Raw genomic sequence first — 57,671 nt, 5'->3', positions numbered from 1 at the left:
GGAATAAGAAACTTGGTCAATGGTTTTTCCTAGTGCGCATAAGCAAATCTCTCTCTTACTCTCATACCAACTAGAAGAAACCATGTTCGATGATGAGTTCACACAGCTATCGATAATGGCGTATTCTACAGCGAGCGGATATCTCGTCTCTTCTAAAGCCGCATTCACCTTGTAACCACCTATGGTTCCAACAACAAGAGCAGCGCTCGCTGAAATTAACTTTCGCTTACTGAACTTAAACCCTTTAAAGCTCTTCTCACACTCTGAACAAGATATGTTTTCTGCAAACTCAATCTCATTGTCCTTCTGGCAATGAGGGCATTCAATTTTCATTATTTAGCCAACTATGTTTATGATTCTAGTTTTATAAGTTTAGGTTATCGATTAATGAAAAGTATCTCTATTGTTTCATAGAACTAACTTCATTTTTTTTGACCTAGTTCTGTTATAATTCGCCACAAATTTCAGTTGTTTAAAAGTAAGAAAATTATGTCGATCAGTTCAGTAATTAAATCCATTCAAGACATCATGCGTAAAGATGCAGGTGTTGATGGTGATGCGCAGCGTCTAGGCCAAATGTCATGGCTGTTGTTCCTTAAAGTGTTTGATGCTCAAGAAGAAGAACTAGAGCTTGAAATGGATGATTACCGAGAGCCCATTCCAGAAGAATACCTCTGGCGTAACTGGGCGGCGGATGCTGAAGGCATGACTGGTGATGAACTGCTTGAGTTCGTCAATGATGACCTGTTCCCTACACTGAAAAACTACACCGCACCGATTGATAAGAACCCGCGTGGATTTGTGGTCAAAGAAGCGTTCAGCGACGCCTTCAACTATATGAAGAACGGTACGCTGCTACGCCAAGTCATCAATAAACTGAATGAAATCGACTTTACTGACTCTAACGAACGTCACTTATTCGGTGATATCTACGAGCAAATCCTGAAAGACTTGCAAAGCGCGGGTAACGCTGGTGAGTTCTATACCCCTCGTGCCGTGACTCGCTTTATTGTTGACCGTCTAGATCCTAAGCTTGGTGAATCTATTATGGACCCAGCAACGGGTACGGGCGGCTTCCTTGCTTGTTCATTCGATCATGTTAAAAACAACTACGTGAAAACGGCTGCTGACCACCAAACCCTACAAAAGCAAATCCACGGCGTTGAGAAGAAACAACTTCCGCATCTACTTTGTATCACTAATATGATGCTGCATGGCATTGAAGTACCCGTTCAAATTAAGCACGGCAATACGCTAAACAAACCACTAGCAAACTGGGATAGCAATATTAACGTGATTGCGACCAACCCTCCGTTTGGTGGTACAGAAGAAGATGGTATCGAGAAAAACTTCCCTGCAGAGATGCAAACCCGTGAAACGGCTGACCTGTTTTTGCAGTTGATTATTGAAGTGCTTGATGAAAACAACGGTAGAGCGGGTGTGGTATTGCCGGATGGCACCTTGTTTGGTGAGGGCGTAAAAACCAAAATCAAAAAGATGCTGACGGAAGAGTGTAACCTACATACCATCGTGCGCTTACCTAACGGGGTATTTAACCCATACACAGGCATCAAAACCAACATTCTGTTCTTCACCAAAGGTAAGCCAACTAAAGACGTATGGTTCTACGAACACCCATACCCAGAGGGCGTGAAGAACTACAGCAAAACTAAGCCAATGAAGTTTGAAGAGTTCAAACAAGAGCAAGAGTGGTGGGGCAGTGAAGACGACGGTTTTGCTTTTCGTGTTGAGAATAACCACGCATGGAAAGTTTCGATTGAAGAGATCATCGAGCGTAACTTCAATCTCGATATTAAAAACCCATATCAAGAAGAAGTTGTCAGCCATGATCCACAAGAGTTATTGGCAAGTTATGAACAGCAGCAACAAGATATCACAGATCTGCGTAACAAGCTGAAAGGCATTCTTGGTGATGCTCTGAAATCATCTGTAGGTGAGGGTGAATGATGAGCTTTGACCAAACACCTATCAATCAGTTGATTACAGACAATATCGATACTTGGACTTCAACGGTAAAAACTAAAGCAACCACAGGGCGTGGCAGTAGTAAAAAGCTAGAGTTGTATGGCGTTAAGAAACTGCGTGAGCTGATCTTAGAGTTAGCGGTGCGAGGTAAGTTAGTACCTCAAGATCCAAGTGATGAACCAGCTTCTGTTCTGCTTGAGCGAATTGCTGCGGAAAAAGCTCAGTTGGTGAAAGATAAGAGGATTAAGAAACCTAAAAAGCTATCTGAAATTAAAGAGGAAGATGAACTTTTTACACTGCCTAAAGGCTGGGCTTGGGCACGTTTAGGTACGGTAGGTAATGTGTTTAATGGAAACAGTATTAGTACAAGATTAAAATCAGAAAAATACTCAGATGGTGTTGGATTACCATACCTTTCAACTAAAGACATTGGTTATGGGTTTGATAAACTATCTTATACTGTTGACACACATGTACCTGAAAACGAACCAAAATTTAAACTTGCACCCAAAAGCACAGTGTTGATTTGTGCTGAAGGTGGTAGTGCAGGTAAAAAGTGCGGATTAGTTGATAGAGATATATTTTTCGGGAACAAGCTGTTTGCAAATGTTCCATATAGCGGGATTAAGTCTAGCTTTCTTCTGTCACTTTACCTAACGCCATTATTTTTTGAACAGTTCTCAGAGAAAATGACTGGTATTATTGGTGGTATATCGGTTTCAAATTTTGTTGAATTACTTGTTCCTGTGCCTCCTCAAGAAGAACAACACCGCATTGTCGCCAAAGTCGATGAACTAATGACACTCTGCGACCAACTAGAGCAACAAACCGAAGCCAGCATTGCGGCACATCAGGTATTGGTAACAACGCTGTTAGACACGCTAACCAACTCTGCAAATGCTGAAGAGCTAATGCAAAACTGGCAAATGGCTGCGGAGCATTTCGATACCCTGTTCACCACAGAAGAGAGCATCGACCAGCTAAAACAAACCATCCTGCAACTGGCGGTAATGGGTAAGCTTGTCCCACAAGATCCAAATGATGAACCTGCTGCAAAGCTGCTTGAGCGTATTGCGGAAGAAAAAGCGCAGTTAATCAAAGAGAAGAAAATCAAAAAGCAGAAAGCACTGCCGCCGATTTCTGATGATGAAATGCCGTTTGAACTGCCGAGTGGGTGGGAGTTTGCACATATGCAAGATCTTTGCTCTTTGATAACTGACGGCACCCATCAAACACCTAAATATACAGATGATGGACGACCTTTTATCTCTGCTCAGTGCGTAAAACCGTTTAAATTTATGCCGCAGCATTGCCGTTATGTATCAGAAGAACACTATCAGGCATATATTAAGAATCGCAAGCCAGAGTTCGAAGATATTCTGTTGTCACGAGTTGGCGCTGGTATTGGAGAAGCTGCGGTTATTGATAGTGATATTGAGTTCGCAATATATGTCAGCACGGGGCTGTTAAAACCTCATAAAAGTCAAATTCACGCAAGGTACTTGGAGCTTTGGTTGAACTCTCCAATTGGTCGAGGCTTCTCTGAGAGAAATACTTTAGGCAAAGGCGTTTCTCAAGGAAATCTCAACCTTACTTTGATTCGGAGTTTTATTGTCAGTTTACCTCCAATAAAAGAACAGCTACGTATTGTTGCCAAATTTCGAGAGTTAAATGAGATGTGCGATCAGTTAATAGAACGCCTCCGCGACAGCCAACAAACCCAGCTTCAGCTTACTGACGCGATTGTTGAGCAGGCGTTGTAGTCGACACGGTTATCGGTTCTGATACACATTAATGGCAGCTAGAACGCTGCCATTTTTCCCTAAGTTGTTTGAATAAAAATCATGGCTTTAGAACAAGTTATCTATGACCTTAAAGAGGTTAAAGGGCTCTCTGATGAAGAGCTTTATCAACGCCTTTACGATAGTTGGGGCTTGGAAAATCATAAAATTGATGTCTGGGGTGAACTGAGTATTAACGAGGCAGGGAACTGGGCTGGCATTCGTAACGCAAAAACACTTCATGACAACCAAAGCATAGAATACCCTTTGGCTGATTCTTATGAATTGCAATCAGGTGTGTTTTTAAACCCATCAGTAGCAAAAATAGTGCTAGGCAATGACACTAAAGGCATGGTTGCTTGTGAGCTAATGTTAGCGTCCATCCCGCAAAGAGCTAAGAAAAACAACCCATTTCTATTAGCCGTCAATGACAAGACGGTTGAGCGTTTGACCTACTTGCCCGATGCATTGCCTAACTTAGACCGGCAAGCCCTAATTCAAAATGAAGATGAAACACTCCTACGCAAAGTTATTTATGACGCAGAAGTTAAGCGTGTTAAACACAAAATCGCCTCAGAAACAGAAGCGTTAGAGGCAACGTTGCTAGAAAAACAACAGGATATGACTGAGAAGTTGGCGGAGTTGTCAGACGCATTCAAAAGTACACAGGATAAAATCACAGCATCAACGACAGAGCTTGAAAGCTCAATCAAGAGAAATGAAGAACTAAATAATGATAATGATCGGCTAAATCTGAAGATTCAAGAAAGCAAAGCTGAGTTAGACGTCATTATCGAAAAGAGCCGAAGAGCAGAGGAATGTATGGCAAGAAAAGTCGAGAAACTAACAGATTTCATCAAAGAGAAAGCCATCTTCCTCAAGAGTTTTGAGTTTTTGGATGATGAAGATTTCGACTTTTTTGTTGGAAGCCCCTTGTCTAATAAGGATCGTGGCGAGCACATCTCTTTTTCGCAATCCCTAAACTCTAACTACAGCGATGCCGTTTCATACATTCAAGCGCACCTAAAAGAACGAGATATTCTCTATCCGCGCCATATTATTGAGAACTTCTTGACGCTCATTCGTACCAACGATCTCATTATTTTGGCGGGAGACTCTGGCTCAGGCAAAACGAACCTGGTTCAGTCGTTTGCCAAGGCTATTGGTGGGGTATCGAAAATTATCCCTGTTAAGCCAAACTGGACCAGTTCAGAAGATTTGCTGGGCTATTACAACCCGCTAGAGAAGAAATACTTGGCGACACCATTTCTTGAGGCGTTGATCGAAGCTAAACAAAACCCTGATATCCCATATTTCATCTGCTTGGACGAAATGAACCTTGCCCGAGTGGAATATTACTTTGCAGACTTTCTTTCTAAGCTTGAAGAACGTAACGAGCAGCCGACTATTCAACTTTACTCGGATGATGAAGCCGCACACGTTCTCGCCGAGCTAAAAGGGGTTGTTTCGATCATTTCTAACGCGCAAGAAAAATTCAGCAAAAACGGCATCGTGGACTTCGTTGCGCTTATGCAAGATGAAGAGATAAACGCAGAGATGAAACGCGCATTTGGCTTTAGCGATAAAGACTCACTGATTAAATACCACGGTGACATCAGACGCATGTTAGCAGGTGTTCTCGGCACGCCTTCGTCGATCACGATTCCAGCGAACGTAAGAATTATTGGTGCTATTAACATCGACGAAACGACGCATTACCTATCACCAAAAATTCTTGACCGCGCGCATGTGATGAAGTTTAAGAGTCCTTTGCTGACCGACTGGGATGCTATTTTTGATGAGATTGACTCTTACGGGCTAGACGACGTTACTTTACCACTAGTGTTTGATATTGAAGAGCTTGGTGAGCGTACCCCTTATCCGAAATTTGAACGTTCGAATGAATTCTGCGAGTTATTTACGACTTTAAACCGAGATGTCTTTGACCCGCTTGGCGTGGAGTTTGGTATGCGTACCATTCGACAAGGGCTTAACTACGTAAGTTTGTTTAGCGATGTAAACGAAAATAAGTCTCTGGCCATCAACAACTTTATCGTTCATAAGGTGCTACCAAAATTCACATTTGATGGTGATAAGCAAGTAGGCGATTACAGTAAAGCTGAACTTGTTAGCCGTGTATTCTTACCTCGCCTTGAGTCGCTGTTGGGTAATCAAGCAGAGATAACGGCGGAGTTTTCTTGCACCAAATCGGTAGAGCGTTTGGTTAAAACCGCTGAATCGAATGATGGCGTTGTGAACTACTGGGCGTAATCATGGAAGCTCCATTCGTTATCAAGTTTATCGAGACCAAATGGCACGATAAGCAAACCTTAGTCAGTGTTAGCGAGTCGGAGTACTCGCTAAAGCTTGAGCAGATGGGGAACAATGCCTTTTCCGCACACACCACCATCTACCCTAAGGTCGATGAGCTACGTTTTGCTCAACTTGCGATTAAAACTAAGCATGGTGATCAGTCTCCGCCTTATATTGCCATGCCTAATGGTGATAGAAAGCAGTTAGAGTCGATAACCGATCCCGCTTCTAATGCTGTGTGGTGGGTTGAACCCGCTCATTGGGATGCCAAACAACGGGTTTGGCGAAGTGAGGCGCGGCGAACGGCTGGTCAGATCGCGTTTGTCATTGGTAACTCGACGCTAAAGCTTGATATTGATATCTCAGAACAGACCAAATCTGATCTTTCACGCTACCTATCAGATTTTAAAGCGGACCTGTGGGAGCTGATACTCGATGAGAATAGTCATATCACGGGCGACGCTAGAAATTCACAGGTTGCAGCCATCGACCAAGAAGCGTTGTCATTGGTCGCATCAATTCTTAGCAATGCACAAACCATCCTCAAAAAGCCCAAAGTTGAGCTGAAAGAAGTTCAAGCATTGAAGCTGGCCAAAGAGGTACGCCCTGTTCCACGTACATTTATGGAGATTTGTACCAAAGGTTCGCGTAAGCACTTAACGAGCCGTGCATCTGAGCCGAGTTACAACGTACCCGAAAACCAGTATGTGCTGTATGTGGTTTCGAGCACGCTGAGCATTGTAAAGCAATTGGTTAGGGTGGCTGACAGCAAAAAGAGTCGTTTTTCTGGTGCTATTGAAAAACTCAATGAGCGTTTTGAAAGTTTAAAAGGCTATCGCACGATCAACCGTGACCTAGTGGTTAAAGACTTAGAACGGCTGAAGAAACGACTTGATATAGAAGCAATCAATGACGAGTTGGCGAGTCAGCTAAGTGAAATTAATGCCAATAAGTACTTTTCACCGAATCATGCTGCCAAAGGCTACCTCAGATTAGAAAAAGCAACAGGTTCTGAGAATGAGTGGTGGGCGAAAATTAAGCCATCCCTGCATGATGATTGGCAACAGTTTGAACTAAATGGATATACCATTTTTAGTTCTGGTGAGCATTACGCGAGCTTGTTTAAGCCATACAGCGACTATGACATGGTGGCGATTATGCCTCCTCCCTCTAGGAGAGGAACAGCTTCGATTTTGTACCCAGAGTTCATATCCAAACTAACGATTCTGGCGGATTCGAGATCACTCTTAAGAGATAAAGAGAAGTTTTCCAAGTTGCGCGAGCAAGGCATTGCTCTAAATGAAAATGGCTGGAAAACGAAGCTGACACCGGAAGAGCTCTCTGAACAGGAGAAAGAACGAGAGACAATTCGAAAGCGTCTTAGTTACTTTGCTAGTGAGCATGAAAAAGTTGGAATGGTACATCAGGTACTGGCACCAAAAATAAAGCCCTTCCAACAAGTTGAGAAGGAATGGCGTCAGTGCAAAGTCAAAAGTAAAAGCACCTTTCCTAACTCTATGACCTTTGTGCAAAACCCTGCCTATCAAGCGGTTCACTCGGGTTTTAAAAAGTTAAAAGAGCAGATTGGCTTGGCCGATGAGGACATTTTGCTTTCGCTGGAGAAGATTGAAGCGATTGGGTTAGTCAACATGCCACTACTTTATGAACGTTGGTGTTTGCTGCAAATCATTAAAGTGCTGACTCATGCATTCCGATATCAGCCAGAGGACAACTGGAAACGAAAATTGATTGCGAATATTCAAGGCAATGAAGAACAAATCAGCATTCAGTTTTTCAACCCAAGTGTTTCAAGAACCATCACTCTGCAATACGAGCCGTTCTTAGCTAATGGTAAGCGCCCTGATTTTGTTTTGGATGTAGAAGCGATTACCAAAAGTGGTTACCAGATTTCAAAGCGGTTAGTCGTTGACGCTAAGTACTATTCTGCTGCCTATCTCAAGCAAAGAGGTGGGATAGGTGGGGTTATTCATGAACTTTACAACGGCAAAGATTATAGCGAAGGCCAGGAGAACAATGTGTTTGTTCTTCACCCCGTGTTAGATGCGGTTGAGAAAGTCGTGTCTCCGCAGGAGTGGGCGAAAGACAGTTATTTAGGTGAGCTGTCCATGTTTGACTGGGAAGCTGCACATCACGAACGCCAAGCCACAAGCTATGGCGCAGTATGTGCCAACCCAATGAAGTCGCAACGTTATCTTGATGAAATCCAACGTATGTTAGGGATGTTTTTGCAATATGGCATTGAAGATAATACGCCATCTCGTGCAGAGTCTGATGATACTCAAGCCATAAATTTCTGCGTGTCTTGCGGTTCAGAAAAAGTTTCTGATGTAACTAACTCAATGAGAACAAATAATCAAAAGCGTTGGTATCGGTGCAATGAGTGTACTCAGTTTACCGTGTATAACCACTGTGGTACCTGCAATTCACGATTGATTAAGAATGGCGAGTATTGGACCTATTTATCTTTGATGCCGATGTCTTCAATTAATATTAAGTGCCCAAGTTGCGAGTCGCCAGTTTAGTGAAAATAGAATAATGTCAAAGGTATAAACACAATAATGAGCCTCTATAACATATCTAACAAAAACCTAATCGCTTTAACCCAAACTACTTTTGCCGCTGAAGGGCTGCAAGAGCGTCAGGATCTGCAAGAAGCGCTTAAAGGCTGTATCGACGCCATTGCCCCAGATTGCCTTGTAATCTCTGAAGAGTTTTCCGACTGGGAAGACAGCCGTAGACGTATCGATTTGCTAGCCATTGACCGCAACGCTAACTTGGTAGTGATTGAGCTGAAACGCGATGAAATCGGTGCACACATGGAGCTTCAAGCGCTTCGCTATGCTGCTATGATTTCCACGATGACGTTTGATAAGGCTTGTGAGTACTTTGAGCGTTACATCGCTAAAGAGGAGCTAGAAATCAATGCCCGCGAAACCATTCTAGAGTTTGTCGACTTAGATGAAAGCAGTTTGGATGACTTTGGGAACGATGTCCGTATCGTGCTTGCCTCCGCTGATTTTGGTAAAGAACTGACCACATCTGTCCTTTGGTTGCGGGACAAAGGCATTGATATCAGTTGTGTTCGCCTTACACCATACCGCTACAAAGACGATGTGTTGATTAATGCAGAGCAGATCATCCCTGTTCCAGAGGTTGAAGCATATCAAGTCAAATTCCGCGAGAAACAGGCAGAGCAACGCACCAGTAAAAAGGGGCAGCGCGATTACTCGAAATATCGTTTTAATGGTCAAGTTTATAACAAACGTAAATTGGCATTGGCTGTCTTGACGCATTGGATTGAGCAAGAAAATCCTCAAAGCCTATTTGTCATAAAGGATGCGTTAAAAGACTATAACTTGCCTCGTGCCGTTGCTTTGTTTGAGGAAATCGCTGACAAACATTTAAACCGTTATCATTCGTCGGAATGCGATTTAATCACTTTGGTTTCTGGTGAGCTTATCGCAATTTCAAATCAGTGGGGTGACAACATCCCAAGGTTGTTAGAAGCGATGAAAAGATATGGTCTAGCAGCGGAACGAGTAGAGAACTAAATTAGTAAAGGGAGCTTTTAGCTCCTTTTTTGGATGTATTAATTGATTAATAGCAATATGCTCACTAATGCGTATTGGTAAAGTGTTCTGATTTTAATGACTTTTTCTTCTGAGGTTATCCACTTCCATGGGGCAATTACCAAAACCATCGCGCTCAAAAAGCCAGTTTATTTATGATTTTTCTGTTTACGAATATGCAAGCAAATCAGATGCTGAGCACATGGTTGAGAAAATTCGAACTGTACTAGATGATCCTAGAACCAATGAACAGTTCAAAGAAATCCAATTGGAGTTGCTTTGGAGGGATTTGAAGCGTTCTAATAAATCGAAAACTGATTCAACTAAACTCGTTAGTGAACAGAAAAAAACAAAGAAGAAGACTAGGAAAGAGAAGAATCGTGAACGTAAAGAACGTTCACAGGGTATAGTTAAAAAAGCGTCGAAGAGTGTCCACACAAGCGTCGCTAAATTGGCCGATGTCTCTCCTTCCCCCCCAAGATTACACAAAATGGCTTTACAGCCAGCTTCTAAAAAACAAGTGACTCCATGGCCTACATGGGCTCAGGTTAAGGCGAATAAAGTTGTAGCTGCGCCAAAAAAGGCACTCCCTGTAGAGACAACCGTACATGAACCAGAACTTGAAGTTGCTGCGTTAACTAATGTCTTAATTCAATCAACGGTTCAAAATCCTAAATTAGAAGTAGAGGTTAAAGCGCCGTCTAGTTTCGAAATCTTAGAAAAGGTCAAAGTAGCACCAGTAGTGTCATCAGTGGCGACTCCTAAGCTAGAAACGTTCAGGTGGCCTTCAACCGTCGCTTATGAAGCAGATGAGAGTATGCCTGAATCTAACTGGCCTAAAGTAGGTATGTTATCTGCGGTAGGTTATTGCGTCGGAATTAATGGCTTGGGACTTAAACAGAGGCAAGAGCTATTGAGCAACGTTTATTCAAAACGTTTACCGTTTGTCGATAGCCGCAAGTATGTAGCCGAATGGGGTATGCCTAGAAGCTCTGAAAGGCTCAGGAAATTAGCAGAGGCAATAGCTGCTTTTGTTCGAAATGCGAAGAGAAAGAAGAATAATATGTCTGTTGCCATTCGTGAATGGGAACAAGATTTAGCATGGCTGAAAGAGAAATACTATCTCCGACACAAGTTTGTATGGGTTTGGCCTAAATCAGCGCTGCCGAATGAAGAGAACGAAAAACTTCAGATAACAGAGGCGCTTGAATATCAAAAAGTATATGCATCTTCACGAGAGTTTTTGGTAGAGCAGTATGTAAATGATGCGAATGAACTTTGCTGCCAGATCTGCCAATCAGCTTTACCGTTTAAATTAGGTACTGGAGAGTATTATTTCGAAGAAACTTCGGTTCATAGCCATGCTAAGAAAAGTAGTTTTTCCGATCTGCTGTTTTGTCCAAACCATCGTGCAATGTATCAACATGCAAATGATAACGAAGTTCAATTGTTAGAAGCTCTCGGTTCATCCTTTCAAAAAGATTTAAAAATCACGCTAGCTAATAAAAAACATAAAATTTTTGTTACTGAGAAACATCAAGTTGAACTAAGAAAGCTTCGTTCTGAACTCAGTGATACAACGTTTGAATTTGTAGATAAGTCGTTGTTAGGAGTTAGTAAAATTCACCTTTATGAACTGGGTGGAAAGTGGATTTTGTCATCGAAGGCAGATGTAAAACTGAGCGAGTTTACATCTAGTCAGGAGGCGAAAGAGTGGCTAAAACGATTCGATGCATTTCGAAAGCGGGAGTCACCAACTCAAATTAAAGAGACAAGACCACAATCTAGAATGAAGAGAAAAACGGGAGCTGGCAAGGTCATTCACACATCGAAAAGTCCTATTTTAGGATTAGGGTCTATTAAGAAATCAGTAACTCAAAGCTCTTACAAAACGGGCTTCACCACTTGTAGTAATTGCGGTGGTGATGGTGGTATTAATGGTGGTTGTTGGAAGTGTGGTGGTTCAGGTTGGATGTAATGGAAGGTATTAAACTTGTTTAAAAGTGGCACTACGAAGACTACGGTAATTGGTTATGTAAACCGTAATAACCAGAAAAATCATGGTACGAGGTTTGTGAATGGTAATGATCATTACCAAGTTTCATACAAACTCGAATGTCTTGAACCTGGGTGCGGTGTTGTGTATGGCGCCAATGGGACTGATGTATTCCAAAGAAAGTGCCCTAAATGCCAAGGTGGTAAACCTGGAATTGATTTCTAGTCACAATTTGGCTCCATAGAATTTGAATTATTAAGATTAACGGCAATACTAAAACTTAGAAATTCTAAGTTTTAGTGGTAGCATGTGAAAACGGACATTCAACCTTACCCTGACGAATCGCTCGAAAGCTTCTTGTTGCGCTTATCGCAAGAGCAAGGTTACGAGCGATTTTCTCATTTCGCTGAAGATATCTGGTTCGACACCATGGATCAGCATGAAGCTATTGCTGGAGCTTTCCCCTTAGAGCTCAACCGAGTCAATATCTACCACGCTCAAACCACAAGCCAAATGCGAGTGCGAGTTCTTATCCACCTTGAGAACCAATTAAAGCTCAATAACTTTGGTGTACTGCGCTTAGCATTATCCCATTCAAAAGCTCAATTCTCTCCGCAGTACAAAGCTGTGCATAGATTCGGCTCTGACTACCCCCATGCTTTTCTTCGCAAACGCTTCACACCTATTTGCCCTCTGTGTATTAGCGAAGCTCCCTACATTCGCCAACAGTGGCAATTTATCTCTCACCAAGCTTGTGAGCACCATGGCTGTAAACTGATTCATTATTGCCCCGAGTGTAAGTCGAGACTTGAATACCAAAGTACCAAGAGTATTAAGCAATGTGAATGCGGTTATGAACTCCAAAACTCGCTGATAGAGGATGCGCCAGAGGCGGAGGTATTGGTCGCTCAATGGTTGTCAGGAAATGATTCAAAACCCTTGGGATTATTGAAAACAGAAAAGACGTTATCTGAGCGCTATGGTTTTTTTCTTTGGTATGTAAATCGCTATGGCGATATCGATGACCTCAGTTTTGAGTCATTCATTGAATATTGTGGCGCTTGGCCAACGGCACTGTGGCAAGACCTCGATGCCTTGAAAGAGAAGGCAGAACTTGTGCGAGTAAAAGATTGGAAGAAGGTGTTTTTCAACGAAGCCTTTGGTGCTCTGCTTAAAGACTGTCGTCAGTTACCTAGTCGGCAGTTGAGTTACAATATCGTACTGACACAGGTGTTAGCTTACTTTACTCAGCTTATGGCAACAGTACCTTCAACCGCAAAAGGAAATATCGGTGATGTACTGCTCAGCCCCTTAGATGCTTCTACATTGCTCTCTTGTACAACAGATGAAGTATATCGGTTGTATGAGTTTGGTGAGATCAAAGCCGCTATTAGGCCGCGAATGCATACAAAGATAGCGAGTCACGAATCAGCGTTTACTCTGAGAAGTGTCATCGAAACAAAGCTGACTCGAATGAGCTCTGAAAGTGATGATTTAAGCGTATATCTACCTGAGTGGTAACTATGACGAAATTAAGTGACTTATTGGCAATTGAAGACGAAGCAGTAAAGCAGGTTACGCTAAAGAAAATGTTCATGCCCTATACGGAAGATGTCAGTGTTGAAGGGTTTGAAAAAGAGGCGTTAACGATCTTGCTCAATCTCAGTTCAAGCCATCATTTAGATAGATGTTCTGATTGGTTGGATGTAGCCCGTGCTAAAAGGCATTTAAAAGCGGCTGAGAACTTCGAAGCATCCCTTGATGAAATCAAATGGTTCCACACTCATAATCTCAAGTTTCCAGACTGCCGAGTTAAAGATCAGCGGATAGTCGCGCAGCCTCTTACGACAACCGAGGTATTCATTTCAAGCGCAGTATTAGATCTGCGCTTGGGGTGGGCACATAACTCTGCGGTGTATCGTCACACATTGTGGCTAATGAATTCTTTTAGTTGGCAATCACAGCCCGTATGCATTCTTTCACTTATACAGCAAGAAAGCCCTGTTTGGGTTGAGTTGCTCAATGAATTTGGGTTAGGTGCTAAGTCACTTGCTCGCTTAAAACATACAATTGAAGAACAGCTCCCTGATAATCATTTTCCCGATAGTGTCAGTTCTTACAGTAAGCAGCTACGGTTTCCATGGGGAGATGATTATATTTCGGTGACCCCAGTGGTGAGTCATGCCATTCAGAGCGAGTTAGAAGTGAGATCGAGAAGTAGAGAAAGTAAGCTTAGCTTTGTGTCTTTGTCACTGCCGAACTCGGCAAGTATTGGGAATCTTTGTGGCAGTTTAGGTGGGAATATGAAAACCCTAAACTACCCGCTAGACGTCAAACCAGCGAAAGGTGGAACGTTACCTGAAAGTCGCAAAAAGAGTGGTCACTACTTTGATGACTATCAGGTTACTAATGCCAAAGTTTGTCAGGTTTTAAATCATCTAATTGGTTCAGAGCCATCAAAAACACAGAAGCAGAGGGAGAGTGCTCGTAAGGTTAGAAGTAAGATATTGCGAAAGCAGATAGCCCTTTGGATGCTTCCTTTAATTGAGTTAAGAGATATCGTTGATGCTGACCCTAATCAACAGCAATTGGAACATGATGACACTTTAGCTCAAGCATTTTTGGCGCTACCAGAATCGGACCTAGGTTCCTTATCTAGTGAGTTTAACCGCCGCTTGCATCTCACGTTTCAGAATAATAAGTATGCTGCCAAGTTTGCCTATCACCCTAAGCTTATGCAGGTCGTTAAAGCCCAAATTGTATGGATCCTCGAACAACTCAGCAAACCAATTGGCAATGAAGATAAGGTAACGGGCGAGCAGTATATCTATTTGTCATCGATGAGGGTGCAAGATGCGGTCGCAATGAGTAGCCCATATCTGTGTGGTGCTCCTTCTTTGACGGCTATTTGGGGCTTTATGCACAGCTATCAAAGAGAGTTTAATAAGTTAGTTAATTGTGATTCCCCGTTTGAGTTTTCGAGTTTCTCTTTCTATGTTCGAAGAGAGAACATTCAACCGACAGCCAAGCTTACCGAACCTAACTCAGTAGCCAAAGCTAGAACGGTTTCGAACGCTAAACGACCAACCATTCGTAGTGAACGATTGGCGGATCTAGAAATAGACTTAGTTATCAGAGTTCATAGTAATAGCCGCATTTCAGATTTTAAGACCGCGCTTAAAACGGCACTTCCCGTTGCTTTCGCCGGAGGGGCATTATACCAACCACAGTTATCGGCACAGGTTGAGTGGCTGAAGACGTTTACCAGTAGGAGCGAGCTCTTCCACGTCATAAAGGGGTTACCAGCATACGGGCGATGGTTATACCCAAGTGAGAGCCAACCGAGTAGCTTTGATGAACTAGAGCGTTTAGTGACTAAAGATGCCGATAATTTGCCAGTTTCTATTGGCTACCATTTGTTAGAACGTCCAACTAAACGGTCCAACTCTATAACCGATTGTCACGCCTATGCAGAGAATGCGATAGGGTTTGCTAAGAAAGTGAATCCGGTAGAAGTACGTTTTAGTGGAAGAGATCACTTTTTAAACCATGCCTTTTGGTCGATAGAATGCAGTAGCGAAACTATTCTTATAAAAAACTATAGGGATTAATCGTTTATGGAACTTTGCACTCAGCTAAACTACGTTCGATCACTCTCTGCTGGCAAAGCATATTTCTACTATCTATCTAAAAGTGGTGAGATGTGCCCCCTTGAAATTGATAGGACTAGGTTGCGTGCGCCAAAAGGTGGTTATGCAGAAGCCTATAAAGGAGGTAAGTTCGTAGAAAAGAATGTTGCTCCACAAGATTTAGCTTACTCCAATCCACAGTTCATCGAAGAGTGTTATGTAAAACCTGGTGTTGATGATATCTACTGTGCATTCCCCCTTCGAATACGATCCAACTCTCTAACTCCAGATACCTGTAGTGATAATGAAGTGCGCTCTAAACTTTCGTTACTTGCTAAAACATATGAAGAGCTTAATGGTTATCAGGAACTTGCTCTTCGATACGCGAAGAACATTCTGCTTGGTACTTGGCTTTGGAGAAACAGAGAGTGTCGAAAATTGTCGATAGAAGTGACCACCAGTGATTCACAAACCTTGATTGTAGAGAATGTAACAAGGCTTTCTTGGTATGGTCATTGGGATGAAGCCTCAGCGGAATGCTTAGAAAAACTTACAGCTTATTTGACGCGAGCCCTGTCTGATCCAACCGAATATTTCCACATGGATGTCAAAGCTAAAATTGGAGTTGGTTGGGGAGATGAGGTTTACCCAAGCCAAGAGTTTTTAGATAGCCGAGAAGATGGTGTTCCTACTAAACAGTTAGCCACCGTAGAATTATTGAACGGAAGGGAAACTGTTGCTTTTCATGGCCAAAAAGTTGGTGCAGCGTTGCAATCGATTGACGATTGGTGGCATGAAGAAGCAGATAAGCCATTAAGAGTGAATGAGTATGGAGCTGACCGAGAGTACGTTATAGCAAGACGACACGTGTCTCATGGAAATGATTTCTACCAACTACTCAGAAATACAGAGAACTGGATTGAGACAATGACAGATTCTCAGACCATCCCAAATGATGTTCATTTTATTATGTCGGTCTTGATCAAGGGTGGTCTCTTCAATTGTTCCAAAGCGAAATAAGGATGACTATGACGAAGCGTTACTACTTCTCTATACGTTATACCCCTGCTCAAGCCGACTATGAGCTGTTAGCAGGGCGTTGTATATCTCAAATGCACTTGTTTATGGTCAATAACCGACAAGCGATGAATAGGATTGGAGTGAGCTTCCCTGACTGGAGTGACGTCACGGTCGGCCAAACCATAGCCTTTGTTGCCGAAGATAGAGAGATGATGATTGGACTCTCTTTTCAGCCTTATTTCTCTGTGATGGTAAATGAGGGTTTATTTGATATCTCCAGTGTATGTGAGGTGCCAGACAATGCTTTAGAGGTTAGGTTTACCCGTAACCAAACGATTGGGAAAAGCTTTCTGGGTTCCAAAAGACGTCGAATCAAACGTAGTATGGCTAGAGCCGAACTACTTGATGCTGGAAGATCATTACCAGTCACTAATGAAGAGCGTGTCGTCGATAGTTTTCATCGAATACCAATCTCCAGCGGTTCATCTGGTGAGGACTATATGTTGTTTATTCAAAAGGAGTTTGTTACTGAGCGCGTTGCAGCAAACTTTAATAGCTATGGTTTAGCCACCAATCAAGAAAGAAAAGGCACGGTACCTGAGTTACGTTTTTAACTTTTTTCTAAAGCTCTTTTTTAGAGAAGTAAAAACAAGGGCTTACAGAAGTAAGAAGAAAAAGGGTATTTTGGTGAATTGTGACTTTAAGCATGCAGAACCAGATGGTTTGAGACTATATTCTACTGTGTCCTGCCGAATAGGCAGCTAAGAAATTATCAAGTAGCGAATGTTGGTGATGTTTACGGCGTTCTGCCGCATAGGCAGCTAAGAAAAAACGTATATCTTCAAAATGATTTTTTTGGTAGTGTTCTGCCGCATAGGCAGTTAAGAAAATGTGCTCGTTGGAAGATCTAGACTAATAGCGTGTCCTGCCGTATAGGCAGCTAAGAATAGGTCAGGAAGAAAGCAACCTACCTGCTGAACAAGCAGCCTATAATGAAAAGCCATCAAGTTTTTAGCTTGGTGGCTTTTTGCGTTACCTGCGGTCAATACTCGATGAGTAAAGGTGAACAGGATTATCGTATGTCCTCGGTGGGCTGCGCCGCAATTACGCCAAGTTCAAATTGATACAAGTACTTTTGGCCAGGCACTAAATAGCCGTTCACTGAAATTGCCTACATCTACAGTAGTACACTCAGTTACCCAAATAGTTTTGAGTTATACATTGCTCAGTTAGGTAAATTGCTGCTCACTTAGGAAATCGCGCTAACTTAACTCATTGAAATTTCGGGGGTGGATGTTGGTGTCATATTTGCTTGTGTGTACCTATCAAAGGTAACGATGTGAGTTGCCTTGACTGACTTTATTGAGGTATTTGTAATGTCGACCGTGGTATATCTAACTTTTCAAGGTGAAATCCAGCAGCCCCCAATTTCTAACTTGTCTTTTGTTTCTTCATGTTATCGAGCATTGCAATCCTACCTATTCAGAGGGGAATATTAATGTTCGCATCATGGTTCCAACAACAAACCGAGGATCAATACTGGTTGGTCGACTATCAGGTTCATAAGGAAGCATTACAGCACAATGGCAGTATTGGCTTTGAAGATTCTATACCATTATTTGACGGGGCAATGTTTACTGACGTCATGTCTCTTTCTCCATGGTTAATTCCCGTTTCAAAGTCAGTCTTATTGCTACCAGAGTCCTTATTAGGAAAAGGGCTGGTTTTATCCAGTAGCGAAAGCAGCCAATCGGTTTTAGATCATTTACGCAGCTTATTGATAGCGGCCTTAGAAGGTGAAGAGGTCTTGTTTCGTTTTTATGATAGGCAGGTCATCATTCCAATGCTTACTCGAATGGACGAAATAGAGAAGAATCAGTTCTTGGGTAATATTAGCCAGTTAGCGGCGTTCGATAACCAAGAGCAGCCCCAGTTTGTGACGTTCACCAATACATCGAACCGTCAGTTTACTGTTCATGAAACAACTTGGTGGGTCGTTAAGCCGCATCATTTAGAGAGTTCGGATGACCTTTCTCTTATTCAAACCAACCTTGAGTCTTGGTTATGGCAGCATTACCCAGACACGATGAACGAACACTTAGCTCAAGGTCGTGATGTCAGTTCCATACTGGCTCCGTTCCTCGCCGCATCTGAACAAACCTTAACATATCGTGTGATGAGTGCTGCTATCGTCGGTATTGTTGGTCCAGAACTACTCACTCAACACAGTATGATTGAGTTTCTCCAAGAGCATGAGAATGACGAGGTTCAATTCGCACTACATGCTTTAACTCGTCAATTTGAACAGAAGGGATAATCTATGGACTCATTTAATTACTGTGTGCAGTGCAATCCTGAAGATAAGTGGTTAGAGCTAGAGTTTCGAAGTGAGAGGGATGAACCGATTGATGGCTTAATGGTCACCATCACGAGCCGTATTACCCCTTCCTGCACATATACGCAAACCACAAGTTCTGGCAAGGTCTTGTTTAGGAACATTGCTGCTGGTGAGTGGAGAGCCTCGGTGAGCCAAGCGTCTCTATTAACTGAAGTCGAAAAATATCCGAGTCGAGCTGAAGAACAAGAATCACCGGTAAAAAAACGAGCTATAACGGAACTTGATGCCGAAGATAATAAAGTGAAACAGTACCGCTACACCACGATTGGCGATTTCTGGGATGAAGTGCCACAAGACGATTTTTTGCAAGAGCATCACAAAGGGGTAGACATTAATGCCTCAGCGGAAAAAGCAGGGTTTAGGCTCAGTCATAACCAAACCTATGTTTTTGAAATCAAAGCCCTGCGCAGTTATATGCCCATGATTGTGGATACGGACAAGTTTAGTTTGGTTAACAGTTATACCTTTGCGTTATTGTCGCAATTAGCTTATGCCAATAAAGAGTATGGTGATGCAAGAAACGAAAAGGTGCCGCAAGGTGGGCATGATGCTGTTTTAAAATTACTCAAAGAGAAGCTTCGCCCAATGTATTCAGCGGATAGTGAAGTCACTTGGTTGCTGGACGAAATACCCTACTCGCACGCATTGAAAGGGGAGTTTTACCGTGATGACACCATTAGCTCTGAAGGCTATATCCTAAGTAATGATGATATCGCTATTATCGGTGTTAGAGGGACAGAAACGTACTTTTATAATGATGATGCATTTCAGATATCTAGGAACAAAGAAGCTGCCTTTATGGCAGAGGTTAGCTCTAGGTTACCGATATTGAAAGTGACAGAGGTAGCGGATGGGGTACTTGCGGCAGTTGGGTCTCCGGGTTATCAAGATGTGCTATCTGACATTAATGCATCTCAAGTCGCACCATCAGAGTTTGAAGGGACGTATGTACATCAGGGTTTTTATCAATATGCGATTGGACTGTGGAAACCAATTGATGACTCTATACTAAAAAACCATGAAGGAAAAAAGATTTACATTTGTGGGCATAGCCTAGGAGGTGCCGGTGCTCTACTACTGAGTAGCCTAATTCAGGATACCTATTCACCCTCAACATTGCGTCTCTATACCTACGGCATGCCACGAACCGGTACGCATAGTTTTGTTCTTCGTTACCGTTCCCTCGTTCACTATCGACATGTAAACAATCACGATCTTGTTCCCCAACTCCCAATGCGTTGGATGAACACTAACCTCGACAACAAGTGCGATTCATCAACGTTATGGAAATATTTGTCACCTGTATTATACCTTTGGGACTCTCTTAAAGAGAGAACGATGGATTGTGATGAGGATAATTATCAACACCATGGTGACCTTGTTCAGTTGTTAACTTATAGCCAAACAAAACATCGTCCTGATGATGTTAAGCAAGTCATGTTAACGGAAAAGCAGACGCACATCACTAGCCTGACACTGGCATCTAACAAAACAGAAGACTCTTATCGTTTAGCTAAAACATTAAACAACGATCATATTGATATTAATGGTTATGTCGACACTATAACGAAGTCGGGAGCGGATCATATGCTAGGTGAATACATTCCAAACCTGAAACAGCAAGTTATTATGATGCTTGACAATAACATGACGGAGAATTATCAATCAGCTCAGCATATAATCCACCAGACAGAAGCAAAGTTACTGAAAGCTCACCGTGCACTCAAAGAGGATGAAATGAACGCTTTAGTAATGCATGCTATATCAAGAAAAGATCCTGCAGCGCATGCAAGACGAGAGCATGAGCGTACACAAGCATTATTTGCGATCAGACAAGAGCTGAAATTGACGGAAAAAATCACACTGAACGTGCAAAGGGTAAGAAAAGAACTTGATGCCTTAGTTACCAATCCGGAATTATTGCCTAATAAAGAGTTACTATTTGGCGATAAAAGCATAGAGATACAAACGGTGAAGGAGCAATTACAATGAGCATCAAACAGCGAACTTTATCGATTGTGCTTATCGTGATCACTGCAATAACATTGACTTATTACTTGGTTCCATCGGAGAGAATATGGGGAGCGGGTGAAGAACCATATATGGTGATAGCTGGCAAAAAACCATCGGACGCAACGATCAGTGTTCAGGTGAACTATTTTGGGCGTGGAGAAAGCTGTTCTGGATGGTCATGGAATGCCGGCAGTGGTGAAGTGAAAACTGGGAATTATAATGAACATTTTACTATAGAGCATAATTTCTCAGAAGATGAAAGTTTTTATGAATTAAGGATTCCTTATCAGCCCAGACAGCCGGAGACAGACTGCATTACTCACTTATCAAATATCGAAGTGAAGTTAATTAATGCATTCGATACAGTAGGGTTTGCGAACCTACGCATCTATCGAGCAGGTACTGACTATGATAATAAACCAATAGGTTTAACTTCTATAATTGAAGCTAGAAAGTGTGAGCCTTTTTATTCTCCAAAATATGACAGATGGACGAATGGTTTTGGTTGCTTCTATTACGTTAATGGTGAAAAGAAATCCAAAGACCAGGAGTTTAATGCAGAAACTGTCTACTTTGATTTTTCTCAATTTAATAGAGATACGGTAATTCACTACGATATTTTAGCTGGTGAGGAATATCGTAGTACCCCATTAGATCCGAAAACTGGGACGTGAACTTAAAAAAGTCGCTGAAGCAACTTCAGGCATGGTGGGGTTTCGTTTATAGCGTCAAACTATCCTAACGAAAAAATTAATGGTGAGTCTGCAATAGGTAACGGGTAGTGTAGTAACTTTACAACGTAGGACTTTAAGAAGTGCTCAGTTATGCAGGCTTTTGATGCAATATTATGCGAACTTATACTGCAAATTGCTTGTTAACTCATTGATAGCTGGTTCGAGTTATGCTGACTTATCTTGCAAGCATCACCATTTAAAATGCCGCTTTTATTAGCGGCGTTTTGCTATCTGCCGTAGACGAAAAATCCTAGCCTAAACCAGTACGAATCAGCGCCTCACTTCTATTGGACGCTAACTTCCTTATACCTTTTCAAGAAAAAAATCTTCGCACAATGTATCAATTTTGATGCGTACGAAAACAAAACGATTGCGTAGTGATTAAGTTCACATTCCCTCAGTTTAGACAAAGATTAATGTGTTTTAGTGTTAGCTAGATTGCATAACTTTTGTTAATTTTCCGTACAATATCTAGAATAAGATGCTAATAAATAGTGTCTTATCAGATAAAAAGGCACTTCAATCTACCGAGTGTGTAATTATCAAATTTATCAACTAAGAATTTTCTGATTTGCAGATGTTTTTACCAATATGTTGATGCTTTTGGCGAATTATACGATTTTTTGCTACATTTTTATGGCAAATTACTTCAATGGTTGATAATGTGTGCCGCAATCTTTGTAAGGTTTTAGATTTTTGTGCTTATTTTTTGAGCTAAATAAATCTAAATCACTAGCCGTTCTGGTGACTTGCAAAGAAGTCATGGATGCAAATGAAAAACTTGGAGTTTTACACATGTATAAGAACAAAATCACTCAAGCCCTTCTTCTAGGTGCTGGTCTAGCAGTGGCCGCTACTTCAACTATCGCAGCAGAGGTTCCAGCAGGAACTGAGCTAGCAGCAAAACAAGAACTCGTTCGTGGTAACGGTACTGAAGTTGCAACAATCGACCCGCACAAATCTCAAGGTGTTCCAGAATCACACGTGATTCGCGACCTACTTGAAGGCTTGGTGAACCAAGATGCAGAAGGTAACACTATCCCTGGTGTTGCAGAGTCTTGGGAAACTACAGACAACAAAACATTTACTTTCCACCTACGTAAAGACGCAAAATGGTCTAACGGTGACCCAGTAACTGCTGGCGATTTCGTTTACTCTTTCCAGCGTGCAGTAGATCCAAACACAGCTTCTCCATACGCTTGGTACATGGAATACACCAAGATGGTTAATGCGAAAGACATCGTAGCTGGCAAAAAGGATAAGTCTGAACTAGGTGTTAAAGCAGTTGACGATCATACTCTAGTGGTTGAACTAGAAACGGCTGTACCATACTTCGTTATGATGATGGGTCACACAACAGTGAAAGCGGTTCACCAACCTACTGTTGAAAAATACGGCGATAAGTGGACTAAACCAGAAAACTTCGTTGGTAACGGTGCTTACGTAGTAGACAAATGGGTTGTTAACGAGCGTCTAGTTCTTAAACGCAACGAACAATACTGGGACAACGATAAAACTGTTCTTAACAAGGTAACTTTCCTACCTATCGAAAACCAAGTTGCTGAAATGAACCGTTTCTTAGCAGGCGAAATCGATATCTCTTACGAACTACCTGTTGAGCACTTCAAGCGCCTTAAAAAAGAGCACAACGAAGAAGTATCGGTTACTGGTAACCTATGTACTTACTACTACATCTTCAACACTAAGAAAGCGCCATTTGATGACGTACGCGTTCGTCAAGCGATCTCTTACGCGATTGACCGTAACATCGTTACTGACGCTATCCTAGCTCAAGGTCAAAAACCAGCTTACTTCCTAACTCCAGAGATTACAGCAGGCTTCAACCCTGAAATGCCAGCTTACGGTCAAATGAGCCAGAAAGAGCGTAACGCGAAAGCAGCCGCACTTCTTGAAGAAGCAGGTTTCGGTAAAGACAACCCACTTGAATTCAACCTTCTTTACAACACTTCTGAAAACCACAAGAAGATCGCTGTAGCACTAGGTTCAATGTGGAAGAAGACTCTAGGTCTAAAAGTTACGCTTGAAAACCAAGAGTGGAAAACGTACCTATCTTCTAAAGATTCAGGTGACTTCGAAGTTGCACGTGCCGGCTGGTGTGGTGACTACAACGAAGCTTCGTCTTTCCTAACGCTGATGAAGAGTAACAACACGACTGGTGGTGTTCACTACGACAGCAAAGCTTACGATGAGATCATGGTTAAAGCTATCGCTGCAACTTCAGATGAAGAGCGTCAAGCACTTTACCTAGAAGCTGAGAAGCTAATGGCTAACGACATGCCAATCGCACCTATCTACCAGTACGTGAAATCACGTCTACTGTCTCCAAAAGTTGGCGGCTTCCCAGCTGACAACCCGGAAGAGAAGATCTACTCAAAAGATCTTTACATCATCAAGTAATTCTTGAACTGATAGAACTATAAAAATATAGGCCTGCATGTGAGAAATCACATGCAGAGCCTTTATTCAACCTCAATTCGAAGAAATTGGGTTGATACCTTTCATTATTTAATTGTCACAGACTGAAAGAGTGAGTTTATGCTTAAATTCATCGCTAAAAGGATATTTGAGGCGATCCCAACAATGTTGGTTTTGATCACCGTATCTTTCTTTCTCATGCGTTTCGCACCGGGTAACCCTTTCTCGAGCGAACGTCCATTACCACCAGAAGTTATGGCTAACATCGAGGCTAAGTACGGCCTAGATAAGCCTGTATTCGAACAGTACACAACTTACCTGACAAACGTGATTCAGGGTGATTTCGGTCCTTCATTTAAGTACCTTGATTACACAGTAAATGAACTGATTTCTGTTGCGCTGCCTGTATCGGCGAAGGTGGGCTTTATTGCCTTCATCTTTACGCTAATTATGGGGGTGACGGTCGGTACCATTGCCGCTTTGAAGCAGAATACCTGGATTGACTATACGATTATGTCTACCGCCATGCTTGGTGTAGTAATGCCATCTTTCGTATTAGCTCCAGCTCTTATCTACCTGTTCTCACTCCACTGGAATCTATTCCCAGCCGGCGGTTGGCATGACGGTGGATTTAAATATCTTGTACTTCCAGTTATTGGTATGTCGCTGCTTTACGTTGCTACTTTCGCTCGTATAACTCGTGGCTCAATGATTGAAACGTTAAACAGTAACTTCATTCGTACGGCTCGTGCGAAAGGTCTAAGTTACCGCTACATCATCATCAAACACGCGCTTAAACCAGCGCTACTTCCTGTTGTTTCTTACATGGGCCCAGCGTTCGTAGGTATCATCACAGGTTCTGTTGTTATCGAAACTATCTTTGGTCTACCGGGTATCGGTAAGCTATTCGTAAACGCAGCCTTTAACCGTGACTACTCGCTTGTAATGGGTGTGACCATCTTGATTGGTTTCCTATTCATCCTATTCAACGCGATTGTAGATATTTTACTTGCAATGATTGACCCGAAAATTCGCTACTAACAGGGACGTTTGGTTATGTTAACGAAAAAAGAAAACCTAGAAGCGATTGAGAAATTCTCTGAGAACTTAGAGATTGAAGGTCGTAGTCTATGGCAAGACGCTCGCATCCGCTTTATGCGCAATAAAGCCGCGATGGTGAGTCTACTTATCCTATTCCTTATGACGCTAGCTGTGATTGTTCTTCCAATGATTGCACCTTATGCGTTCGATGATACCGATTGGTATGCAATGCACGTTGGCCCAAATGCTGACCACTGGTTTGGTACAGACAGTTTAGGTCGTGACCTATATGTTCGTACCCTAATTGGTGGCCGAATCTCCCTAATGGTGGGTGTGATGGGCGCATTTGTAGCGGTATTGATTGGTACACTTTACGGTGCCGCATCAGGCTTCATCGGCGGTAAAGTTGACCGAGTTATGATGCGTATCCTAGAGATCCTTTACGCTGTTCCGTTCATGTTCCTAGTTATCGTACTAGTAACTTTCTTCGGTCGTAACATCATTCTTATCTTCGTTGCTATCGGTGCGATTGCTTGGCTAGATATGGCGCGTATCGTACGTGGTCAAACTCTGAGCTTACGCAGTAAAGAGTTCATCGAAGCGGCACACGTTTGTGGTGTAAGTAAGTGGAAAATCATCACTCGTCACATCGTTCCAAACGTACTGGGTATTGTTGCGGTTTACTCAACGCTTCTCATCCCAAGCATGATTCTGACTGAATCATTCCTATCATTCCTTGGTCTTGGTGTTCAGGAACCAATGACAAGTTGGGGCGCACTTCTACAAGAAGGTGCACAGACAATGGAAGTAGCAATCTGGCAGCTCGCATTCCCTGCAGCGTTCATGGTTGTGACTCTATTCTGCTTCAACTACGTTGGTGACGGTCTGCGCGATGCGCTGGATCCAAAAGACAGATAACTAGAAAGCAATAAATTACAAAATCTAGAATAAAGATTAAGGAAGCAATGATGAGCTTATTAGATGTCAAAGATCTGCGCGTCGAATTTACCACGCAAGATGGTATCGTAACCGCAGTAAACGATTTGAACTTCTCTCTGAACCAAGGCGAAACTCTAGGTATCGTAGGTGAATCAGGTTCAGGTAAGTCACAGACAGTATTCGCTATCATGGGACTACTGGCAAAGAACGGTATTATCTCAGGTAGCGCAAAATTTGAAGGTAATGAAATTCTCAACCTTCCAGAAAAAGCGTTAAACAAAGTTCGTGCAGAGCAGATCGCAATGATCTTCCAAGACCCGATGACGTCACTAAACCCTTACATGAAGGTAAGTGACCAGCTGATGGAAGTATTGATGCTTCACAAAGGCATGGGTAAAGCGGAAGCATTCGAAGAGTCTGTACGTATGCTTGAAGCGGTTAAAATCCCTGAAGCTCGTAAGCGTATCACTATGTACCCACACGAGTTTTCAGGCGGTATGCGCCAACGTGTAATGATTGCAATGGCGCTGCTGTGTCGTCCAAAACTTCTGATCGCGGATGAACCAACGACGGCACTAGACGTAACGGTTCAGGCACAGATCATGGACCTATTGAACGAGCTTAAGTCTGAGTTCAATACAGCGATCATCATGATCACGCATGACCTAGGTGTTGTTGCGGGTTCATGTGACAAAGTATTAGTGATGTATGCAGGCCGCACCATGGAGTACGGCACTGTAGATGAGATCTTCTACAACCCAAGTCACCCTTATGCAGAGGGCCTACTGAAGGCGATTCCGCGTTTGGATACAGAAGGTGAGATTCTACCGACAATTCCGGGTAACCCACCGAACTTACTACGTTTACCACCAGGCTGCCCTTACCAAGAGCGTTGCCACCGCGTGATGAATCGTTGTAAGCAAGAAGCACCAATCTTGACGCCGTTTGCCGATGGCCGTCAGCGTGCATGTTTTTCTGAATGGGAGGCTTGGAAAAAATGAGTGTAGATAAGAACATAATCTTAGACGTAAAAGACCTTAAAGTTCACTTTAGCATTGCGTCAAAATCTGCATGGCCATGGTCTAAGCCTGCAAACCTAAAAGCGGTTGATGGTGTAGATGTTCGTCTGTACGAAGGTGAAACACTGGGCGTAGTAGGAGAGTCTGGCTGTGGTAAATCAACGTTCGCTCGTGCGATCATTGGTTTGGTTGAAGCGACAGACGGCGATGTAATGTGGTTAGGCCAAGACTTAACTAAGATGCAAGAAGTTCAGCGTCGTGAAACGCGTAAAGAAATTCAGATGATCTTCCAAGACCCACTTGCATCGCTAAACCCACGTATGACCGTTGGTGACATAATCGCTGAGCCGCTAGAGACATTTTACCCAGAGCTGTCGAAGCAAGAAGTGAAAGATCGTGTTAAAGAGATGATGGCGAAAGTAGGTCTACTGCCGAACGTTATCAACCGTTACCCACACGAGTTCTCAGGTGGTCAATGTCAGCGTATTGGTATCGCACGTGCGCTTATTCTTAAGCCAAAGATGATCATTTGTGATGAGCCAGTATCAGCACTTGACGTATCGATTCAGGCTCAGGTAGTTAACCTACTGAAAGAGCTGCAAAAAGAGCTTGGTCTTTCGTTGGTTTTTATCGCGCACGACCTGTCGGTAGTGAAGCACATTTCTGATCGCGTGTTGGTAATGTACCTTGGGAATGCGGTTGAGTTAGGTGAAGCAGAGGCGCTATTTGCTGACCCTAAGCACCCATACACGCGTGCGCTTATGTCAGCAGTACCAATTCCTGATCCTAAGTTAGAGCGCAGTAAAAAGATTGAGATGCTAGAAGGTGATCTACCTTCACCAATCAGCCCTCCATCTGGTTGTGTGTTCCGTACTCGTTGTCCGCAAGCGACAGACGCTTGTGCGCAGACTAAGCCCCGTATTGAGGGCAATGATGTTCACGCAGTCTCTTGTCTCCATGTTAGCATTTAATCGCTAAACCATAATTCAGCCTGTGACGGGCTTAAGCGCGGCATCTTTCGGGAGTCGCGCTTTTTTTATGTCCCAATATCGTTGACTGCTATCTTCGAAATATTCGAACAACAAAGCCAAGCTAATCTACTCTTCTTATCGTCAGCATTTTTTATACTAACTTCATTAGGATAATGGCTTAGGAGATGATCATGGGTAAATTAGTTGAAGGCGTTTGGCATGATGTTTGGTACGACACAAAATCTAACGACGGTAAGTTTGTTCGCGAAGATGCGGGTTTTCGAGATTGGATTGAGAATAAACCAGAGGCGAAATTTCAACCTGAGTCAAGCCGTTATCACTTATACGTTTCTCTAGCGTGTCCTTGGGCGCACCGGACGTTGATTTTCCGCAAACTGAAAGGATTAGAGCCTCATATCGATGTGACAGTTGTCTGCCCTGACATGATGAATGAAGGTTGGCAGATGGGGCTGCCAGAGCCACTATTTGGCCACATGCGTCTGCATCAGATTTACACCCAAGCAAAACCTGACTACACCGGGCGCGTAACCGTCCCTGTTTTATGGGATAAAAAGCTCAACACCATTGTGAGCAATGAATCCTCAGAAATCATTCGTATGTTTAACTCGGCGTTTAATGAGCTTACTGGTAATACGGATGACTATTATCCGCAGGCTGATCGCGAGATGATTGATGAATGGAACGCGTATATTTACCCTCATGTGAATAACGGTGTTTATCGCTGCGGGTTTGCAACCGCGCAAGACGCTTACGAAGAGGCGTATCACCAACTGTTTGCATCTCTTGATAGATTAGATGAGCATTTGGCTAAGCATCGCTATTTAGCGGGTAAGAGTATCACTGAAGCGGATTGGCGTCTGTTTACCACACTGATTCGCTTTGACGCAGTATACGTGGGTCACTTTAAGTGCAATAAAAAACGTATTGCTGACTATGAGCATTTGAATGGCTACATGAAAGAGCTTTATCAGGTGCCTGGAGTCAGTGAGACCACAGACTTTTATCACATCAAGCGCCACTACTACTACAGCCACACAGGGATTAACCCTACGCAAGTCGTGCCTGTTGGGCCAGATTTAGATCTAGAGTCACCTCATGGCCGTGATGAGTTAAGCTAATATCACTTGATTTCTTCCATTTAATTTCGCTTGATATAGAGCTTTATCAGTTTGTTGAAGCGCTGTATCAACGCTATGTTCAGAAAGAGATAAAGGAACTAACCCTCCACTAATCGTCACGTTTAGTGAGTATTCGTTGTCGTAAATTATGTTCTTTTCAATAGATTTACGAATCATCTCACTGAAGTGAAAAGCACTGTCTACATCTGATGCTTCAAATACAATACAAAACTCCTCACCACCAACACGATACAGTTTATCCGAGCCTGCTGCTTCTTGGATCACCTCGCATGTAGATTTGAGAACCGTATCTCCACAACTATGTCCGTAGCGATCGTTTATTTTTTTAAAGTGATCTAAGTCGAAATGGAACAAATAGAGGTTATGTAGGTGGGCTAACTCATGGCTCGCGTCATGCAATAGACACAGTCGATTTTTGGCCTCGGTTAGTGAGTCCGTGAGTGCTAGAGTTTGGAGGTTATGTTGAACCCGTTCTCTTACTTCTTCATAGGCAAATGAAATGATCCATACAGTTATATAAGGCAGAGAAAAATTAAGAAACGCAAAAGGATTTGTTTGGACGTGGTGTTGATTCACGACAGTTAAGCATGTAACCAGAACTGCCAAGGTTAAAAGGGAGCCAACATAGCGATTGAAAAAAAGGTGATACAAAAGTGGTAAACAGAATGTCCACAAAATAAGTGCAGAGGACACTTTTGTAACGGTCAATCCATACATAATGATAAATGTAAAAAAGGCAGCGATGCTTGGGTAGTGCCAACTTCTAATGCAATTTTTCTATACGTAAAAGCAGAACAGTGAGAAAACCAACTCAATAGCTGCGAAAATATGTGCACCGATGTAAAGGTAGTTAAGGCCTGATAAACCAAGTGAGATAACACCGAGAGTCACACAAGCAACGGTAAGAACTTGATTTTTTTGGGTACTGATAGATGGCAGCATAGATCGTATGATGAGTCATTGGTAAACAAATACTAACAACTAAACTCGGAAAAATCTCGAATATAGCTATTTTTTAGTCAGTGGTATACGTTGAGCTAATTTGGACAAATAGATTAGTACAAATAAAAACCCTCGCAGATGCGAGGGTTTGTCGTTTCTTAAAAGCGTTAAATTAGTTAACTACTTTCTCTTTTGCTTGAGCCGCTTGGTCAGCCTGGATAGCTGTTAGAGCAACTGTGTATACGATGTCGTCAACTAGAGCGCCGCGAGACAGGTCGTTTACAGGCTTACGCATACCTTGAAGCATTGGACCGATAGACACTAGGTCAGCTGAACGTTGTACAGCTTTGTAAGTCGTGTTACCAGTGTTTAGGTCTGGGAATACGAAGACAGTCGCTTTACCTGCTACTGGAGAGTTTGGTGCTTTAGAAGCAGCAACGTTTTCCATGATAGCCGCGTCGTACTGTAGAGGACCGTCGATCACTAGATCAGGACGTTTCGCTTGAGCTAGCTTCGTTGCTTCACGTACTTTATCTACGTCTGCACCCTTACCAGATTCACCAGTAGAGTATGAGATCATAGCAACGCGTGGTTCGATACCGAATGCCGCAGCAGAATCTGCAGATTGGATAGCGATTTCAGCTAGCTGTTCAGCTGTTGGATCTGGGTTGATCGCACAGTCACCGTAAACCAATACTTGGTCAGGCAGTAGCATGAAGAATACAGAAGATACGATAGACGCATCAGGTGCAGTCTTGATGATCTGGAACGGAGGAACGATAGTGTTCGCTGTTGTGTGTACAGCACCAGACACTAGGCCGTCAACTTCGTCGTTCTCAAGCATCATCGTGCCAAGGAATACTGAATCTTGTAGCTTCTCACGAGCGACAACTTCAGTCATACCTTTCGCGCCACGTAGCTCAACTAGACGAGCTACGTAGTTTTCACGAACTTCATCAGAGTTGATGATAGTTACGCCAGCACCTAGCTCAACGCCTTGCTGCGCAGCAACACGTTTGATCTCTTCTGGGTTACCTAGAAGCACACACTCTGCAATGCCGCGCTCAGCACAGATAGCCGCAGCTTTAACTGTACGTGGCTCGTCACCTTCAGGAAGAACGATACGCTTACCAGCTTTACGAGCGAACTCAGTTAGCTGGTAACGGAATGCTGGTGGGCTTAGACGACGAGACTTCTGAGTACCCTCAGTCATAGACTCGATCCAGTTTCCATCGATGTTGCCAGCAACGTGCTCGTTGATGAACTCGATACGCTCTTTATCGTCTGCAGGCACTTCGATAGAGAAGCTCTGTAGGTTTAGAGACGTCTGCCAAGTATTACCTTGTGCTTTGAAGATCGGTAGACCTGAATCAAATGCTGGCTTACATAGGCCTGCGATTTCTTCTGGAATGTCGTAACCGCCAGTTAGAAGTACTGCACCGATTTCAACACCATTCATTGCTGCTAGAGCTGCTGCAACGATTACGTCTGGACGGTCTGCTGAAGTCACAAGTAGAGAGCCTGGTTTGAAGTGCTCAATCATGTTTGGCAGAGAACGTGCACAGAATGTGATGCTCTTAATACGACGTGTATTGATGTCACCAGCGTTGATAATATCAGCGTTTAGGTGCTCAGCCATGTCGATTGCACGCGTAGCGATTAGGTCAATGCTCCATGGCACACAACCTAGTACACGAATTGGAGAAGTGTTGAAGATTTCCATCACTTTCATTTCGTTTTGCTTCGCGCTATCTGCATCATCAAAGATTTCAGATAGGTCAGGGCGAGTACGACCAGCTTCGTCAACAGGTGCATTTAGCTTGTTGATGATAACGCCAGAGATGTTTTTGTTCTTAGTGCCACCGAAGTTAGAACATGCTACTTCGATACGCTCTTTAAGCTGCGCAGGGTTATCTGTGCCAGGCGTAGCAACAAGTACGATTTCTGCACCAAGTGTTGCTGCAATTTCAGCGTTCACTTGGTTAGCGAATGGGTGTTTACGAGTCGGTACAAGACCTTCGATTAGCGTTACGTCAGCATCTTTGTTGATTTGGTTGTAACGCTCAACCACTGTTTCTAGCAGCTCATCCATGTTGTCGTTACCGATTAGGCTTTCAGCAACAGACATCGCAAGAGGTTGGCCGATCTTCACATCGCTGTTTGAACCAACGATAGTTGAAGTTAGATCAGGTTGATCGCCACCAGAACGCGGCTGACAGATTGGCTTGTAAAAAGAAACTTTAACGCCTTTGCGCTCCATTGCGCGAAGAACACCCATGCTTACGCTAGTAAGACCAACACCAGCACTTGCAGGGATAAGCATAATAGTACGAGACATTCGTAGAGTACCTATAGCTATTGGGGATAAAAGCTCAACTATTATTCCTTGCACTGCAAAGAATAGGAGTTGAGCCCCAGAATAAGAAAACCGGCTGCCTATTTAGCAGCCGATTAAGTCAATTAAAGACCTGCTAGACGTGCAGTGTCTTCAGCGATAACTAGCTCTTCGTTAGTAGAGATAACCATTGCTGGGATACGGCTGTTTGCTGTAGTGATTGTACCTTCGCCGCCGAAACGTGCTTTAAGGTTAGCTTCACCATCAACTTCGATACCGAAGATACCTAGGCGGTTAAGAACCATTTCACGGATAGGGCCAGAGTTTTCGCCGATACCACCAGTGAAAGTGATTGCGTCTAGACGACCTTCTAGAGTTGCAGTGTAACCAGCAACGTACTTAGCTAGACGGTGACAGAATACGTCCATCGCGCGAGTCGCTTCTTCTTTCTCACCGTAGTTGTCTTCAACGAAACGACAGTCAGAAGTCACTTCAGTTAGACCAGCAAGACCAGACTCTTTAGTTAGCATGTTGTTGATTTCTTCAACAGAGTAGCCTAGAGCGTCATGTAGGTGGAAGATGATTGCAGGGTCTAGGTCACCACAACGAGTACCCATCACAAGACCTTCAAGAGGAGTAAGACCCATAGAAGTATCTACAGATTGACCGTTCTTGATTGCACATACAGAAGCACCGTTACCTAGGTGACAGTTGATGATGTTAACTTCTTCAACTGGCTTATCTAGTAGGTTAGCCACTTCACGAGTGATGAATAGGTGAGAAGTACCGTGCATGCCGTAACGACGAATGCCGTGCTCTTTGTACAGGTTGTACGGTAGAGCGTATAGGTAAGACTCAGAAGGCATTGTTTGGTGGAACGCAGTGTCAAATACAGCAACGTTTTGTAGACCAGGGAAGTTTACTTTAGCTGCTTCGATACCGATTAGGTGAGCTGGGTTGTGAAGAGGTGCGAAAGTCGCAGCGTCTTGAATACCCTTAAGTACTTCGTCTGTGATTAGTGCAGATGAAGTGAACTGCTCGCCGCCGTGTACGATACGGTGGCCGATAGCGCCAAGGTTAGCTTTAAGCTCAGGCTTAGAAGCAAGAATAGTTTCTACCATGAAAGATAGTGCTTCTACGTGAGCTGCGCCCGCGCCTAGTTGTGCTTCGTGCTTGCCGTCAAGTTTCCATTTCATACGAGCTTCTGGAAGACCTAGACACTCAGCAAGACCAGTTAGGTGCTCTGCACCTGTTTCTGCATCAACTACAGCGAATTTAAGAGAAGAACTACCGCAGTTTAAAACTAAAACTAGCTTAGACATTAATGACTACCTGTTAATTTTTCTGATCGAAATCAGTAAGGGTGAAAATTAATCTCAAGAATAGACGAAGCAGAAGAAGCTGCGTACTAATCTTGGTCAAAAAAACTTCGAATTCCGTATATAAAGACAGTGGCGATCCAGATCGCCACTCTTGCATCCGCTGCAGAAAGGTCTCAAGAGTTGCTTAAATTGTAAATAACAGCAACAATGAGATTGTGGGTCCGCAAAGGATAACGATAATAGGCAATGATAACAAAAAAAATTTGAAAGAATATTAACTTTCATCAATTTTTTCTTCGTTTAGTTGAATCTTTCAACTAAATTTTAGCCACTGGCCCCGATGTTGAAGTGAGAGAGCCCTATGAGCAATAAAGTCGGTTTAGTTCACAGCCTACGTGACGGACAAAAATACATGGACATTTGGCCAATGCGAAAAGAGCTGAATATGCTGTTTCCAGAGCAGCGTATTATCAAAGCTACGCGTTTTGGCGTAAAAGTCATGCCAGCGATCGCAGCGATCAGCGTATTGACGCAAATGGCGTTTAATAATTATCAGTCTATGCCTCAAGCTGTCATCATCGCACTTTTCGCTATCAGTATGCCGATTCAAGGTATGTGGTGGTTAGGCAATCGCGCTAATACGCAACTTCCGCCAGCACTTGCGGGTTGGTATCGTGAAATCTACCAGAAAATTGCCGAAAGCGGCTTTGCTCTAGAGCCAATGAAATCGCGCCCACGCTATAAAGAGCTAGCAAAAATTCTTAACCGCGCATTTCACCAACTTGATAAGAGTGCGCTAGAGCGCTGGTTCTAACTTCTTAGTTGTAATTCTTGTCATTCCCTATGACGCCTTCAGCGCGGAGTAGGGAACGTTTACCCGTTCATATAAGCCCTAAATAGATCCTCAACTCACTCGTCCCTCACTCTCGAGGATGACGGTGTATGCCTGTCATTCCATAGAGTGACGAAGGAACGAGTAGGGAACCTGCAAAGCTTTCACGTTTTCCTTCTCAAAACTCCAGATTGTTCGCACCTCACTATTGCAGACATGAGGGACTAGAGTGTGTTTTGATTCTGTCATTCCATAGAACGACGAAGGAGTGAGTAGGGAATCTCTCAAAATTTTCGATGCACTTTAAAAAATCTCCAGCTCAAACAAAAAAACGCCCACCGAAGTGAGCGTTTTCTCTTATCTAAGACGATTCAACATTAGTTGAACATTGCAATCGCGTCTGCTGGTGCAACGTATTCAAGATCGAAGCTTTCAGCAACTTCTTTACACGTTACTTTACCGTGGATAACGTTTAGACCTTCTAGGAAGCCGTTATCTGCTAGTAGTGCTTCACGGTAACCTTTGTTCGCTAGCTTAACAATGTAAGGAAGTGTTGCATTGTTTAGAGCGAATGTAGAAGTACGAGCAACGGCACCTGGCATGTTTGCAACACAGTAGTGTACTACGTCGTCAACGATGTACGTTGGGTCTGCGTGTGTTGTAGCGTGTGATGTTTCGAAACAACCGCCTTGGTCGATTGCAACGTCAACAACTGCTGCACCAGGCTTCATCTTAGCGATGTGCTCTTTAGTTACTAGTTTAGGCGCAGCTGCACCAGGGATAAGTACCGCACCGATTACTAGGTCAGCTTCTAGAACATGCTTCTCAATCGCGTCTTCTGTAGAGTAAACCACTTTTGCACGACCTTGGAACTCTTCGTCTAGGCGACGTAGTGTATCAACATTGCGATCAAGGATAGTTACGTCTGCACGAAGGCCTACAGCCATACGCGCTGCGTTAGCACCAACAACACCACCGCCGACAACGACGACTTTCGCTGGCTCAACGCCTGGAACACCACCAAGTAGAAGACCACGGCCACCGTGAGATTTCTCTAAAGTTTGTGCACCTGCTTGAATAGACATGCGGCCTGCTACCTCAGACATTGGAGCAAGTAGTGGCAAGCGACCCATATTATCTGTTACAGTCTCATATGCTATACAGACAGCTTTGCTCTTGATTAGCTCATCAGTTTGTGGAAAATCTGGTGCTAGGTGCAAATAAGTAAATAAAATTTGCCCTTCTCGTAGCATAGCGCGCTCGACAGCTTGAGGTTCTTTAACCTTTACAATCATTTCTGCTTTCGCGAAAACGTCAGCAGCGGTAGGAAGAATGGATGCGCCTACAGCGATGTAATCATCGTCTGAAAAACCGATGCCTGAGCCGGCATTAGTTTCAACAAAAACTTGGTGACCTTGAGACACTAGCTCGCGAACGCTCGCTGGGATCATGCCAACACGGTATTCGTGGTTTTTGATTTCCTTAGGTACGCCAATGATCATCCTGACTCCTCATTTTATTTTGGTTGTATAAACTATAGTAGTTGTATTAACTGTGTGTAGGGTAATTCTGTCGAATTAATATCTAGTATAGATATGATTGGATAAAATTTGATACTGAATATTAAAAAGTTGTAGTATATTTTTTTGCAAGGAAGTAATAAGGTGGAATAAAAAATGGCAGACAACAATAAAAAGCCGTCCAAGGATCTTGACCGTATCGATCGCAACATTCTAAATGAGTTGCAGAAAGATGGTCGTATTTCGAATGTAGAGTTGTCTAAACGTGTGGGGCTTTCTCCTACACCATGTTTGGAACGTGTGCGCCGCTTAGAGCGCCAAGGGTACATTACAGGTTATACAGCGTTGCTGAACCCGCAGTACCTTGATGCTTCACTACTGGTATTTGTTGAAATTACGTTAAATCGTGGTGCTCCTGATGTATTCGAGCAATTTAACACGGCAGTACAAAAGTTAGACGACATCCAAGAGTGTCATCTAGTTTCTGGTGATTTCGACTACCTACTAAAAACTCGTGTATCTGACATGAGTGCTTACCGTAAGCTACTGGGTGACACGCTATTGCGTCTACCAGGTGTGAATGACACACGTACTTACGTAGTAATGGAAGAAGTGAAGCAAACTAACCAACTGGTTATCAAAACTCGATAACTTCGAGTGGGCATAGCGTTAAACTCTTAATTGCTTTCTATATTCTGACTTTAAGCAATTGGGTTTTTGCCCTTGATATGGTTAAATTGATAGTCCGAGTAGCAGTGCTGCTCGGACTATTTTATTTTCTGCCGAAGCGAATCTTTCGAACTCGGTTTTATGCTACGTAGATAAAGTTGGTTATGTTTAAAGAGACCAAAAATAAAGTCCAAACAATTATTAAAACGGGTGATGACTCCTCGCTTTCTCGTCTGAGTGGACCTCAGCGCCTTCAAGAGTGCAGTCTGATTGTTGTAGTTTTAGCGTCGATATTGCTTTCAGTAGCGCTTATCACTTTTAATGCCGCTGATCCGTCGTGGTCTCAAACTGCGTGGGGTGGGGAGATCAACAACGCTGGTGGCTTAGCTGGCGCTTGGCTAGCAGACACTCTATTTTTTACCTTTGGCTCTCTTGCTTATGTTTTGCCTATTGTTATTACTGGCACCGCTTGGGTTGTGTTACGTAAACGCGGTGAAGACGAACCTGTTGATTTAATGCTGTGGGGTACGCGACTGCTGGGTCTGACTATCGTGATTTTGACCAGCTGCGGACTTGCTGACATCAACTTTGATGATATTTGGTATTTTTCATCGGGTGGTGTGATTGGTGACGTATTAACAAGTCTAGCCATGCCAACTTTAAACATTCTCGGCACTACATTGGTTTTCCTATTCTTGTGGGGAGCAGGTTTTACCTTACTGACGGGTATTTCTTGGTTATCGATTGTCGATTGGTTAGGTGAGAAGACCATTAGTCTGTGTACTGGGCTTGTTAACCGTATCCGTGGCAGAGAAGATGAAACTTTAGAAGCAGAGTTAAACGATTATGAGCAAGAGATTACGCCTGCTCGCTCAGAATCAGTACGTGAAGAGCCAACGGTATCATTGACTCAAGATATAGAAGAGCCAATGTCTGAACCGCGTCGCTTCAATATCCATATGCCTGAATCTCATGAAGCTGAGCCTAAACCAGTTCAGCCTGAGCCTGTGTATGAAGTGCAGCAACCTGTCCCTGAATACAGTGAGCCGGTAATACCGCAGGCCACGTATACTGAGGTAGAGCCAGAGCAGCCAATGGTCTCAGTTCAGCCAGTTGTAAGCGATGAGCCCCAAGTGGAGCGTTCTAAGCAACTGGGCGCCACCATTGAAGAACTAGAGCAAGCAGCACAGTACGCCGACGACTTTGTTGAACCTGCGCAAGCCGCGAGTGTCGCAACTGCAACGATGGCTGCGGTGGCAACGGCTGACGTTCATACGCCGGAAGTGGCGATGCCGTATGAGCAAGAAATCCCAGCGACGGCTGTTGATGTGGAGCCAGTAGTAGAGACGGCACCTGCATATGAAGCGGTAGAAGAAGTCCCTAGCTCAGAGTTACCTTGGAATGAGAGCGTAGTTGATGAAGACATTGCGCAGCCAAGCATTACAACGTCTGAACTTGATCAGATCTCTACTGAAATTGAGCCGTTAGAGCATCATCAAGAACCGATGATTTCATCGTTTGATGTTGCAGAAGAAGCGCAAATTGAACCTGTAGCAGAATATCAATCTCAGCAGGAAGAGCTTGCACAAGATGAAGATGCTGCCGCGCTCAACCACATGGTTGCCGAAGCTCAGGCTAAAGTCGCTGCGCAGCAGAATCCATTCCTTGTTCAACATGAACCGAATCTCCCTAAGCCGGTAGAGCCGATGCCGACGCTAGAGCTTCTGTATCATCCAGAAAAACGCGACAACTTTATCGATCGTGATGCATTAGAAAATATTGCGCGACTAGTTGAAGCCAAATTAGCGGACTACAAGATTAAAGCTGAAGTGGTCGATATCTTCCCAGGGCCTGTTATTACTCGCTTCGAGCTAGACCTTGCTCCAGGGGTTAAAGTGAGTCGCATCTCTAGCCTTTCTATGGACTTAGCTCGCTCGCTATCAGCAATGGCTGTGCGTGTTGTTGAAGTTATTCCGGGTAAACCATATGTGGGCTTAGAGTTGCCAAACATGAGCCGTCAGACGGTATTCTTCTCTGATGTTGTTGGCAGCCAGCAGTTTATTGAAGCGAAATCGCCAACGACGGTAGTACTTGGTCAAGATATCGCTGGTGATGCGGTTATTGCTGACCTATCTAAGATGCCGCACGTGTTAGTGGCGGGTACTACAGGCTCAGGTAAGTCTGTGGGTGTGAACGTAATGATCCTAAGTATGCTCTACAAAGCGACACCGGAAGATGTACGTTTCATCATGATTGACCCGAAAATGCTTGAGCTTTCTATCTATGAGGGGATACCTCACCTTCTTTCTGAAGTCGTAACGGATATGAAAGACGCGTCAAACGCTCTACGGTGGTGTGTCGGTGAAATGGAACGCCGCTACAAGCTGATGTCTGCATTAGGTGTACGTAACATCAAAGGCTTTAATGACAAGCTTAAAATGGCGGCAGAAGCGGGGCATCCTATTCATGACCCATTATGGCAGCCGGGTGACAGTATGGATGAGCATCCACCACTGCTGGAGAAACTGCCATACATTGTTGTTATCGTTGATGAGTTTGCCGACTTGATGATGGTTGTTGGTAAGAAGGTCGAAGAGTTGATTGCACGCTTAGCGCAAAAAGCCCGTGCTGCTGGTGTTCACTTAATTCTTGCGACTCAGCGACCTTCGGTAGACGTTATCACCGGTCTGATTAAGGCTAACATCCCAACACGTGTTGCGTTTACGGTTTCGACTAAGACAGACTCTCGTACCATTCTTGACCAAGGCGGTGCTGAATCGCTGCTGGGTATGGGTGATATGCTTTACTTGCCACCGGGCTCAAGTCATACCACTCGCGTTCATGGCGCGTTTGCTTCTGATGATGATGTTCACGCCGTGGTTAATAACTGGAAAGCGCGCGGCAAACCGAATTATATAGATGAAATCACCAATGGTGATCAAGGCCCTGAAGCGTTACTCCCGGGTGAGAAGCCGGAAGGCGAAGAGGAAATGGATCCACTGTTTGACCAAGTGGTTGAGCATGTTGTCCAGTCTCGCCGTGGTTCGGTTTCTGGCGTTCAGCGCCGCTTTAAGATTGGTTACAACCGCGCAGCGCGTATTGTAGAGCAGCTAGAAGCGCAAGGCATTGTCAGTGCTCCGGGCCATAACGGTAACCGTGAAGTACTGGCTCCAGCGCCTAGTCGTGATATGAACTAAGTCCCTTCACTAGAAGTGGCAAAAAAGGGTTAGCGATAGAGCTAACCCTTTTTATTTGTCGCTGAGTAGGGCGTCTTACTATAGTTCTCGACATGCATCCGGAGAGCCTCAACTTACTTGTGCCTCGTTTTCGAAGTGAAAGAGTGTCATTCCATAAAGTGACGAAGGAGCGAGTAGGGAATCTCTAAAAGTTACCTACTGGTTTGAGTCCCACGATTGATTCATTCCTCTTTCTGAGGATGGCAATCGTTGTTAGTGAGAGAGTGTCATTCCATAGAGTGACGAAGGAGCGAGTAGGGAATCTCCAAATGTTACCTACTTGCTTTAAGAGGTCCTCTATTCATTTTATTCCTCATCGCGAAGACGACCGAGCGTTTAATAAAAAAGGGCTGATGTATTCACATCAGCCCTTTGTTGTTCTCTAATCTTGTGCTTATTTGTTCTTAGCAAATTGCGCAATCACAATCACGCCAAGCGCAATCAAGTTACCTGCAAAAATAACCACGAGCCATTGAGGCATAGATAGTGTAAGGAACTGCCAAACAACCTTGCTGCAATCACCGTACGCTTCAAACATCCAAGGAACCCATTGGTTTAATGGTGCCCAGTCTGGGAAAGTGACAAATAGATCACAGGTCGCGAATGGTGATGGGTTGAACTGGTAATCGACGTGCTGCATTGAAAGAGCCAGACCTTTGTAAGCACTCGCGCCCCAAGCCGCTAAACCTAACCAACGGATGATTGGGTTGTTCGGTGCGATTACGCCAAGCAGTGCAGCACCACCGATGCCAAGCATTGCGACGCGTTCATAAATACACATCACACAAGGCGATAGCATCATAACGTGTTGAAAGAACAGTGCGCAGGCTTCAAAGAATACGACAAATAGCAGTAGCAACAACCATGAGAGTCGTCCTTGAGAGAAAGTTTTGATTGCAGAAAGTATATTCACACAGATGTCCTGAAGTAATAAAAAAGCCCTGAGTTATCAGAGCTTTTTATCGTGGAAAAGTTTCAGTATCAACTAAAAAATTTGAATCTTATCCAATTAATGTCCGTTAGATACAGCGTGGACAGCTTCACCAACTTGTGCAGTAATCCAACCTGCGTCGTAGAACCATGCTGTCATAGGCTCAACGAAGAAGACGATACCAGCCAGACCTACAGTAGCCAAAACAACGGTGTAAGGCAGTGCCATCACAACCATGCGACCGTAAGATAGTCTGATCAGTGGTGCTAGTGCCGAAGTCAGTAGGAATAGGAATGCTGCTTGACCGTTTGGCGTTGCAACTGACGGTAGGTTAGTACCTGTATTGATCGCTACGGCAAGAAGGTCAAACTGATCACGAGTAATCACTCCTTCAACCAGTGCTGACTTAACTTCGTTAATGTATACGGTACCAACAAACACGTTATCCGATACCATTGAAAGAACACCATTCGCGACATAGAACAGAGCAAGCTGGGTACTTTTATCTTCAACGGCCAGTACTGCGTCGATAACTGGTTTAAATAGCTCTTGGTCGATGATTACCGCAACAACAGCGAAAAATACGGCGAGTAGTGCGGTAAATGGTAGTGCTTCTTCGAAGGCTTTACCCATCGAGTGTTCTTCAATTACACCAGTGAACGCTGTCGCTAGGATGATAACAGATAGGCCAATAAGACCAACTGCCGCTAGGTGAAGCGCTAGACCAACGATTAGCCAAACCGCGATGATACCTTGTACCCACAGTTTTGCTACGTCTTGCTTAGTACGTGTCTTACGTTCTTCACGGTCAAAATCAACAAGAATCTGACGCACGTTTTCAGGTAGTCGAGCGCCGTAACCGAAGACTTTCAGTTTTTCGACAATCACACAGGTAATCAGGCCACAAACAAATACCGGCGCTGTAACTGGAAGCATGCGGATGATGAACTCGCCAAATTGCCAGCCAGCTTGGTCAGCAATGATAAGGTTTTGCGGTTCGCCTACCATAGTCATTACACCACCCAGTGCAGTACCTACACCGGCGTGCATTAGCAGCGAGCGTAGAAATGCGCGGTAGTTTTCAAGGTCGTCACGAGTTAATTCTGAAAGATGATCATCTTGCGTGTGGTCGTGCGATGCATGTGGGCCTTGGCCTGATGCAACCTTGTGGTAAATAGCGTAGAAGCCAACAGCAACACTGATAACAACAGCGATAACGGTTAGGGCATCAAGGAATGCGGAAAGGAAGGCAGCCGCAAAACAGAAGGCTAACGAGAGCATGCTCTTAGAGCGAATGCCGAGTAATATCTTAGTAAAGATAAACAGCAGCAGTTGCTTCATAAAGTAGATGCCGGCAACCATGAAGACTAGCAATAGCAGCACTTCGATGTTGGCAACAAGTTCATGTTTAACCTGATCAGCACTGGTCATGCCGATTGCAATCGCTTCGATGGCGAGTAAGCCACCAGGCTGAAGAGGGTAACATTTTAGCGCCATTGCTAGAGTAAAGATAAACTCAGCAACGAGTAGCCAACCTGCTACAAAAGGGTCAACCAAGAAGAACACAATTGGGTTGATAATTAGAAAAGAAATGATGGCAACTTTATACCAATCTGGAGCTTTACCAAGAAAGTTCTTAATAAATGCATTTCCGAGTGACATCGGCATGATCTAGATACTCTTAATGTTGTTATGAATAGACACTGCGCGTGCTTGAATCCATTAACCGGAAATTTTGGAATTTCCAACGTCTGGCTATCGTCTAGCCAGCAGGAAATGAACCCGATTCAACAGTGACTTAGAAAAACAACATTGCTTCTACGATCATGTGGCCTTGCCAAGTCACTCCCTGAGAAAGACAAGCACTCCTTACTTTGGCCGCCACTCTACTCTTCAACAGAATTTAGTCAACGATAAACTGGATGTTGTGATTTTATTAAGCGACTTTTGTTGAAAAACGCGATCAAAGTGGCGTAAACATATCATAAGAGTTGTGAAAAACAATGGTTAATGTTGGCTAGGCATTGAAAGCTTAGAATAAGAAAGAATATGTAATTATATTGCATGAAAATGGCAGTTTATTTTTGCAATTTTACAAACTTAACTTTTGCGTATAACCCTAAAGGGGGTGGGGTGTGTCGCGTGTTTACAATTTGTTAAACTTTATAATGGGAGTGTTTCATCATTCATTATCGGCCAGTAAATGTGATGGTGATTTAGAGTGTTAACTCTAAAGGTGCTTTGTGCCATGTTTCCTGTGTGGCGGTTTCCGATATAGCATAACTAGTGGTATGATGAGTTAATTAGACCCAAATAATAAAGACTGGATAATATATAAATGGTCATTAAGGCAAAGAGCCCAGCAGGATTCGCAGAAAAATACATTATTGAAAGTATTTGGAAAGGCAGATTTCCACCTGGTTCAATTTTACCAGCAGAACGCGAGCTCTCTGAACTAATTGGCGTTACTCGCACAACATTACGAGAAGTCTTACAGCGTTTAGCCCGTGATGGTTGGCTGACAATCCAACATGGTAAACCAACGCGCGTAAACCAGTTTATGGAAACGTCGGGCCTGCATATCCTTGATACGTTGATGACACTAGATGCGGACAATGCGACATCCATTGTTGAAGATTTACTTGCAGCACGTACTAACATCAGCCCGATCTTTATGCGCTATGCATTTAAAGCGAATAAAGAAAACTCTGAGAAAACCATTACTAATGTGATCAGCTCATGTGAAGCCTTGATTACAGCTGATTCATGGGATGTGTTTATGGAGTCTTCTCCATATGCAGAGAAGATTCGTCAACACGTTAAAGACGATGGTGAGAAAGACGAGATCAAGCGTCAATCTATCTTGATTGCAAAAACGTTCAACTTCTATGACTATATGTTGTTCCAACGTCTTGCATTCCACTCAGGCAACCAAATCTACGGTTTGATCTTTAATGGTCTGAAGAAGCTTTATGATCGTGTAGGTAGTTACTACTTCTCTAACCCAGAAGCTCGTGAGTTAGCGCTGCAGTTTTACCGTGACTTACTTGAGGTGTGTGAGACTGGAAATCGCGAACAGATCCTGATTGTTGTTCGTCATTACGGTCTGCAGAGTGCGCAAATCTGGAACCAGATGAAAACCACGCTGCCAACCAACTTCACTGAAGACGACAGCTAATAAGCAGACATCTTTAATAAAAAACCGCCATTTGGCGGTTTTTTTAGGTTTGCTGATCACGTTTAGCTTAGCAATCGGCTATTTCTTCTTCGCGACCACCGGCTTCTGCGAACCACTCGGCTAAGTGAGATTTGAGGTCTTTCAGCTCGTCAGGGCCAATCAGAGCGAGGCCAAGGTCTTCTGCGCGGGTAATATCATTGTGACGCAATGGGCGGAAGCTAACCAGCATAGCGCGCGCTTGTAGGCCACCTAGAAGGTCGCGTAGAGATTCCAGCTTGTAAAGCGTATCATCACCGTCGTCACGCATCCCTTTCGTCTTACATTCGATGATATGCAGCTTGTTGTTTACCACTGAAGCGACGTCTAGTTCATTACGCACTTCTCTATCACCCAGTTGACGGTAGACTTGAACGTTGAGCGAACGGTCTTGAATGGTTGGCATATCTTGTTGGATCTGCCTTACTGTGCTGTGCACTAGAGTCTCTAGCCACTCACCATTAGAAAAACGGCGCGCGTCTTCGTTGGCAAAGGTCAGTACTCCATTCTCGTAGGTTGCGATGTCCGCTTCGACTAAGTCGGTCAGCAGCATATTCAACTCACGATAGCCTTGCTGTTTCTCAGAAAGCTCCACATCGAGTCTTTGCTCTTTACGGCAAGTGGTCGCAAGATAGTTTAGTGTTGCCAGACCAGGGCCAAGTTCCAATGCATTACTTGCCCAGCGTTCCCCAAGCTCATATAGCTTTTGGTCAAGTTGCGGTGGTAATTCGTGTTCGTTAAATTCACCACGAGCCCCAAACACAGTGAGATAATCATCGATAGTGATACGGTCTTCGACTTGAGTATCTTCTTTGCCATCTGGGTAGAGCCAGCACAAGCGGTCACTATTGGGCTCGACAACGAAAATCGGCCAGTGATAAGTACGAAACACTTCGTAAACGGACAGTAGTCGATGACGCAGACCACAACTGGCGTTAAGTTTTACCTCTTCACCTCTAGCAGTGAGGTCTTCAGCCAATGTGATAATGGCTTGTTTGATTTTTGAAGTATTCGCGACATTCGGGATTTGGAAAAATTCTGAAGTGATGTTTCTTTTGCTCAATACACTATGAAGGCGAAGGTACATATCTTCTTGAGATTCCACCCCGATGAAAACGATGTGATCGCTAATCGTGCGATTATCTAATAATGGGGTAACTAGGCGTATTGGGTCTTGATCAATAATGCCAACATGAACGGCCATAACAATTCCTCATGTTCGGCTTGCAAAAAAGAGTAAGAAAAGTGGAGGCAAGCCTATTAAATCATATAATGACACGGACCTTAAAAAACAAGGGCGACTATAGAAAATAGTCGCCCAAACTCAATTGATTACTGTTTTCTGACTTAACTACAACTTAAAGCGATGTACTAAATCCCCTTGTTGATTCGCTAGCGAAGAGAGGTTAGAGCTGGTTTGAGCTATCTCTGCCATCGCTTGATAGCTGGCATCGGCAATCAGATTAATCTCTTCAATATTGCGTGCAATCTCACTGGTTGTTTCGCTTTGTTCAGCAGCGGCTTGAGAAATGTAACCACTCATTTGGCTAATTTCCATGATTAGCCCCTGAATTTCTTCCATAGCGCTGTTAGCACTTGACGCTTGCGCTACTGATAGTTCCATATCGTCCTTACAGCTTTGAATGACCTTGTTGGCCGAGCTCGAACTGCTTTGAAGATTGCTGATCATGTTTTCAATTTCTGACGTCGACTCAGTAGTGCGCTGCGCGAGGACGCGGACTTCATCAGCAACGACCGCGAATCCTCGACCTTGTTCACCGGCGCGAGCTGCTTCGATGGCCGCGTTGAGCGCGAGAAGGTTGGTCTGTTCAGCGATATTGCGGATGACGTCTAAGATACTGCCGATTTGACTGCTCATCGCTTGGAGGTCTTTTACTGCATCTACCGATTGATTTAGTCGCGTTTCGAGCTGATTGATGGTCGAAATGTTGGTGCCCATGATCTGTCGACCCGACTCCGATGCAATTTCAACTTTTTCAACCATAGTCTGAGAGTTCTGCGCACTTTGCGCGACTTCTTGTACTGAGTGAGCCATTTCGGTCATCGCCGTCGCTACGTTAGCGGTTTGCTCACGTTGTTGGCTTAATTGCGATTGAGCCTGCGATGAGGTGGACTGGTTGGTTGTCGCAGTATTGGTCAGATTGTCTGAGGCATCGTTGAGCTCAACCAAAATTCCGTGCAAGTTGTCGGCCAGTGAGTTGATATGATGACTCACACGGCTGAATTCGTTGTTGTAACGAATGTCGATACGCTGCGTCATATCCCCTTCAGTGAGCGATTCAAGAGTACGAAGAATACGAGTTAAAGGTTCACGTACACTTTGAGCAATATGGTAACCGATCGCGAGCGCCATAAAGATCACAATCGCACCAATAGAAACAGAGCGAATGACACCTTGCTCGTACACTTCGCCGGCTTCGCTTAGCGAGGCGTTGAGACCTTGCTGAGCAAAAGCACTGAATGAAGCGAGCAGTTCGCTGGTCGCGTCAACTTGCTGGGTTAGGTTCGCGATATTGGCATAGAGCGCATCTTTTGCTTGTAGGTAGGCGCTATGTTGGTCTAGCACGCCTCCTTTTTTACCAACGTCTATCGTAAACTGTTGAACTGATTCATCGAACGCCTTTTTGATCTCAGGCATCTGGCTGGTTAAGCCGCGGTAAGCATAGTTGAGGTGAGTCACCGCTTTCTTGTTTTTGGCCACAGCTTTAGCGACGAACTCAGTGTCACTGCTTGCTAGTGCATCAGAGGTGATCATTTCAGCATCTTTTAGCTTAATGAAATAGCTTTTTGCCATTACTTTCACAGAAATGCTGCTTTGATCATCGACATACTCTTTCATGCCTAAGCTCAATTCAGAGTGCAGTCGCTGGAATTGACGAGTGGATTTTTGCACTTGAGCCTGTGCGACAAACATCGCGCGGTAGTTGTCCATCGCTTGCGTTGCTTCAGTGAAGTAATTTACTTCCATCTCTTTAAGCTGAACAATCGACTCGGCTAGCTCAGGTTGATTTGTACTGACTTGCTCTAACTTTAATAGCTGTTGATTATAGGCTTGTTTAACTTCTTCAAATTGGCCAGACAGTTGGTCCATGCGTTCGAAGCTTTGTGTAGTCAAAAAGTCTTTAAATAGTTTATCGGCAGAAAGTAGCGCTACACTCGTTTGGTTAGATTGTGAAACCAGTGGTAGTGAAGTGTTAGATACACCTTCGAAGTTTTGGTGTATCTGCTGCATTCCTCGCATCATCATCAACGTAGTGATGACGAACATTATTATGATCAATGCAAAGCCAGCGTACATACGCTTAATCACTGAGCCCTTCATGGATCTCTCCCTTATTTATCATTTCTTAGAAAATTAACAAAAAGATGACCATTGTATTGACAACGAGACACGCATTTTATGACGCACAATACATATTTAGCTAACCGCCTATGACCGTATGCTATTTAAATTAAACGAACACTGTTTTTTATTGTGATTTTGCGAAGCTTGGCGCATACTCGAATCAATTCAACTAATAAAACCGTATCGATGGAGCGCTTCATGGCTGAAGAAACCATTTTCAGTAAAATCATTCGTAAAGAAATTCCGGCAGATGTTGTTTATCAAGATGACCTAGTTACTGCATTTCGAGATATCAACCCACGCGCGCCAAGTCACATTTTGATCATCCCAAATAAGCTTATCCCGACGGTTAATGAGATCGAAGAAGAAGACGAGCTAGTTATGGGTCGCATGTTTACGGTCGCACGAAAGCTAGCGAAAGAAGAGGGTATCGACGAAGATGGTTACCGTCTGATCGTGAACTGTAACTCTCACGGTGGCCAAGAGGTTTACCATATTCATATGCACCTTGTTGGCGGCCGTCCATTAGGTCCAATGTTAATGAGCTAGCTCTTAGCTAAGACATATCGAACAAATTCGCTCTCGTGTTGTCTTAAGCAAGGATAAATTTAGAGCGTAGCGAGTCTAACTGCGCTCTTACTGACAACTATGGAATACCAAGTGCATAAACACATTCGACTGGCATTCGTCATCGGCAGTTCCTTCGTGCTTTCTGCATGCGCCAACTTATCTGCAGGCAATCTATTTAGCCACTACAGCGCACAAAATAACGAACTGCATCAAAAGGTGAGAAGCGGAGACTATCAACAAGCTGAGACGTTACTACCTGAACAAGTTGCGGGAGATATTCTAGATAACTTTGAAAAAGGTCGAGTCTATTTACTCAACCAGCAATACGTTGAGAGTAAATCGGCGTTTGATGATAGTGATCGAGCTGTGCGAATTCAGCAAGATCAAGCAACAGTCTCTCTTTCTGAAAGTGCGATGAGCGTGGGCGCTTTAGCTGTTAATGACAATTTAAAAACGTATCACCCTGCCGATTATGAACTGGGCTTCTTGCATCTTTACCTAGGGCTTAATTACCTTAAAGACAACGATCTTGAAGGCGCGTTAATTGAGATGCGTCGAGCAAACCAAGTTCAAGAGCAAGCACGTAAAGATAGAGAGAAAGAGCTAGAGTCCGCTCAAAACCAAATGGAGCAGCAGGGCCTGACGCCAAATTTAGGTAGCATCTTGTCGAACTATCCAGATGCGGGTCAGAAATTGCAGGCCGTTCAAAATGGTTACTTACTCTATTTGTCGGCGTTGCTATATGAAGCGGATAGGGATTTAAACAGTGCTTATGTGGATTATCGACGCGCGTTAGCGGTCATGCCTGATAACCAACAAGTTATCGAAGGCACTAAGCGTGTTGCTAAGCGTTTAGGTATGCGAGAAGACCTAGCAAAACTGGAAAAACGTTACGGCAAAGCCAGCTATCTTACGCAAGGCAAAAGCCGCGTTATTGTGATCGATGAGCGTGGTGTTGTTGAAGCGATGCAAGGGTGGAAACAAGCTTTACCTCTATATGACAGTAGAGGAAATGGGGCTTGGTACAGTATTTCGTTACCCTACTATCCAGAAACGCGTGAGCAGAGTTTTGGCGCATTGTCTCTTAATAGCCAATCGCTTTCCGCGGATATGTTGAGTGATGTGAATTTAATGGCGAAGCAAGATCTCTCTGAGCGAATGCCTAACATCATCATTAGACAAGGCTTAAGAGTCTGGGCTAAAGACCGATTGAGAAAAGAAGCTGCACAGGGCGATGATGTCGGCAATTTGCTTTTCAACGTATGGAATACATTGACCGAGCAACCGGATACACGCAGTTGGCTGACGCTCCCAAGCGAGATTTACAGTTCGAGCGAGGTTGTTAAACCGGGTGAGCAGAGCATATTGCTCAACGGACAACCATATACATTTAACGTGGAGGCTGGGCGAACAGTGTTAGTTTGGCTCTCACGGCAAGGAAACAATGCCACGATTTGGCATAAACAGTTAGGAAACATACGATGAAAAAATGGCTTATTTCATTAGTGACAGTATTGGCCATCGTTGGCTGTGCAGACAATACCGCAGGGCTACGTATTGATGGCGCATCTCAAACGGTCATTTTTGGTGACAACGTATTAGCCGGGCGTTTGAAGATCGATGATATTTCAACGACTGAAGTTGATGGCAGAGCGCGTGGCGTAGTACGACTTGTGAGTCAATACACGGGTGATCAACACGTACAATATCGTTTCTATTGGTATGACGACCAAGGCTTAGAAGTGAACAACAAGCTAAGCCCATGGAGACAAGCAATTGTTCGAGGTACTGAAGAAATCTCAATTTCAGAAGTGTCGATCAATCCAAATGGAACTCAGTTCCGAGTTCAGATTCGTCAGCTAGATAACTAATTAAGTAGTAACAAAGGATAATTTTAAGGAACCGACAATGAAAAAAAGTGTAATTGCATTACTTGGTTTAGCGGTTGTATTGGGTGGTTGTTCAAACCAAGTGAGCTACGGGGACGCTCAAGCCGTTGAAACAACGACAATCGACTTTGGTTCAACAGACTTGCAAAAAATTGCCGGTGAAATGGTTGATAGCATGATGATGTCTGGCTCTGTCGCGGCCATCACGCGCGATTCTCGTCCAATTGTGTTTGTAGAACGAATCAAGAACAAAACCAGTGAACACATTGATACTGAATCTATCACAGACAGTATCAGCACTAAAATGCTGAACTCTGGTAAGTTCCGTTTTGTAGATATGGACCGTGTCGAGTCTGTTCGTGAACAACTGAACTTCCAAAACAACGATGAGCTTGTAAATCAGAGCACAGCAATTCAGTTTGGTAAGATGGTTGGTGCGCAGTACATGCTTTACGGCAACCTATCAAGCATTGCCAAGAACGCAGGTAGTGACAAAGACGTTTACTACAAGATGACAATGCGCTTAATGGATCTAGAAACAGGTCTTATTGAGTGGGCGGACGAGACTGAAATTCGCAAGCAAGAGTCTAAGAGCTTCTTAGGCCTATAATGAGTTAGAGAAGGAGTGAGCTATGGCGAGGATGTCTTGGAACGAAGCTTGTCATCTTGATCGTTCGTTATTGTCGTTAGACCACTTTTTCTCTATTCCTCCGGATTATGCACAGACGCTGACCGGAGGGCTCACAAATCGTTGCTGGAAAATCGTTACGACAGACAATAAGTCTTATGTGTGGCGCCCAGCAACGCACATCACCAAAGCGTTTTCCATTTCACGCTTTCAAGAATATCAAATCCTTTCGGCTATTGAACCAAGCCATCTCGCTCCCACAGCTATTCATATTAATGACCAAGGTCTGCTTGTCGACTGGATAGAAGGGACACCTCTGACGGATAGTTTGAGTTTTGATTCGTTACTTCACACCATGATTAGAATTCATGATTTAGATACTCAGCGTCTTCCTCTTGCCCCATTTAACTATACGGCCCGAGTGGATCATTATTGGATGTTATTATCTGATGAACTCAAAGTGGCAGCATACGCAGAAATCTATAATCGTTGGCGTACCGCTCCTAATCTGGCCGACGTGGGTTTATCTCTATGCCATTTTGACTTAGCAGGCTATAACATGGTGAAGACCGAGCAGGGCAACAAAGTCATCGATTGGGAATACGCTGCACTGGCTGACCCACGCCTAGATCTCACTCTTAGTATCGATGTGATGGATGAGAAACCTTTGGAATCCGTATATCGATACTGTCAATTACGTGGTATCGACGGCGTTGATGATTGGGTCGAGGGCGTGCTGGCTTGGAAACCAAGAGCGACAATGATGGCGATGCTATGGTACTTGTTGGCTTATCAGCTATGGGGAGATGAACAATATTTAACCCAAGCCGAAAAGCTTCAACAAGCATTTTGTAGCTAAGATCACTGTTTGATGCATCGGTAGAGGTTAACTCTAGTCTGTTGCTTTTAAACCTTATTTTTCGTGGTAGATTAAGCTCATAAGGATCAGGGGATTATACGATGATTATTTATTTACACGGTTTTGATTCAACCAGCCCAGGCAATCACGAAAAAGTGCTTCAACTGCAGTTTATTGATGATGATGTGCGTTTTATCAACTACAGCACGCTTCACCCTAAGCACGATATGCAGCACCTTCTCAAAGAAGTACATAAAGTGATTGAGCAATCAGACGACAAAGCGCCGATCATCTGTGGGGTAGGACTTGGTGGTTACTGGTCCGAAAGAATTGGTTTTTTATGCGGAATTAAGCAGGTTATCTTCAACCCTAACTTGCACCCAGCGCGTAATATGGAAGGTCGTATTGACCGTCCAGAGGAGTATGAAGATATCGCGACCAAATGTGTTTCTGAGTTCCGAACCAAAAACAAAGGCCGCTGTTTAGTGATTCTATCCAAAGACGATGAGATTCACGATAACAGCAAAACAGTCGCTGAATTAGAAGATTACTACGACATCATTTGGGATGAGACCCAGACTCACAAGTTTAAAAAAATCTCCCAGCATCTTCAGACAATGAAGGCATTCAAAAACGCGTAGTGGGTGTTGTCTCCGAATAGAATAGTGAAAGCGACGTTATTTATTAACGTCGCTTTTTTATTGTTCAATCCAGTCAAAATCCTTACAACTTTAAATGAGATCAGCGCATTCTTTAGTTGCGAAGCACATTTTGCCCTATATAATGAGTTCACTATAAATTTTTTGATAAATATCAAAAAAAATTGAGAGTGAGTGAAAAGCTTACCCATTATTAACTGATCTTGTTGCAGATTAGTGCTTAGCCATAAGGCTTTATTATCCAATAAGCGTGTCGTATTTCGAACAACACCTCTACCAGTGTGTGCTCTATAGATAGAAGCTGACTGAATAAAAAAGAACCAAATTTTATCGATGTGGTTTTTAGCCATGTTGAAACACATTTATTAACTTTTTTGAGGAATGTAGCTGTGACACGAATTATCGTAGTAGGCGGCGGCGCAGGCGGCCTTGAGCTTGTGACTAAACTTGGCCGTACTTTGGGCCGTAAAGGTCGTGCAAAAGTGACTTTGGTTGACCGCAAGGCGAGTCACCTTTGGAAGCCACTTTTGCACGAAGTCGCAACAGGTTCACTTGATGAAGGTGTGGATGCTTTAAGCTACCGCGCTCATGCTAAAAACCACCACTTTGACTTCCAAATGGGTAGCCTTGAAGACATCGACCGTGAACGTAAAGTGATTAAGCTGCGTGAACTGAAAGATGAAAATGGCGAGCTGCTAATGCCTAGTCGTGAACTCGATTACGACATTTTGGTGATGTCTATCGGTTCAACATCGAATGATTTTAATACTCCAGGTGTTCGCGAGAACTGTATCTTCTTAGATAGCCCTGAGCAGGCTCATCGCTTCCGCACTGAAATGAACAATCAGTTCCTTAAACTGCACGCTAAAAATGGTAATGGTACAGTAGATATCGCGATTGTGGGTGCTGGTGCGACTGGTGTAGAGCTTTCAGCTGAACTGCACAATGCGGTGAAAGAGCTGCGTACCTATGGCTTTGGCGATCTTGATTCAAGCAAACTGAACGTAAACCTTGTTGAAGCGGGTGAACGTATTCTTCCAGCACTGCCACCACGTATTTCTGGTGCAGCGCACCAAGAGCTAACTAAGCTTGGCGTTAATGTTCGCACAGCCACTATGGTGACACAGGCGGATAAAGATGGCTTGGTGACTAAAGATGGTGAGAAGATCCCTGCACAAATCATGGTGTGGGCAGCAGGCATCAAGGCTCCAGACTTTATTAAAGATATTGCCGGCCTTGAGACTAACCGCATTAACCAGTTGGTCGTGAAAGATACGCTGCAAACCACTCGTGATGACGATATTTTCGTGATTGGTGATTTGGCTCAGTGTACTCAAGCAGATGGCTCATTTGTGCCACCACGCGCTCAAGCCGCACACCAGATGTCGAGCTGTGCTTTCTCGAATATCGTTGCTAAGTTGAACGGTCGTGACATGAAATCTTATGTCTACAAAGATAAGGGCTCATTGGTCTCTCTAAGCCGTTTCTCTACGGTAGGTAGCTTAATGGGTAACCTAACTAAGGGCTCAATGATGGTTGAAGGTCGTATCGCACGCGTGGTGTATATCTCGCTGTATCGCCTACATCAGATGGCTTTGCATGGTATGTTCAAAACGGGTTTGATTATCCTGATGGGACGCATCAACCGTGTACTTCGTCCTAACCTGAAGTTGCACTAATACTGGTTTGAATCGAAGACAAAAAAGAGCGCTAAGGCGCTCTTTTTTATTGTGGCTCTTTTCATTTAGGAATGATGGAGTAAACCAAGCCTGTTTTGGGTTTACCATTGTAGAGAAAGCGGTTTTCCGCGCGTGATTCAAACTTTCCTCCACATCGTTCAATCAATTTCTGGCTCGCCTGATTATTGGGATCGCAGACAATCTCGATGCGGGTAAGTTTTAGCACGTCAAAGCAAAATTCGACTAAGGCGTTAACGGCCTTACTACCGTGTCCCTGTCCTTGATGAGCATCGCCAATCCAATAGCCAATACTCGCCATGTTGAAGGTGTGATATATCTCATTAATCGCAACCATTCCGAGCAATTGATCTGAATGACGGCAAAACACGCCAAAACCGTACGCTTGCGCTTTAACCCAATTCAGTCGGGTAGCAAGGATGAACCTTTCCGCATCGTCGGTTGAGAAGTCAGGTTGGCACCAATCAATCCATTGGTGGAGGCTAGGGGAGTTGCACACGCAATCGCGTAAGATCTCTGCCTCTTCGCTATCAATTAAGCGTAAGTTAAGATCTTTTGTGATGATTTGATAACTAGGCGTCATAAAAAGAGAGCCCTCTATTGAGGGCTCAGACCTTTATTGATTAACTCGGCGTACTTGAATGATCATGCCAAGAAGTGGGTGATCTAAGTAGTGAGTTTCTGTGCTGCGCATACGACGCTTTTGGTCTAGGCGGTAGCTTTTTAGGAACTCTTCTGCACGCACAGTTGGCGTGACATCTTCCATTAAGCCGACTTGTACCACTTGGTCGTCGCTGCTGAGTTCTTGATCGAGTACTTCCGGCTTGTTTTCCTCGATAATTACGTCACGAACGCTTGGTGCTTTAAGGTCGAGCTCAACGTCTGCATACAAATAATGCTCAACGTAGATCTGCAATTTACCATCTAGTTGATAAAGCGCTTTAGGAATCGACTCTTCTTGAATCCCTTCAAGTGCTTGAGTGCCACTGTTACTGCCAATCATGGAGCCGTCTTGATTAAACTTGTTTGAAAAATCCTTGCCGGCTTGGATATGAAACGTTGGTGCACCAAAGCGGCCTTGATCGCCTTGACGCCAAGCTTTGTGCATTAAAACTTGAAAGCCAGCATGACGTCTTAGCTTTTCAACCTCACCATTTAGCTTATACGCAGAGTAAGGCAGCATTTGGACACCCTTCTTCGAACGGTAATTGGTGTCCGAAAAAGAGCCTGCTCGTTCAAGATCGATTTTAGGTAAGTCATTTGGCCATGACTCAGCTGTTTTCTCTGCGTCGACGGCACGCTTAAAAATGATCACTTCGATATCGAATTGGCGCTGCGCCATAGAGGGCATGGCAACTAACATTAGCAACAGCGGGATCAGTTTTTTCATTACAACTCCATCAAGAGGCACTTGGTGCCTCAAATTAAATATTTTGAACAATCAGGCTTTTGGTAATAGATTTTGCTGGAACTCGCCCAGTATGTCATTAACAAATTGTATGCGTTTGCGTCTATCAACCAATGGTATCGTAAACTTGAACTTAGTTGGTCCATCCATTGCGAATTTTTGTGGCTGAGATTGCAATAGTTTAACCAAATACATAGGGTTAATGTCAGCATCTGGATAGAATTCGATAAAGCCACCCTTGTCATGCGCTTCAATCTTTTTCACTTTCAGTGCAGCGGCTTCTAATTTTAACTGAGCGACGGAAAGCAAATTCTTCGTGGCGTCAGGTAACAAGCCAAATCGGTCAATCAGCTCAATCTTCAGCTCACCCAGCTCTTGTTCACTGCTGACGCTAGCAATCTGTTTATACATAGATAAGCGCGTATTGATATCTGGGATATAGTCATCAGGTAATAGAGCAGGTAGACGCATCTCGACTTCGGTTTGGTCACGCAGTAGCTCATCCAGTGAAGGCTCTTTACCCTCTTTCAGTGCTTCTACTGCTTGCTCTAACATTTCCATATATAGAGTAAAGCCGACCGATTGAATCTGACCACTTTGTTCGTCACCCAACAATTCACCCGCACCACGAATCTCTAAATCATGGGTTGCCAAGGTAAAGCCCGCGCCTAAGTCCTCTAATGAAGCGATCGCATCGAGACGTTTAATCGCATCTTTAGTCATAGCCTTAGGATGCGGAGTCATCAAGTAAGCGTATGCTTGGTGGTGTGAACGACCCACGCGGCCACGAAGTTGGTGCAACTGCGCCAGGCCTAAGTTATCTGCGCGATCCATGATGATGGTGTTAGCGGTTGGAACATCGATACCCGTTTCAATAATCGTGGTACAAACCAGTAGGTTAAATCGCTGGTGGTAGAAATCGTTCATGATGCGCTCAAGCTCACGCTCGCGCATCTGACCATGGGCAACCGTAACTCGTGCTTCAGGCACGAGCTTTTCCAGATCCGCCGCGACTTTTTCGATGGTATCAACTTGGTTGTGCAGGAAGTAGACCTGACCACCACGCATGATTTCACGCAATACCGCTTCGCGAACTACAGCGTCATCACTCTGGCGAACAAAGGTCTTAATGGCTAAGCGTCTTGCTGGTGGCGTTGCAATAATCGATAAGTCTCGCATACCACTCATCGCCATATTCAAGGTTCTAGGAATAGGCGTTGCGGTTAAAGTTAAGATATCGACGTCGGCGCGCATGGCTTTCATCTTCTCTTTTTGACGAACTCCGAAGCGGTGTTCTTCATCGACAATCAGTAGGCCTAAATCTTTAAACTTGATGTCATTCGACAGTAGCTTATGGGTGCCAACGACTAAGTCGACTTTACCTTCTTCGATATCTTGTAAGACTTGCTTTTGTTCTTTGGCGGTTTTAAAGCGTGAGAGTACTTCGACTCGGATAGGTAAGTTAGCGAATCTATCACGGAAGTTTTCAAAGTGTTGTTGGGCAAGCAGGGTTGTCGGTACTAACACAGCAACTTGCTTACCGTTGTCGGTGGCAACAAACGCAGCGCGCATTGCCACTTCGGTTTTACCAAAGCCCACATCACCACATACCAGACGATCCATTGCTTTCGCTTGGCACATATCCGACATAACAGCGTTGATCGCCATCGATTGATCATCAGTTTCTTCGAATGGGAAGCCCGCTTTGAATGTTGCGTATTGGCCACGATCCAACTCAAACTTGTAACCAGGTTTGAGCTCTCGTTTGGCATACACGTCAAGCAGCTCTGCCGCGACATCTCGCACTTTTTCCGCCGCTTTACGGCGCGCTTTAGCCCAAGCTTCACCGCCAAGTTTATGGATCGGAGCGCCATCTTCAGCGCCGCCAGAGTAACGGCTGATAAGGTTTAAAGACGCAACAGGTACATACAGTTTGGCTTCATTTTGATACTCAAGCGTCACGTATTCTGTGATCATGCCGCCTGCTTCTAGCGTTTGCAGGCCAGTATAGCGCCCAATGCCGTGGTCGATATGCACCACAGGCTGACCTGGCTGAAGTTCGGCAAGGTTGCGAATAACCGCATCGCTATTGGTTGCTTTGCGATCTTTGCGTCTGCGCTGGATGACGCGGTCACCAAGGATATCGCTTTCACAGATAAAGGCGACTTGATCGCTGCCAAAGATAAAACCATGTTCTGCTGCACCGAGCACGAGGCTAAACTTATTGGCGCTATTTAAGGCTTGATCCAAACAGCCAAATTCTTCTGGGCGCAATTTGATTCTTTGCAGTAGTTCAAGAAGCGCTTCACGGCGCCCTTCAGATTCTACCGAAAAGACAATTTTGCCAGGGAATGATTCACTGAACTGGCGCAGTGCTGCCATCGGCTCTTTGTTTTGATGCTGGACGGCCAAATCAGGTAGCGGCGATAAGTCAGGGTTACTGCGACCTTGTTTTTCGGTTACCGGTTCAACAAACAGCTGCACCTGAGGTAGCTGTTTAAAGTGGCTAAATAGCTGGTCCTTCTTTAGCCATAGTTCTTCTGGCGGTAACAGCGGACGTAAAGGAT

42 protein-coding genes (2 of these 42 cut by a window edge) are annotated in these 57,671 nt (G+C 43.9%); 30 read left to right on the top strand and 12 right to left on the bottom strand.

Going from position 1 to position 57,671, the window contains the following annotated elements; genetic code table 11:
- Positions 1 to 333: the 5' portion of a hypothetical protein gene (locus ELS82_RS01195; RefSeq protein WP_134833841.1), read on the bottom strand. It extends 66 nt beyond the left edge of the window; 333 of the gene's 399 nt are visible here — the first part of the coding sequence; the start codon lies at positions 331 to 333; its stop codon lies off the left edge, out of view.
- Positions 334 to 489: 156 nt separating this feature from the next.
- Here ELS82_RS01195 and ELS82_RS01190 point away from each other — a divergent pair, with 156 nt between their 5' ends.
- The 19 genes from ELS82_RS01190 (at position 490) to ELS82_RS01095 (ending at position 29,005) form a co-directional block, all read left to right on the top strand.
- Positions 490 to 1,968: an N-6 DNA methylase gene (locus ELS82_RS01190; RefSeq protein ID WP_134833840.1), complete on the top strand. Its 1,479-nt coding sequence runs from the start codon at positions 490 to 492 to the stop codon at positions 1,966 to 1,968.
- Positions 1,968 to 3,749, top strand: a complete 1,782-nt coding sequence (locus ELS82_RS01185; protein WP_134833920.1) for a restriction endonuclease subunit S — start codon at positions 1,968 to 1,970, stop codon at positions 3,747 to 3,749. Before ELS82_RS01190 ends, ELS82_RS01185 begins: the two co-directional genes overlap by 1 nt.
- Before the next feature lie 81 nt (positions 3,750 to 3,830).
- Positions 3,831 to 6,038 (top strand): McrB family protein, encoded by a 2,208-nt coding sequence (locus ELS82_RS01180; RefSeq protein WP_134833839.1) that lies wholly within the window; start codon positions 3,831 to 3,833, stop codon positions 6,036 to 6,038.
- 2 nt (positions 6,039 to 6,040) lie between these two features.
- A complete protein-coding gene (locus ELS82_RS01175; RefSeq protein ID WP_134833838.1) occupies positions 6,041 to 8,623 on the top strand; it encodes a nuclease domain-containing protein in 2,583 nt (860 codons plus the stop codon).
- A gap of 36 nt (positions 8,624 to 8,659) precedes the next feature.
- Positions 8,660 to 9,652 (top strand): PDDEXK family nuclease, encoded by a 993-nt coding sequence (locus ELS82_RS01170; RefSeq protein ID WP_134833837.1) that lies wholly within the window; start codon positions 8,660 to 8,662, stop codon positions 9,650 to 9,652.
- 127 nt (positions 9,653 to 9,779) lie between these two features.
- On the top strand, positions 9,780 to 11,648 hold the full coding sequence (locus ELS82_RS01165) for a hypothetical protein (protein WP_244230737.1): 1,869 nt from the start codon (positions 9,780 to 9,782) through the stop codon (positions 11,646 to 11,648).
- A 327-nt stretch (positions 11,649 to 11,975) separates the two neighbouring features.
- Positions 11,976 to 13,187: a TniQ family protein gene (locus tag ELS82_RS01155; protein ID WP_134833835.1), complete on the top strand. Its 1,212-nt coding sequence runs from the start codon at positions 11,976 to 11,978 to the stop codon at positions 13,185 to 13,187.
- 2 nt (positions 13,188 to 13,189) lie between these two features.
- Positions 13,190 to 15,277 (top strand): type I-F CRISPR-associated protein Csy2, encoded by a 2,088-nt coding sequence (locus tag ELS82_RS01150; protein ID WP_134833834.1) that lies wholly within the window; start codon positions 13,190 to 13,192, stop codon positions 15,275 to 15,277.
- Between the two features lie 6 nt (positions 15,278 to 15,283).
- Complete coding sequence (csy3, locus tag ELS82_RS01145; protein WP_134833833.1) at positions 15,284 to 16,315, top strand: type I-F CRISPR-associated protein Csy3; 1,032 nt, start codon at positions 15,284 to 15,286, stop codon at positions 16,313 to 16,315.
- 8 nt (positions 16,316 to 16,323) lie between these two features.
- Positions 16,324 to 16,929, top strand: a complete 606-nt coding sequence (gene cas6f, locus ELS82_RS01140) for a type I-F CRISPR-associated endoribonuclease Cas6/Csy4 (protein WP_134833832.1) — start codon at positions 16,324 to 16,326, stop codon at positions 16,927 to 16,929.
- A gap of 884 nt (positions 16,930 to 17,813) precedes the next feature.
- Positions 17,814 to 18,632, top strand: a complete 819-nt coding sequence (locus tag ELS82_RS01135) for a DUF4123 domain-containing protein (protein ID WP_134833831.1) — start codon at positions 17,814 to 17,816, stop codon at positions 18,630 to 18,632.
- A gap of 3 nt (positions 18,633 to 18,635) precedes the next feature.
- The gene (locus ELS82_RS01130; protein ID WP_134833830.1) at positions 18,636 to 20,705 is read left to right on the top strand and encodes a lipase family protein; all 2,070 of its coding nucleotides are present in this window, start codon (positions 18,636 to 18,638) and stop codon (positions 20,703 to 20,705) included.
- On the top strand, positions 20,702 to 21,400 hold the full coding sequence (locus tag ELS82_RS01125) for a hypothetical protein (protein WP_134833829.1): 699 nt from the start codon (positions 20,702 to 20,704) through the stop codon (positions 21,398 to 21,400). The genes ELS82_RS01130 and ELS82_RS01125 overlap by 4 nt, the downstream gene beginning before the upstream one ends.
- Before the next feature lie 855 nt (positions 21,401 to 22,255).
- Entirely contained in the window at positions 22,256 to 23,878 is a 1,623-nt protein-coding gene (locus ELS82_RS01120; protein WP_134833828.1) for an ABC transporter substrate-binding protein, read from the top strand.
- Positions 23,879 to 24,016: 138 nt separating this feature from the next.
- The gene (gene oppB / locus ELS82_RS01115; RefSeq protein ID WP_053438223.1) at positions 24,017 to 24,937 is read left to right on the top strand and encodes an oligopeptide ABC transporter permease OppB; all 921 of its coding nucleotides are present in this window, start codon (positions 24,017 to 24,019) and stop codon (positions 24,935 to 24,937) included.
- Between the two features lie 15 nt (positions 24,938 to 24,952).
- Positions 24,953 to 25,855 (top strand): oligopeptide ABC transporter permease OppC, encoded by a 903-nt coding sequence (gene oppC / locus ELS82_RS01110; RefSeq protein WP_134833827.1) that lies wholly within the window; start codon positions 24,953 to 24,955, stop codon positions 25,853 to 25,855.
- Between the two features lie 50 nt (positions 25,856 to 25,905).
- A complete protein-coding gene (locus ELS82_RS01105) occupies positions 25,906 to 26,877 on the top strand; it encodes an ABC transporter ATP-binding protein (protein ID WP_244230738.1) in 972 nt (323 codons plus the stop codon).
- Positions 26,874 to 27,866, top strand: coding sequence for a murein tripeptide/oligopeptide ABC transporter ATP binding protein OppF (oppF, locus tag ELS82_RS01100; protein WP_167489181.1), 993 nt, complete (start codon positions 26,874 to 26,876; stop codon positions 27,864 to 27,866). The genes ELS82_RS01105 and oppF overlap by 4 nt, the downstream gene beginning before the upstream one ends.
- 191 nt (positions 27,867 to 28,057) lie before the next feature.
- Entirely contained in the window at positions 28,058 to 29,005 is a 948-nt protein-coding gene (locus ELS82_RS01095) for a glutathione S-transferase family protein (protein WP_134833824.1), read from the top strand.
- On the opposite strand, the gene ELS82_RS01090 is transcribed toward ELS82_RS01095, so the two are convergent.
- The 3 genes from ELS82_RS01090 to ELS82_RS01080 all read right to left on the bottom strand — a co-directional run bounded on the left by ELS82_RS01090 (position 28,997) and on the right by ELS82_RS01080 (position 33,625).
- Positions 28,997 to 29,770, bottom strand: coding sequence for a GGDEF domain-containing protein (locus ELS82_RS01090; RefSeq protein WP_440870480.1), 774 nt, complete (start codon positions 29,768 to 29,770; stop codon positions 28,997 to 28,999). The genes ELS82_RS01095 and ELS82_RS01090 overlap by 9 nt on opposite strands.
- A 370-nt stretch (positions 29,771 to 30,140) precedes the next feature.
- Positions 30,141 to 32,306 (bottom strand): phosphate acetyltransferase, encoded by a 2,166-nt coding sequence (gene pta / locus ELS82_RS01085; RefSeq protein ID WP_134833822.1) that lies wholly within the window; start codon positions 32,304 to 32,306, stop codon positions 30,141 to 30,143.
- A 122-nt stretch (positions 32,307 to 32,428) separates the two neighbouring features.
- Positions 32,429 to 33,625, bottom strand: a complete 1,197-nt coding sequence (locus tag ELS82_RS01080; protein ID WP_134833821.1) for an acetate kinase — start codon at positions 33,623 to 33,625, stop codon at positions 32,429 to 32,431.
- A 361-nt stretch (positions 33,626 to 33,986) separates the two neighbouring features.
- Here ELS82_RS01080 and yfbV point away from each other — a divergent pair, with 361 nt between their 5' ends.
- On the top strand, positions 33,987 to 34,439 hold the full coding sequence (gene yfbV, locus ELS82_RS01075; RefSeq protein WP_004414497.1) for a terminus macrodomain insulation protein YfbV: 453 nt from the start codon (positions 33,987 to 33,989) through the stop codon (positions 34,437 to 34,439).
- 395 nt (positions 34,440 to 34,834) lie between these two features.
- Here the strand turns inward: yfbV and ald are convergent, their stop codons facing one another.
- On the bottom strand, positions 34,835 to 35,959 hold the full coding sequence (ald, locus tag ELS82_RS01070; protein WP_134833820.1) for an alanine dehydrogenase: 1,125 nt from the start codon (positions 35,957 to 35,959) through the stop codon (positions 34,835 to 34,837).
- Between the two features lie 174 nt (positions 35,960 to 36,133).
- Between ald and lrp the strand changes: the two genes are divergently transcribed.
- The gene (gene lrp / locus ELS82_RS01065) at positions 36,134 to 36,628 is read left to right on the top strand and encodes a leucine-responsive transcriptional regulator Lrp (RefSeq protein WP_004414493.1); all 495 of its coding nucleotides are present in this window, start codon (positions 36,134 to 36,136) and stop codon (positions 36,626 to 36,628) included.
- 182 nt (positions 36,629 to 36,810) lie between these two features.
- A complete protein-coding gene (locus tag ELS82_RS01060; RefSeq protein ID WP_134833819.1) occupies positions 36,811 to 39,843 on the top strand; it encodes a DNA translocase FtsK 4TM domain-containing protein in 3,033 nt (1,010 codons plus the stop codon).
- A gap of 433 nt (positions 39,844 to 40,276) precedes the next feature.
- On the opposite strand, the gene dsbB is transcribed toward ELS82_RS01060, so the two are convergent.
- Together dsbB and nhaB are read right to left on the bottom strand one after the other, a co-directional pair.
- The gene (dsbB, locus tag ELS82_RS01055) at positions 40,277 to 40,795 is read right to left on the bottom strand and encodes a disulfide bond formation protein DsbB (RefSeq protein WP_134833818.1); all 519 of its coding nucleotides are present in this window, start codon (positions 40,793 to 40,795) and stop codon (positions 40,277 to 40,279) included.
- Positions 40,796 to 40,891: 96 nt separating this feature from the next.
- A complete protein-coding gene (gene nhaB / locus ELS82_RS01050; protein ID WP_134833817.1) occupies positions 40,892 to 42,481 on the bottom strand; it encodes a Na(+)/H(+) antiporter NhaB in 1,590 nt (529 codons plus the stop codon).
- 670 nt (positions 42,482 to 43,151) lie between these two features.
- Here nhaB and fadR point away from each other — a divergent pair.
- The gene (fadR, locus tag ELS82_RS01045; protein WP_053438210.1) at positions 43,152 to 43,991 is read left to right on the top strand and encodes a fatty acid metabolism transcriptional regulator FadR; all 840 of its coding nucleotides are present in this window, start codon (positions 43,152 to 43,154) and stop codon (positions 43,989 to 43,991) included.
- A gap of 67 nt (positions 43,992 to 44,058) precedes the next feature.
- Here fadR and ELS82_RS01040 read toward each other — a convergent pair whose 3' ends face one another.
- A complete protein-coding gene (locus ELS82_RS01040) occupies positions 44,059 to 45,231 on the bottom strand; it encodes a DUF1887 family protein (protein WP_134833816.1) in 1,173 nt (390 codons plus the stop codon).
- A 147-nt stretch (positions 45,232 to 45,378) separates the two neighbouring features.
- On the bottom strand, positions 45,379 to 47,370 hold the full coding sequence (locus ELS82_RS01035) for a methyl-accepting chemotaxis protein (protein ID WP_134833815.1): 1,992 nt from the start codon (positions 47,368 to 47,370) through the stop codon (positions 45,379 to 45,381).
- 222 nt (positions 47,371 to 47,592) lie between these two features.
- Here ELS82_RS01035 and hinT point away from each other — a divergent pair, with 222 nt between their 5' ends.
- The 7 genes from hinT (at position 47,593) to ELS82_RS01000 (ending at position 53,678) form a co-directional block, all read left to right on the top strand.
- Positions 47,593 to 47,943, top strand: coding sequence for a purine nucleoside phosphoramidase (gene hinT / locus ELS82_RS01030; RefSeq protein WP_004414476.1), 351 nt, complete (start codon positions 47,593 to 47,595; stop codon positions 47,941 to 47,943).
- A gap of 111 nt (positions 47,944 to 48,054) precedes the next feature.
- Positions 48,055 to 49,449 (top strand): COG3014 family protein, encoded by a 1,395-nt coding sequence (locus ELS82_RS01025; RefSeq protein WP_134833814.1) that lies wholly within the window; start codon positions 48,055 to 48,057, stop codon positions 49,447 to 49,449.
- Positions 49,446 to 49,835, top strand: coding sequence for a YcfL family putative periplasmic lipoprotein (locus ELS82_RS01020; RefSeq protein WP_134833813.1), 390 nt, complete (start codon positions 49,446 to 49,448; stop codon positions 49,833 to 49,835). The genes ELS82_RS01025 and ELS82_RS01020 overlap by 4 nt, the downstream gene beginning before the upstream one ends.
- A gap of 37 nt (positions 49,836 to 49,872) precedes the next feature.
- The gene (lpoB, locus tag ELS82_RS01015; RefSeq protein ID WP_006878798.1) at positions 49,873 to 50,463 is read left to right on the top strand and encodes a penicillin-binding protein activator LpoB; all 591 of its coding nucleotides are present in this window, start codon (positions 49,873 to 49,875) and stop codon (positions 50,461 to 50,463) included.
- A 22-nt stretch (positions 50,464 to 50,485) separates the two neighbouring features.
- Entirely contained in the window at positions 50,486 to 51,340 is an 855-nt protein-coding gene (locus ELS82_RS01010) for a phosphotransferase (RefSeq protein ID WP_134833812.1), read from the top strand.
- Positions 51,341 to 51,441: 101 nt separating this feature from the next.
- Positions 51,442 to 51,981 carry an alpha/beta hydrolase YcfP gene (gene ycfP / locus ELS82_RS01005; protein WP_134833811.1) on the top strand — a complete coding sequence of 180 codons (540 nt, stop codon included), beginning with the start codon at positions 51,442 to 51,444 and terminating at the stop codon, positions 51,979 to 51,981.
- A 407-nt stretch (positions 51,982 to 52,388) separates the two neighbouring features.
- A complete protein-coding gene (locus tag ELS82_RS01000) occupies positions 52,389 to 53,678 on the top strand; it encodes an NAD(P)/FAD-dependent oxidoreductase (protein WP_134833810.1) in 1,290 nt (429 codons plus the stop codon).
- A gap of 61 nt (positions 53,679 to 53,739) precedes the next feature.
- On the opposite strand, the gene ELS82_RS00995 is transcribed toward ELS82_RS01000, so the two are convergent.
- The 3 genes in view from ELS82_RS00995 to mfd are tightly spaced (at most 51 nt apart) and all read right to left on the bottom strand, a layout consistent with a single transcriptional unit that may run on beyond the window.
- Entirely contained in the window at positions 53,740 to 54,279 is a 540-nt protein-coding gene (locus ELS82_RS00995; protein ID WP_134833809.1) for a GNAT family N-acetyltransferase, read from the bottom strand.
- A 33-nt stretch (positions 54,280 to 54,312) separates the two neighbouring features.
- Complete coding sequence (locus tag ELS82_RS00990; RefSeq protein ID WP_134833808.1) at positions 54,313 to 55,086, bottom strand: peptidoglycan binding protein CsiV; 774 nt, start codon at positions 55,084 to 55,086, stop codon at positions 54,313 to 54,315.
- Between the two features lie 51 nt (positions 55,087 to 55,137).
- Positions 55,138 to 57,671, bottom strand: partial view of a transcription-repair coupling factor gene (gene mfd / locus ELS82_RS00985; RefSeq protein WP_134833807.1) — the 3' portion only. It continues 928 nt past the right edge of the window; 2,534 of the gene's 3,462 nt are visible here — the last part of the coding sequence; its start codon lies beyond the right edge, outside the window — the gene reads right to left on this strand; its stop codon occupies positions 55,138 to 55,140.

It is taken from the genome of Vibrio ouci (genome assembly GCF_004551525.1).
GTDB lineage: Bacteria > Pseudomonadota > Gammaproteobacteria > Enterobacterales > Vibrionaceae > Vibrio > Vibrio ouci.
Note: the sequence above shows the minus strand (reverse complement) of the source record. Positions and strands in the feature narration are given on the sequence as shown.

Coding starts and splice junctions, on each gene's coding strand:
- ELS82_RS01190 (WP_134833840.1), top strand. CDS start 490: ATGTCGATCAGTTCAGTAATTAAATCCATTCAAGACATCATGCGTAAA.
- ELS82_RS01185 (WP_134833920.1), top strand. CDS start 1,968: ATGAGCTTTGACCAAACACCTATCAATCAGTTGATTACAGACAATATC.
- ELS82_RS01180 (WP_134833839.1), top strand. CDS start 3,831: ATGGCTTTAGAACAAGTTATCTATGACCTTAAAGAGGTTAAAGGGCTC.
- ELS82_RS01175 (WP_134833838.1), top strand. CDS start 6,041: ATGGAAGCTCCATTCGTTATCAAGTTTATCGAGACCAAATGGCACGAT.
- ELS82_RS01170 (WP_134833837.1), top strand. CDS start 8,660: ATGAGCCTCTATAACATATCTAACAAAAACCTAATCGCTTTAACCCAA.
- ELS82_RS01165 (WP_244230737.1), top strand. CDS start 9,780: ATGGGGCAATTACCAAAACCATCGCGCTCAAAAAGCCAGTTTATTTAT.
- ELS82_RS01150 (WP_134833834.1), top strand. CDS start 13,190: ATGACGAAATTAAGTGACTTATTGGCAATTGAAGACGAAGCAGTAAAG.
- csy3 (WP_134833833.1), top strand. CDS start 15,284: ATGGAACTTTGCACTCAGCTAAACTACGTTCGATCACTCTCTGCTGGC.
- cas6f (WP_134833832.1), top strand. CDS start 16,324: ATGACGAAGCGTTACTACTTCTCTATACGTTATACCCCTGCTCAAGCC.
- ELS82_RS01135 (WP_134833831.1), top strand. CDS start 17,814: ATGTTCGCATCATGGTTCCAACAACAAACCGAGGATCAATACTGGTTG.
- ELS82_RS01130 (WP_134833830.1), top strand. CDS start 18,636: ATGGACTCATTTAATTACTGTGTGCAGTGCAATCCTGAAGATAAGTGG.
- ELS82_RS01125 (WP_134833829.1), top strand. CDS start 20,702: ATGAGCATCAAACAGCGAACTTTATCGATTGTGCTTATCGTGATCACT.
- ELS82_RS01120 (WP_134833828.1), top strand. CDS start 22,256: ATGTATAAGAACAAAATCACTCAAGCCCTTCTTCTAGGTGCTGGTCTA.
- oppB (WP_053438223.1), top strand. CDS start 24,017: ATGCTTAAATTCATCGCTAAAAGGATATTTGAGGCGATCCCAACAATG.
- oppC (WP_134833827.1), top strand. CDS start 24,953: ATGTTAACGAAAAAAGAAAACCTAGAAGCGATTGAGAAATTCTCTGAG.
- ELS82_RS01105 (WP_244230738.1), top strand. CDS start 25,906: ATGAGCTTATTAGATGTCAAAGATCTGCGCGTCGAATTTACCACGCAA.
- oppF (WP_167489181.1), top strand. CDS start 26,874: ATGAGTGTAGATAAGAACATAATCTTAGACGTAAAAGACCTTAAAGTT.
- ELS82_RS01095 (WP_134833824.1), top strand. CDS start 28,058: ATGGGTAAATTAGTTGAAGGCGTTTGGCATGATGTTTGGTACGACACA.
- pta (WP_134833822.1), bottom strand. CDS start 32,306: ATGTCTCGTACTATTATGCTTATCCCTGCAAGTGCTGGTGTTGGTCTT.
- ELS82_RS01080 (WP_134833821.1), bottom strand. CDS start 33,625: ATGTCTAAGCTAGTTTTAGTTTTAAACTGCGGTAGTTCTTCTCTTAAA.
- yfbV (WP_004414497.1), top strand. CDS start 33,987: ATGAGCAATAAAGTCGGTTTAGTTCACAGCCTACGTGACGGACAAAAA.
- ald (WP_134833820.1), bottom strand. CDS start 35,959: ATGATCATTGGCGTACCTAAGGAAATCAAAAACCACGAATACCGTGTT.
- lrp (WP_004414493.1), top strand. CDS start 36,134: ATGGCAGACAACAATAAAAAGCCGTCCAAGGATCTTGACCGTATCGAT.
- ELS82_RS01060 (WP_134833819.1), top strand. CDS start 36,811: ATGTTTAAAGAGACCAAAAATAAAGTCCAAACAATTATTAAAACGGGT.
- nhaB (WP_134833817.1), bottom strand. CDS start 42,481: ATGCCGATGTCACTCGGAAATGCATTTATTAAGAACTTTCTTGGTAAA.
- fadR (WP_053438210.1), top strand. CDS start 43,152: ATGGTCATTAAGGCAAAGAGCCCAGCAGGATTCGCAGAAAAATACATT.
- ELS82_RS01040 (WP_134833816.1), bottom strand. CDS start 45,231: ATGGCCGTTCATGTTGGCATTATTGATCAAGACCCAATACGCCTAGTT.
- ELS82_RS01035 (WP_134833815.1), bottom strand. CDS start 47,370: ATGAAGGGCTCAGTGATTAAGCGTATGTACGCTGGCTTTGCATTGATC.
- hinT (WP_004414476.1), top strand. CDS start 47,593: ATGGCTGAAGAAACCATTTTCAGTAAAATCATTCGTAAAGAAATTCCG.
- ELS82_RS01020 (WP_134833813.1), top strand. CDS start 49,446: ATGAAAAAATGGCTTATTTCATTAGTGACAGTATTGGCCATCGTTGGC.
- lpoB (WP_006878798.1), top strand. CDS start 49,873: ATGAAAAAAAGTGTAATTGCATTACTTGGTTTAGCGGTTGTATTGGGT.
- ELS82_RS01010 (WP_134833812.1), top strand. CDS start 50,486: ATGGCGAGGATGTCTTGGAACGAAGCTTGTCATCTTGATCGTTCGTTA.
- ycfP (WP_134833811.1), top strand. CDS start 51,442: ATGATTATTTATTTACACGGTTTTGATTCAACCAGCCCAGGCAATCAC.
- ELS82_RS00995 (WP_134833809.1), bottom strand. CDS start 54,279: ATGACGCCTAGTTATCAAATCATCACAAAAGATCTTAACTTACGCTTA.
- ELS82_RS00990 (WP_134833808.1), bottom strand. CDS start 55,086: ATGAAAAAACTGATCCCGCTGTTGCTAATGTTAGTTGCCATGCCCTCT.